51 protein-coding genes are annotated in these 57,025 nt (G+C 72.7%); 25 read left to right on the plus strand and 26 right to left on the minus strand.

Features of this window, described 5'->3' with window-relative positions; genetic code table 11:
- Positions 1–130: 130 nt before the first annotated feature.
- The 7 genes from ACBI99_RS30885 to prcB all read right to left on the minus strand — a co-directional run bounded on the left by ACBI99_RS30885 (position 131) and on the right by prcB (position 6,266).
- The gene (locus ACBI99_RS30885) at positions 131–481 is read right to left on the minus strand and encodes a hypothetical protein (protein ID WP_375074109.1); all 351 of its coding nucleotides are present in this window, start codon (positions 479–481) and stop codon (positions 131–133) included.
- A 57-nt stretch (positions 482–538) separates the two neighbouring features.
- Positions 539–1,378 (minus strand): FKBP-type peptidyl-prolyl cis-trans isomerase, encoded by an 840-nt coding sequence (locus tag ACBI99_RS30890; RefSeq protein ID WP_357586834.1) that lies wholly within the window; start codon positions 1,376–1,378, stop codon positions 539–541.
- 112 nt (positions 1,379–1,490) lie between these two features.
- On the minus strand, positions 1,491–2,423 hold the full coding sequence (locus ACBI99_RS30895) for an FKBP-type peptidyl-prolyl cis-trans isomerase (RefSeq protein WP_219519184.1): 933 nt from the start codon (positions 2,421–2,423) through the stop codon (positions 1,491–1,493).
- Positions 2,424–2,498: 75 nt separating this feature from the next.
- Entirely contained in the window at positions 2,499–3,857 is a 1,359-nt protein-coding gene (gene pafA, locus ACBI99_RS30900) for a Pup--protein ligase (RefSeq protein ID WP_219519189.1), read from the minus strand.
- Between the two features lie 106 nt (positions 3,858–3,963).
- Entirely contained in the window at positions 3,964–4,482 is a 519-nt protein-coding gene (locus tag ACBI99_RS30905; protein WP_308126257.1) for a hypothetical protein, read from the minus strand.
- An 80-nt stretch (positions 4,483–4,562) separates the two neighbouring features.
- Positions 4,563–5,396, minus strand: coding sequence for a proteasome subunit alpha (prcA, locus tag ACBI99_RS30910; protein ID WP_357586874.1), 834 nt, complete (start codon positions 5,394–5,396; stop codon positions 4,563–4,565).
- Between the two features lie 21 nt (positions 5,397–5,417).
- Positions 5,418–6,266: a proteasome subunit beta gene (gene prcB, locus ACBI99_RS30915; RefSeq protein WP_219517427.1), complete on the minus strand. Its 849-nt coding sequence runs from the start codon at positions 6,264–6,266 to the stop codon at positions 5,418–5,420.
- A gap of 195 nt (positions 6,267–6,461) precedes the next feature.
- Between prcB and ACBI99_RS30920 the strand changes: the two genes are divergently transcribed.
- A complete protein-coding gene (locus ACBI99_RS30920; protein WP_375074110.1) occupies positions 6,462–7,826 on the plus strand; it encodes an extracellular solute-binding protein in 1,365 nt (454 codons plus the stop codon).
- 126 nt (positions 7,827–7,952) lie between these two features.
- Positions 7,953–9,005, plus strand: coding sequence for a DNA polymerase IV (locus ACBI99_RS30925; protein WP_375074111.1), 1,053 nt, complete (start codon positions 7,953–7,955; stop codon positions 9,003–9,005).
- Positions 9,006–9,097: 92 nt separating this feature from the next.
- Here ACBI99_RS30925 and ACBI99_RS30930 read toward each other — a convergent pair whose 3' ends face one another.
- Complete coding sequence (locus ACBI99_RS30930; protein WP_049570363.1) at positions 9,098–9,307, minus strand: ubiquitin-like protein Pup; 210 nt, start codon at positions 9,305–9,307, stop codon at positions 9,098–9,100.
- Between the two features lie 149 nt (positions 9,308–9,456).
- Here ACBI99_RS30930 and ACBI99_RS30935 point away from each other — a divergent pair, with 149 nt between their 5' ends.
- Positions 9,457–9,861: a hypothetical protein gene (locus tag ACBI99_RS30935; RefSeq protein WP_219517430.1), complete on the plus strand. Its 405-nt coding sequence runs from the start codon at positions 9,457–9,459 to the stop codon at positions 9,859–9,861.
- An 11-nt stretch (positions 9,862–9,872) separates the two neighbouring features.
- Here the strand turns inward: ACBI99_RS30935 and ACBI99_RS30940 are convergent, their stop codons facing one another.
- Together ACBI99_RS30940 and ACBI99_RS30945 are read right to left on the minus strand one after the other, a co-directional pair.
- Positions 9,873–10,112, minus strand: coding sequence for a LuxR C-terminal-related transcriptional regulator (locus ACBI99_RS30940; RefSeq protein WP_219517431.1), 240 nt, complete (start codon positions 10,110–10,112; stop codon positions 9,873–9,875).
- 127 nt (positions 10,113–10,239) lie between these two features.
- Complete coding sequence (locus tag ACBI99_RS30945; protein WP_375074112.1) at positions 10,240–12,111, minus strand: BTAD domain-containing putative transcriptional regulator; 1,872 nt, start codon at positions 12,109–12,111, stop codon at positions 10,240–10,242.
- Between the two features lie 253 nt (positions 12,112–12,364).
- On the opposite strand from ACBI99_RS30945, the gene ACBI99_RS30950 reads away from it, so the two are divergent.
- The 7 genes from ACBI99_RS30950 to ACBI99_RS30980 all read left to right on the plus strand — a co-directional run bounded on the left by ACBI99_RS30950 (position 12,365) and on the right by ACBI99_RS30980 (position 19,758).
- Positions 12,365–13,306: an ABC transporter ATP-binding protein gene (locus ACBI99_RS30950; RefSeq protein ID WP_219517433.1), complete on the plus strand. Its 942-nt coding sequence runs from the start codon at positions 12,365–12,367 to the stop codon at positions 13,304–13,306.
- Between the two features lie 5 nt (positions 13,307–13,311).
- Positions 13,312–14,124, plus strand: coding sequence for an ABC transporter permease (locus tag ACBI99_RS30955; protein ID WP_219517434.1), 813 nt, complete (start codon positions 13,312–13,314; stop codon positions 14,122–14,124).
- 22 nt (positions 14,125–14,146) lie between these two features.
- On the plus strand, positions 14,147–15,280 hold the full coding sequence (locus ACBI99_RS30960) for a YcaO-like family protein (RefSeq protein ID WP_357586824.1): 1,134 nt from the start codon (positions 14,147–14,149) through the stop codon (positions 15,278–15,280).
- Positions 15,280–16,641 (plus strand): TfuA-like protein, encoded by a 1,362-nt coding sequence (locus ACBI99_RS30965; protein WP_375074113.1) that lies wholly within the window; start codon positions 15,280–15,282, stop codon positions 16,639–16,641. The genes ACBI99_RS30960 and ACBI99_RS30965 overlap by 1 nt, the downstream gene beginning before the upstream one ends.
- Positions 16,638–17,861 (plus strand): cytochrome P450, encoded by a 1,224-nt coding sequence (locus ACBI99_RS30970; RefSeq protein WP_375074114.1) that lies wholly within the window; start codon positions 16,638–16,640, stop codon positions 17,859–17,861. Before ACBI99_RS30965 ends, ACBI99_RS30970 begins: the two co-directional genes overlap by 4 nt.
- Entirely contained in the window at positions 17,858–18,883 is a 1,026-nt protein-coding gene (locus ACBI99_RS30975) for a methyltransferase (RefSeq protein WP_375074115.1), read from the plus strand. Before ACBI99_RS30970 ends, ACBI99_RS30975 begins: the two co-directional genes overlap by 4 nt.
- A gap of 167 nt (positions 18,884–19,050) precedes the next feature.
- The gene (locus tag ACBI99_RS30980) at positions 19,051–19,758 is read left to right on the plus strand and encodes a response regulator transcription factor (protein WP_219517439.1); all 708 of its coding nucleotides are present in this window, start codon (positions 19,051–19,053) and stop codon (positions 19,756–19,758) included.
- On the opposite strand, the gene ACBI99_RS30985 is transcribed toward ACBI99_RS30980, so the two are convergent.
- The 4 genes from ACBI99_RS30985 to ACBI99_RS31000 form a co-directional block, all read right to left on the minus strand.
- The gene (locus tag ACBI99_RS30985; RefSeq protein WP_375074116.1) at positions 19,718–21,106 is read right to left on the minus strand and encodes an NAD(P)/FAD-dependent oxidoreductase; all 1,389 of its coding nucleotides are present in this window, start codon (positions 21,104–21,106) and stop codon (positions 19,718–19,720) included. The genes ACBI99_RS30980 and ACBI99_RS30985 overlap by 41 nt on opposite strands.
- Positions 21,103–21,387 carry a PqqD family protein gene (locus ACBI99_RS30990; protein ID WP_219517442.1) on the minus strand — a complete coding sequence of 95 codons (285 nt, stop codon included), beginning with the start codon at positions 21,385–21,387 and terminating at the stop codon, positions 21,103–21,105. The genes ACBI99_RS30985 and ACBI99_RS30990 overlap by 4 nt, the downstream gene beginning before the upstream one ends.
- Positions 21,388–21,399: 12 nt before the next feature.
- Positions 21,400–22,845 carry a StsB family radical SAM/SPASM domain sactipeptide maturase gene (gene stsB, locus ACBI99_RS30995; RefSeq protein WP_375074117.1) on the minus strand — a complete coding sequence of 482 codons (1,446 nt, stop codon included), beginning with the start codon at positions 22,843–22,845 and terminating at the stop codon, positions 21,400–21,402.
- A 95-nt stretch (positions 22,846–22,940) separates the two neighbouring features.
- Positions 22,941–23,210 carry a StsA-related sactipeptide RiPP gene (locus ACBI99_RS31000; protein WP_219517446.1) on the minus strand — a complete coding sequence of 90 codons (270 nt, stop codon included), beginning with the start codon at positions 23,208–23,210 and terminating at the stop codon, positions 22,941–22,943.
- A 213-nt stretch (positions 23,211–23,423) separates the two neighbouring features.
- On the opposite strand from ACBI99_RS31000, the gene ACBI99_RS31005 reads away from it, so the two are divergent.
- From ACBI99_RS31005 to ACBI99_RS31025, 5 genes are all read left to right on the plus strand, one after another.
- Positions 23,424–23,624, plus strand: coding sequence for an aroma-sacti cluster domain-containing protein (locus ACBI99_RS31005; RefSeq protein ID WP_219517448.1), 201 nt, complete (start codon positions 23,424–23,426; stop codon positions 23,622–23,624).
- Complete coding sequence (locus ACBI99_RS31010) at positions 23,621–26,713, plus strand: AAA family ATPase (protein WP_375074118.1); 3,093 nt, start codon at positions 23,621–23,623, stop codon at positions 26,711–26,713. The genes ACBI99_RS31005 and ACBI99_RS31010 overlap by 4 nt, the downstream gene beginning before the upstream one ends.
- A complete protein-coding gene (locus ACBI99_RS31015) occupies positions 26,710–27,585 on the plus strand; it encodes a S8 family serine peptidase (protein ID WP_375074119.1) in 876 nt (291 codons plus the stop codon). Before ACBI99_RS31010 ends, ACBI99_RS31015 begins: the two co-directional genes overlap by 4 nt.
- Positions 27,575–28,177, plus strand: a complete 603-nt coding sequence (locus ACBI99_RS31020; protein WP_219514664.1) for a GAF domain-containing protein — start codon at positions 27,575–27,577, stop codon at positions 28,175–28,177. The genes ACBI99_RS31015 and ACBI99_RS31020 overlap by 11 nt, the downstream gene beginning before the upstream one ends.
- Before the next feature lie 208 nt (positions 28,178–28,385).
- Positions 28,386–31,022 carry a LuxR family transcriptional regulator gene (locus ACBI99_RS31025; RefSeq protein ID WP_219514666.1) on the plus strand — a complete coding sequence of 879 codons (2,637 nt, stop codon included), beginning with the start codon at positions 28,386–28,388 and terminating at the stop codon, positions 31,020–31,022.
- An 8-nt stretch (positions 31,023–31,030) separates the two neighbouring features.
- On the opposite strand, the gene dop is transcribed toward ACBI99_RS31025, so the two are convergent.
- Positions 31,031–32,545, minus strand: coding sequence for a depupylase/deamidase Dop (gene dop, locus ACBI99_RS31030; protein WP_246646523.1), 1,515 nt, complete (start codon positions 32,543–32,545; stop codon positions 31,031–31,033).
- Between the two features lie 85 nt (positions 32,546–32,630).
- Positions 32,631–33,755, minus strand: coding sequence for an acyltransferase (locus tag ACBI99_RS31035; protein ID WP_219514673.1), 1,125 nt, complete (start codon positions 33,753–33,755; stop codon positions 32,631–32,633).
- A gap of 139 nt (positions 33,756–33,894) precedes the next feature.
- Between ACBI99_RS31035 and ACBI99_RS31040 the strand changes: the two genes are divergently transcribed.
- The 5 genes from ACBI99_RS31040 (at position 33,895) to ACBI99_RS31060 (ending at position 39,254) form a co-directional block, all read left to right on the plus strand.
- Positions 33,895–34,764, plus strand: a complete 870-nt coding sequence (locus ACBI99_RS31040) for an ABC transporter substrate-binding protein (protein WP_246646524.1) — start codon at positions 33,895–33,897, stop codon at positions 34,762–34,764.
- Positions 34,761–35,600, plus strand: a complete 840-nt coding sequence (locus ACBI99_RS31045) for an amino acid ABC transporter permease (RefSeq protein WP_219514681.1) — start codon at positions 34,761–34,763, stop codon at positions 35,598–35,600. Before ACBI99_RS31040 ends, ACBI99_RS31045 begins: the two co-directional genes overlap by 4 nt.
- Positions 35,597–36,358, plus strand: coding sequence for an amino acid ABC transporter ATP-binding protein (locus ACBI99_RS31050; RefSeq protein ID WP_281427413.1), 762 nt, complete (start codon positions 35,597–35,599; stop codon positions 36,356–36,358). Before ACBI99_RS31045 ends, ACBI99_RS31050 begins: the two co-directional genes overlap by 4 nt.
- Positions 36,355–37,983: an amidohydrolase family protein gene (locus ACBI99_RS31055; RefSeq protein ID WP_219514683.1), complete on the plus strand. Its 1,629-nt coding sequence runs from the start codon at positions 36,355–36,357 to the stop codon at positions 37,981–37,983. Before ACBI99_RS31050 ends, ACBI99_RS31055 begins: the two co-directional genes overlap by 4 nt.
- 302 nt (positions 37,984–38,285) lie before the next feature.
- The gene (locus ACBI99_RS31060) at positions 38,286–39,254 is read left to right on the plus strand and encodes a serine hydrolase (protein ID WP_375074120.1); all 969 of its coding nucleotides are present in this window, start codon (positions 38,286–38,288) and stop codon (positions 39,252–39,254) included.
- 53 nt (positions 39,255–39,307) lie between these two features.
- On the opposite strand, the gene ACBI99_RS31065 is transcribed toward ACBI99_RS31060, so the two are convergent.
- The 3 genes from ACBI99_RS31065 to ACBI99_RS31075 all read right to left on the minus strand — a co-directional run bounded on the left by ACBI99_RS31065 (position 39,308) and on the right by ACBI99_RS31075 (position 43,104).
- Positions 39,308–40,222 carry a LysR family transcriptional regulator gene (locus tag ACBI99_RS31065; RefSeq protein ID WP_357586807.1) on the minus strand — a complete coding sequence of 305 codons (915 nt, stop codon included), beginning with the start codon at positions 40,220–40,222 and terminating at the stop codon, positions 39,308–39,310.
- Between the two features lie 62 nt (positions 40,223–40,284).
- Complete coding sequence (gene arc / locus ACBI99_RS31070; RefSeq protein WP_219514687.1) at positions 40,285–42,048, minus strand: proteasome ATPase; 1,764 nt, start codon at positions 42,046–42,048, stop codon at positions 40,285–40,287.
- A 204-nt stretch (positions 42,049–42,252) separates the two neighbouring features.
- A complete protein-coding gene (locus tag ACBI99_RS31075) occupies positions 42,253–43,104 on the minus strand; it encodes a tRNA (adenine-N1)-methyltransferase (RefSeq protein ID WP_219514694.1) in 852 nt (283 codons plus the stop codon).
- A gap of 55 nt (positions 43,105–43,159) precedes the next feature.
- Between ACBI99_RS31075 and ACBI99_RS31080 the strand changes: the two genes are divergently transcribed.
- Positions 43,160–44,266, plus strand: coding sequence for a GNAT family N-acetyltransferase (locus ACBI99_RS31080; RefSeq protein WP_375074121.1), 1,107 nt, complete (start codon positions 43,160–43,162; stop codon positions 44,264–44,266).
- 117 nt (positions 44,267–44,383) lie between these two features.
- Entirely contained in the window at positions 44,384–44,944 is a 561-nt protein-coding gene (locus ACBI99_RS31085) for a hypothetical protein (RefSeq protein ID WP_375074122.1), read from the plus strand.
- Positions 44,945–45,040: 96 nt separating this feature from the next.
- On the opposite strand, the gene ACBI99_RS31090 is transcribed toward ACBI99_RS31085, so the two are convergent.
- A complete protein-coding gene (locus tag ACBI99_RS31090; protein WP_375074123.1) occupies positions 45,041–46,630 on the minus strand; it encodes an FHA domain-containing protein in 1,590 nt (529 codons plus the stop codon).
- 228 nt (positions 46,631–46,858) lie between these two features.
- Complete coding sequence (locus ACBI99_RS31095; protein ID WP_375074124.1) at positions 46,859–47,995, minus strand: site-2 protease family protein; 1,137 nt, start codon at positions 47,993–47,995, stop codon at positions 46,859–46,861.
- A gap of 158 nt (positions 47,996–48,153) precedes the next feature.
- Between ACBI99_RS31095 and ACBI99_RS31100 the strand changes: the two genes are divergently transcribed.
- From ACBI99_RS31100 to ACBI99_RS31110, 3 genes are all read left to right on the plus strand, one after another.
- Positions 48,154–49,014, plus strand: a complete 861-nt coding sequence (locus ACBI99_RS31100; protein WP_219514707.1) for a RecB family exonuclease — start codon at positions 48,154–48,156, stop codon at positions 49,012–49,014.
- A gap of 80 nt (positions 49,015–49,094) precedes the next feature.
- The gene (locus tag ACBI99_RS31105) at positions 49,095–50,252 is read left to right on the plus strand and encodes a sensor histidine kinase (protein ID WP_357586797.1); all 1,158 of its coding nucleotides are present in this window, start codon (positions 49,095–49,097) and stop codon (positions 50,250–50,252) included.
- The gene (locus ACBI99_RS31110) at positions 50,249–50,932 is read left to right on the plus strand and encodes a response regulator transcription factor (protein WP_364170234.1); all 684 of its coding nucleotides are present in this window, start codon (positions 50,249–50,251) and stop codon (positions 50,930–50,932) included. Before ACBI99_RS31105 ends, ACBI99_RS31110 begins: the two co-directional genes overlap by 4 nt.
- 28 nt (positions 50,933–50,960) lie before the next feature.
- Here the strand turns inward: ACBI99_RS31110 and ACBI99_RS31115 are convergent, their stop codons facing one another.
- The 5 genes from ACBI99_RS31115 to ACBI99_RS31135 form a co-directional block, all read right to left on the minus strand.
- Positions 50,961–51,986 carry an ABC transporter ATP-binding protein gene (locus tag ACBI99_RS31115; RefSeq protein WP_219514718.1) on the minus strand — a complete coding sequence of 342 codons (1,026 nt, stop codon included), beginning with the start codon at positions 51,984–51,986 and terminating at the stop codon, positions 50,961–50,963.
- A complete protein-coding gene (locus ACBI99_RS31120; RefSeq protein ID WP_219514720.1) occupies positions 51,983–53,008 on the minus strand; it encodes an ABC transporter ATP-binding protein in 1,026 nt (341 codons plus the stop codon). The genes ACBI99_RS31115 and ACBI99_RS31120 overlap by 4 nt, the downstream gene beginning before the upstream one ends.
- Positions 53,005–54,018 carry an ABC transporter permease gene (locus ACBI99_RS31125; RefSeq protein WP_219514722.1) on the minus strand — a complete coding sequence of 338 codons (1,014 nt, stop codon included), beginning with the start codon at positions 54,016–54,018 and terminating at the stop codon, positions 53,005–53,007. Before ACBI99_RS31125 ends, ACBI99_RS31120 begins: the two co-directional genes overlap by 4 nt.
- A gap of 85 nt (positions 54,019–54,103) precedes the next feature.
- Entirely contained in the window at positions 54,104–55,873 is a 1,770-nt protein-coding gene (locus ACBI99_RS31130) for an ABC transporter substrate-binding protein (protein WP_219514724.1), read from the minus strand.
- Positions 55,874–55,919: 46 nt separating this feature from the next.
- A complete protein-coding gene (locus ACBI99_RS31135) occupies positions 55,920–56,912 on the minus strand; it encodes an ABC transporter permease (RefSeq protein WP_219514732.1) in 993 nt (330 codons plus the stop codon).
- Positions 56,913–57,025: the final 113 nt, after the last annotated feature.

Consider the following 57,025-nt stretch of genomic DNA (forward strand, 5'->3'; position numbering starts at 1 on the left):
CGCGATCTCCAAATACAACGCCCGCGGACCCGCCATCGACCGGACCACCTACAAAGCCACCATCAGCATCAACATGCTCCGGGCCAGCCCTTGACGCCACGACCCCAGCCCTAACTGAACGGCGTTGAGTCTAGAGCTCCCGTCCGGCCCGCCGGATCGTGCAGGCCCGGCTCGGCACCCGCTCGGACGACCCGTACGCCCGCCAGCACCCGCCCTTCCTGATCACGAAGATCGACACCCCTTCCGGCACCCCGTACGAGCGGCGCACGGCCTCGGCGTTGCGCAGCAGCCGCGCCGCGACCGCGCGGCCCTGGCGCACGCCGGAGGCGGCGGCGTGCACCCACGCCCACCCGGTGTCGCCGCCCACCACGCACGGCCGCACCTTCGCGCACAGCTGCGCCGGCTCCGCCCCCGACGCGGCGGGCGCCACCCCCGCCACCAGCGCTCCGGCGGTCACGATCACGGTCAGGAATCTGATCATGACGCCCATTGCAACGGCATCACCACCCGGAAGCAAGCCTCACGCGTACGCGTCCCGTCAGTAGACCGCCAGGACGTCCATCACGTAGACCAGGGTCTCGCCCGGTCCGACGCCGAGGGGCGGATGGCCGCTCGCGCCGTAGCCGTCGGCGGGCGGCACGATCATGAGCACCCTGCTCCCGGCCGGGACGCCGAGCAGGGCATGGTCCCAGCCGGCGATGACGCCGCCGTCGCCCACGGTGAAGGCCGCCGGGCGTCCGGCCCGCCACGTCGAGCCGACGGACCGCCCGCCGTCCCAGGCCACGCCCTCGTACTGGGCCACCAGCAGCCGCCCGGCGCTCGCGGCGGGCCCGCCGCCCCGGCTGAGCACCACGGCGGCGAACCGGCCCGGCGGCGGCCCCTGGGGCAGCCTCAGCACCGGCCGGGCGCCGCCGCTCACCCGGACCCCGTGCAGCTCCCCGCCGCCGGCGTCCAGGGACGCCCCGGCCGCGTGCCTGCCGAGCAGGTCGGCCACGTACACGGGGGCGGCGGGCTGATCGCGCGGCGGGGTGACGAGCAGGCGGCTGCCGACACGGTGGCCGGGCAGGGCGGCGGCCAGCGCGGGCGGCACGACGGCCGTGGGGGCGCCGCGGGCGAAGGTGGAGTCTGCGGTCCGGGCCGCGCCGCCGGCCCGCACGTGCGCGGCGTAGTGGACGACGGCCAGGTCGTCCGGCCCGATCTCCGGGCCGTCGCCCTCCAGGACCACCCGGACGGCGGGATCGGCGGCCTCCGGCGCCAGGACCACCGTGGGGCGGGCCCCGAAGGGCCCCGTCACCTCAGGAGCCGCAGCGTTGCAGGCGGCGGTGCAGGCGAGGGTGCAGGCGAGGGGCAGCAGCACCGCGAGGGCGCGTCGGCGCATCGGAGCCTCCCGGACGCGAACGGGCCCGGCGGCATGGTGCCACCGGGCCCGGCGATGCTACCGCGCGCGCCGCGTCCGCCGACGGGCCTCTCGGGATCCCGTACGGCGCCGGTCAGTAGGCGGCGAGCACGTCCACGACGAACACCAGCGTGCTGTTGGCCGGGATGCCCTGCTGCTCCTGGGCTCCGTAGCCGAGGTCCGGCGGGATGCTCATCACGACGCGGCTGCCGACCGGCACGCCGGCCAGGCCCTTCTGCCAGCCCTGGATGACGTTCGACAGCGGGAACGCGGCGGGCTCGCCCCGGCCCCAGCTGGAGTCGAACTCCTTGTCGGTGCCCCAGATCTTGCCCGTGTAGTGGACGGTGAGCGTCTGGGTCGGCTGCACCTTGGCGCCGGTGCCCTCGATCAGCGTCTTGACCACGAGCTCCTTGGACGGCTTGGCGTCCGTCTTGGTGGTGAGCACGGGCGCCTTGTCGCCGCCGGGGCTCTCCACCTTGACGCCCTTGAGGCTGTCGCCGGTCTCCTTGCCGGTGGCGGCGGCCAGCGGCTTGGGCGGCGTGCCGACGACGTCGAGCACGAAGACCTTCGTCGGCTGGGCCGGCTGGGCGTTCTGCTGCTGGGCCTCGGAGTCGCTGGCCATGACGGCGAGCAGCCGGCCGCCGTGCTTGACCTTGGTGAAGCCGTCACGCAGCACCTGCGGGAGCTGCTCGTTGACCGGGATGGTCTCGGGCGCCTTGGTGTCGTAGGAGGAGCCCTGGAAGGCGTTCTCCTTGCCGTCCCAGTTGTAGACGGTGAGGTTGACGATGAGCTGGTCACCGGTCTTGACGGCCGGGCCGGTGCCTGCCGTGACGACCTCGTAGGAGGACTTCGTGGCGGGCTTGCCGGAGGGGAAGGTCACCGTGGGCTTGGCGCCCACCTGTCCGGTGACCTTCACCCCCGCGGAGCCGGCGCCGGTGGTGGCCGTGGTGGCGGTCGGTTCGGAACCGCACGCGGCGGCGAACAAGATCAAAGGCACGGCGGCCAGAGCGGCCAGAGCGCGGCGCATGGATTTCCCTCGGAAAAGACGTCAGGTTCGCGTCACCCTATCCGACATCCCGGTAGGGCCGAGGTAAACCACCCGCTACATTCCCGCGATGAGCTTGTCCACCCGCTCGTCGACACTGCGGAACGGGTCCTTGCACAGAACCGTGCGCTGCGCCTGGTCGTTGAGCTTGAGGTGCACCCAGTCGACGGTGAAGTCGCGCCGCTTCTCCTGCGCCTTGCGGATGAACTCGCCGCGCAGCCGCGCCCTGGTCGTCTGCGGCGGCACCGACTTGGCTTCGAAGATCTTCAGGTCGGAGGCCACCCGCTCCACCGAGCCGCGCCGCTGCAGCAGGTAGAACAGGCCGCGCTTGCGGTGGACGTCGTGGTAGGCCAGGTCGAGCTGCGCCACCCGGGGCGACGACAGCGGCAGGTCGTACTTCTTGCGGTAGCGCTCGATGAGCTGGTATTTGGTCACCCAGTCGATCTCCCGCGACACCAGGTCGAGGTTGCCGGTCTCGACGGCGCGCAGCGTGCGCTCCCACAGCTCCAGGACCCGGCGGGCGATGGCGTCGCCGCCGCGCCGCTCGACGAAGTCCTTCGCCTTCGACAGGTATTCCTCCTGAATCTCCAGGCTGGACGCCTCGCGCCCGTTGGCCAGCCGCACCCGGCGGCGGCCGGTCATGTCGTGGGAGACCTCGCGGATGGCGCGGATCGGGTTCTCCAGCGACAGGTCGCGCATCACGGTGCCGGCCTCGATCATGCGCAGCACCAGGTCGGTGGCGCCGACCTTGAGCAGCATCGTGGTCTCGCTCATGTTGGAGTCGCCGACGATGACGTGCAGGCGGCGGAACCGCTCGGCGTCGGCGTGCGGCTCGTCACGGGTGTTGATGATCGGCCGGCTGCGGGTGGTGGCGCTGGAGACGCCCTCCCAGATGTGCTCGGCGCGCTGCGACACGCAGTAAACAGCGCCGCGCGGCGTCTGCAGCACCTTGCCGGCGCCGCAGATGATCTGCCGCGTCACCAGGAACGGGATGAGCACGTCGGCCAGCCGGCCGAACTCGCCGTGCCTGCCGACCAGGTAGTTCTCGTGACAGCCGTAGGAGTTGCCGGCCGAGTCGGTGTTGTTCTTGAACAGGTAGATGTCACCCGCGATGCCCTCCTCGCGCAGCCGCTTCTCGGCGTCGACGAGGAGTCCCTCGAGGATGCGCTCGCCGGCCTTGTCGTGGGTGACGAGCTCGATGACGTTGTCACACTCGGGTGTTGCGTATTCAGGATGGCTGCCCACGTCGAGGTAGAGGCGTGCGCCGTTGCGGAGGAAGACGTTGCTCGATCGGCCCCAGGACACGACCCGCCGGAACAGGTAGCGCGCGACCTCGTCCGGCGACAGCCTGCGCTGCCCCCGGAACGTGCAGGTCACGCCGTACTCGTTCTCCAGCCCGAAGATGCGACGATCCATCACCTCACACTATGCCCACGGATGGTCCGGCGGGAGAGATCTCCACGGTGTTTTCCCCGCGCGGGGTGCGGCGCGGCCCGCCCCCGCGAGGCCGCGCGCCCGTCCGTCAGGGGGTGAAGATCTCCTGGACCTTGACGATCTTGCCCTGGTGGACGGTGATGAGGGCGGGGCGCTCGTAGCGCTTGGCGCGCTTGATCAGGTCGGCGCGGGAGCAGCGCTTGGCGCCGAGGCCCCTGCGGTCGACGGTCAGCTTGGTCATCGCCGAGCCGCAGCCGACGGCCGACAGGAAGACGACGTTCCCGGCGATCGGCGAGGCGTAGGCGGTCACGTCGCCCTCCGGCGGGCCGACGAAGCGGCCCTCGGTGACGCCGCCCTTCTTCCACCGGATCGGCTCGTACTCGGCCACGCTGCCGCGCACGTGGGTGATCCAGCCGCGCAGGATGCCGTTGTGGCGTGAGCGGATGCGCTTGGTGAAGTCGTGCCCCGGGTCGGCCTGGAACGTCGTGCCGAAGATCTTGGGGGTCTTGTACTTCGGGTAGGCGGCGGCGTCGGCCGCGACTCCGGAGGACAGGACCACGGCCGCGGCGGCGGCGCCCGCGACGAGGCTGCGCTGAAGAATCTTCACGGACTCTACGACGGCCGATCTTGGCCGCGAGTTCGGCCGGAATGATGTGAGACAGATCACATCATTCCGGCCGGATGAGGTTAGAGCGGCGAGGAGCCGTCGTCGACGTCGCCGTCAGGGCCGGTGGGCGGCGGCTTCTCGCCGGAGGCCGCGTCACCGGAGGTCGCGTCGCCGGGGCCGGTCGCCGGGGCGGCGGATGCCTCGGGGGCGGCGGGGGTCTCCGGAGCGGCCGACGCGGCGGACACCAGGCGCTCCAGCCGCTGCCCGGTCAGGCGCAGGAACTTGCGGTGCTCGCGGTTGCGGTCGAGCACCGCCACCTCGAGCTGGCCGATCGGCGGGCGCTCGCCGCCCGGCTCGGTCAGCGCCGTCAGCGCCACCTCCAGCGCCTCCGACAGCGTCATGGCCTCGCGGTAGCGCTCCTTGAGCCGCGTCGCGACCGCCTCGGCCTGGCCGCCCATGGCCGCGAAGCCGTGCTCGTCGAAGACCGAGCCGTCGAACGTCAGCCGGTAGATGGCGTCGCCGTCAGGGCTGTCGCCGACCTCGGCGACCACGACCTCCACCTCCAGCGACTTGATCGACTCGGTGAAGATGCGGCCCAGGTTGGAGGCGTAGAGGTTGGCCAGGCCGCGGCCGGTCACGTCGGAGCGGTCGTAGGTGTAGCCGTTGATGTCGGCGTAGCGGATGCCGCCGAGCCGCAGCTCCTCGAACTCGTTGTAGCGGCCGACGGCGGCGAACCCGATGCGGTCGTAAATCTCGCTGATCTTGTGCAGCGCCCGCGACGGGTTGGGCGCCACGAACAGGATGCCGTCGACGTACTGGAGCACGACGACGGAGCGGCCCCGCGCGATCCCCTTGCGCGCGTAGTCCGCCTTGTCCCGCATGATCTGCTCAGGGGACGCATATCCGAAAGGCATGGACACGTGGGGTGATCCTTTCTAGCGCAGCGGGGCGATGGGGCCGTCGGGCGAGATCAGGCGGGCTTCGAGCATCTGCTCGACGTAACCGGACACCTGCTGGTCGGTCAGCCGCCGGAACCCGTCGGCGTCGATCACCGACACGATCGGCCAGATCTTCCGCGTGACGTCGGGACCCCCGGTCGCCGAGTCGTCGTCGGCCGCGTCGTAGAGCGCCTGGATCAGCGTCATCACCATGTCGTCGGCCGAGGCGCCGTCGCGGTAGAGCTTCTTCAGCGAGCCCCGCGCGAAGATCGAGCCCGACCCGATGGCGTCGAAGCGGTCACGCTCGTAAGGGCCGCCCGCCACGTCGTAGCTGAAGATCCGCCCGGCGTCGCGCGCCGGGTCGTAGGCGGCGAACAACGGCACCACCACCAGCCCCTGCATGGCCATGCCCAGGTTGCCGCGGATCATCGCGGCCAGCCGGTTGGCCTTGCCGGCCACCGACAGCGTGCGGCCTTCCAGCTTCTCGTAGTGCTCCAGCTCCACGCGGTAGAGGCGGGCCATCTCGATGCCGGTGCTGGCGGTGCCGGCGATGCCCATGCACGAGTAGTCGTCGGTCCGGAACACCTTCTCCACGTCACGCTGCGAGATGACGTTGCCGGACGTCGCGCGCCGGTCGCCGGCCATCACCACGCCTCCGGCGAAGGTGGCGGCGACGATCGTGGTCGCATGCGGAACCTGGTCACCGATCGGCGTGGCCAGAACCTCATCCCGGTGCGGCAGCAGAGCGGGCGCGTAGGTGCCGACGAACTCGGTGAACGAAGAGCTCCCGGTGTTGTCGAAAAGGCGGTTCGTCAAGCCGGCGGGCAGATCCCTGTGCGATGCCACGCGACTCCCTCCCAAATCATGGCCCAATGAGCATGGCCCAAAATCATGGTCCTAGGCCGACCCTACTGTTGTTGCGTCGTTGTCTGCACTTCCCACGATCAGCTCACGGCGAACCGTTCACCAGATCGTTTCTTTACGCGTCCTGACGCCCGTGCGATTGTCGGTATGTCCGCACGTCCCGGACGGGAGGCCGACATGCGATTCCCCAGCCGACCTGCGACGATCGCGGCCATCGCGGCCCTGGCGCTCGGCTCGTGCGGGACCGGGGAGCCCGCGGGCGGCGGCACCGTCACCCTCACCATCGCGGCCAACGCCATCTCCGGAGGCAAGAACTCCGAGACCGCCGACTGGATCAAAGGCTGGGTCATCCCCGAGTTCGAGCGGACGCATCGCGACGTCAAGGTGCTCTTCCGGCCCAGCGGCGTCGACGACGAGCACTACAAGACCAAGCTCGCGCTCGACCTCAAGGCCAAGGGCGGGGCCGACGTCATCGACCTCGACGGCATCTGGGTCGGCGAGTTCGCCCAGGCGGGCTACGTCAGGCCGCTGGCCGAGGTCGGCGGCCCGGGCGTCGAGTCGTGGGAGGGCTGGTCGCGGATCCCGCAGGCGGTGCAGGGGCTCGGCATCTTCGACGGCAGGAAGTACGGCCTGCCGCAGGGCACCGACGGCCGCGTCCTGTTCTACAACAAGGCGCTGTTCAGGAAGGCCGGGCTGCCCGAGGAGTGGAGCCCGGCGAGCTGGCAGGACATCATCGACGCGGGCGTGAAGCTGAAGGCGTCCGGCGTGCCCGTCCCGATCCAGATCAACGCGGGCACGGCGATGGGCGAGGCCACCACCATGCAGGGCGTGCTCCCGCTGCTCGCGGGGGCCGGGGCGGAGATCTACAGCCAGGACAAGTGGACCGGCGCCTCCCGGGCGCTGAAGGACGTGCTCGGCTTCTACCAGCGTGTCTACGGCGGCGGCCTCGGCGACCCCAGGCTCCAGCAGGAGGCCAAGGGCCGCGACAAGTCGTTCACCGCCTTCGCCGGGGGCGAGATCGCCATCCTGGCCGAGGGCGACTACTTCTGGCGCTCGGTCATCGAGCCCACCGCCGGGGTCGCCCCGATGAAGGACCGCGACCAGGTCGTCGGCTACACCCGCATCCCGGCCAGGGAGCCGGGCGCGGGCATCCGGGGGCAGGACCACGTGAGCATGTCCGGCGGGGCCGTGCGGGTGCTCAACCCGTTCTCCGCGAACCCGCGCCTGGCCTGGGAGCTGCTGGCCTTCATGCACTCGGCCGAGGCCACCAAGGCGCAGGCGGCCGGTCAGGCGCGCATCAGCTCGCGCACCGACGTCAACGACGAGGTGCTGGCCGACGACCCGATGCTGCGTTACGTCGCCGAGGAGGTGCTGCCGATCACCGCCTACCGGCCCGGCCTGGCCGTCTATCCGCAGGTGTCGGCGCTGCTCCAGGAGGCCACGGCGGCGGTGGTCGCCGGGAGGAGCGTCGAGGAGGCCGCCGCCGGCTACGAGGCGAAGCTGGCGGAACTGGTCGGCGGCGCGGCCCGCGTCGCCCACTGACACGGCGACACGAGGAGCGCGGCGCCGCACGCCTGACCAGGCGATACCGGACACGCCTGACCAGGCGGTATCGGACACGCCTGACCAGGCGGTATCGGACACGCCTGACCAGGCGATACTGGATCCATGAGGGACTGGATCCTGCACCTCGACCTCGACCAGTTCATCGCGGCCGTCGAGTTGCAGCGCCACCCCGAGCTCCGCGGCAGGCCGGTCGTCGTCGGCGGCGACGGCGACCCGACCCGCCCGCGCACGGTCGCCGCGACCGCCACCTACGAGGCCCGCGAGCACGGCGTCCACTCCGGCATGCCGCTGCGCACCGCGCTGCGCCGCTGCCCCGAGGCCGTCGTCCTGCCCAGTGACCCGCCCGCCTACGAGGCGGCCAGCGCCCGCGTCATGGCCGTGCTGCGCGACTTCCCCGTCGCCGTGGAGGTGTGGGGCTGGGACGAGGCGTTCCTCGGCGCCCGCACCGGCGATCCGGAGGCACTGGCCACCGCCATCAGGCTGGCCGTGCGCGAGCGGACCGGGCTGGACTGCTCGATCGGCATCGGCGACAACAAACATCAGGCCAAGCTCGCGTCGGCGTTCGCCAAACCGGCCGGGGTGCACCGCCTCACCAGTGAGCTCTGGGAGGAGACCATGCACCACCGCCCCACCGACGCGCTGTGGGGCATCGGGGCGCGTACCGCCAGGAAGCTCGCCGCCCTCGGCATCCGCACGGTCGCCGAGCTCGCCGCCGCAGACCCGGCGGAGCTGGCCGCCAGGTTCGGGCCGACGAACGGGCCGTGGCTGCGTTACCTCGCGCTCGGCAAGGGCGAGGCGGAGGTCGTCACCACCCCGTGGGTCGCCCGCGGCCACAGCCGCGAGACCACCTTCCCCCGCGACCTCACCGACGAGAGCGCCATCGCCGACGTGGTCCGCGCTCTCACCGCCCAGGTCGCCGCCGACGCCCGCGAGGCCGGCCGCACGATCACCCGCGTCACCGTCAAGGTGCGCTTCGCCCCGTTCGTCACCAGGACCCGCCAAACCACGCTGGCCGCACCGGCCACCGACGACGCCGCGCTCACCGAAGCCGCCCTCGCCGCGCTCGGGCGCTTCGACCTCACCCGTCCCATCCGCCTCGTCGGGGTCGCCGCCGACTACGCGATGCCGGCCGGCCAGAAGGCCCCGCGCCGGTGAGCGGGCCGGTGGCCGGAGCGGGCGCGCTCCGGCCACCGGCCCGCAGGGACCGTCTCCCCTCTGCTTCCGCGCCGTCTGCGGGCCGCGACGCCTTACTCGCCGCCCTTCTGCACGTAAGACCGGACGAATTCCTCCGCGTTCTCCTCGAGCACCTCGTCGATCTCGTCGAGGATGGAGTCGACGTCGTCGGTGAGCTTCTCCTGCCGCTCCTGGACGTCGGGTGCCGCCGTCGCCTCGGTCTCCTCGACCTCGGACTCGCGCCGGCCGGTCTGCTTCTGCCCACCGGTGTCCTTGCTCGCCATGTCCTACCTCCACGTCGGGGGACTGCCTCTAGCCATATCTTCCCCGAACCGGGCCACAATGCGCGCTCTTCCCCCCGCGATCTTGCGAACTTGACTGGATAGCGACACTATCCAATACTGGGAGAGAGACGAGCACCACGGAGGTTCCGATGTCCCCAGCGTCACTGAGCACGGCAGGCGTGCTCCTCATCACGGTCCCGACCATCGCCTTCGGCGGCGTGTCGCTGCTGAGCTTCCTCATGCGCGGCGTCCCCGGATACCTGGACAACCCGGTCCGCCGCGGCCTGTGGCGCGCCGGCCACGCGCACGCCGGCGTCCTGGTGCTGTTCAGCCTGGTGGCAATGCTGTACGTGGACCAGGCCGACCTGTCCGACGGCTGGAAGACGCTGGTGCGGGTGTCGATCGTGGCCGCGCCGATCCTGATGCCGCTCGGCTTCTTCCTGTCGGTGGCGCGCCCCTCCGACACCAGGCCCAACCGGCTGATCGCCCTGACGTTCGCGGGCGGCGCGTCGCTCGCCGTGGGGACGCTGACCCTCGGCGTCGGCCTGGTATGAGCCTGGGCGCCTCAGGCGGTGCCGGGAGGCCAGATCCCCACGTCCAGGAGCCGGTGGGCGTAGGAGTAGGCGACGAGCTGGCTGCGGTTGCTGCAGGCGAACCGGTCGAGGAGCTTGCCGATCCGCTCCGCCACGGTGTAGCGGCTGAGGTTCATCTCCCGCGCGATCCTCGCCGTCGTGTACCCCTTGGCCAGCATGACGATCAGTCCGGTGTCGCGGTCGTTGAGCAGGTCGCCGGAAGCGAGGTCCATTGGCCGTCCCAGTTCGAATCACCTTGACCGGAGACTTTCCCCGGCGGAAAGCACCCGTGAAAGCACGCTAGAAGAAGGCGCTTAAGCATCGGTATGGCGTGAGCATGCGGCCGCTTATCAGCACAGGTCACCAGCGGCCCCCGGCAGCCGGCCGGCGCGGGCCCGCGCCCTGGAGGATGTCCTCGTAGACCTCCTTCAGCACCGGGCTCGGATCGATCCCGAGATCGGCGGCCAGATGCCGGCGGACGGTCTCGAACTGGGCCAGCGCCTCCGGGGCCCGCCCGCAGCCCGCCAGCGCCCGCATCCGGGCCGCGACCAGCCGCTCGCGCGCCGGGAAGAACGGCACCAGCTCGTCGAGCCGGTTCAGCACCTCGACGTGGCCGCCGCGGTCGAGTTCGAGCTCCGCCCAGTCCTCGTTGATCGTGAGGTGGAGCTCGGTGAGCCTGGCCACCACGTCGTCGAGCAGCGCGACGCCGGTGAACTCCTCCAGCGGCCGGCCCCGCCACAGCCGGATGGCGTCGTCGAGCAGCTCCGAGGCCGCGTCGGCGGCGCCCCTGCGGCGCATCTCCCGGCCCGCCCCGGCCAGCTGGCGGAACCTGAGCAGGTCCAGCTCGCCCGCCGCCGCGTCCAGCCGGTACCCCCAGCCCTGGTGGGAGATCCGGTCGCCGATCCTGCGCCGCAGCATCGAGACGTACACCTGGAGGTTCTTGCGCGCCGTGGGGGGCGGCCGGTCGCCCCACAGCGCGTCCAGCAGGTGGCCGGTGGGGACCACGTGGTTGGGGTGCGACAGCAGGATCGCGGCCAGCAGCCGGGCCTTGCGGGCGCTGATGTGCGCGATCGCGCCGTCGACGCGCACCTCCAGCGGGCCCAGCACGCGGGCGTCCAGCGCGGGCCGCGCCTCCTGGCTCCCGCCCTCACGCCCGCCGTCGCGTCCGGCGCGGGCGGTGCCGAGGGCGAGGAACCCGGCCAGGTCGATCGGCGGCGGGCTCTGGCCGGCCGACTGGCGGTGCAGCGCCCGCACCATCGACAGCGCGGCGATGGTGACGTCGTCGACGCCCGCCTTCGTCTCGAACCACCGCCAGTCACCGTCGGGGTTGACCTCCAGGAAGACCGGCCCGTCGGCCGTCAGCAGGAAGTCGAACGCGCCGTAGCGCAGCCCCCAGTGCCCGGCGAGCCGGTGCACCGCCCCGGCCACCGCCTCGGGCGTGGCCGCCGAGGTGACCGTGACCGACTCCGGGTCGCACCAGATCGCCTCCGGAGACGGTTTGCCGACGCGGAACGACTGGATCTCCCCGTCGAGGTAGTAGACGCGCAGCTCGGCGACGTGCTCGACGTACTCCTGGACGATCATCGGCGCGTCGCGCCGGTCCAGCCGGCCCGCCTCGGCGGCCTCGACGATCTCGGGGAAGACGCCGTGCAGCGTGCCCGGCTCCGCCTCGACGAAGTGCTGGTCGAGGGCCTTGACGACGACCCGGCCGCCCGGCAGCTCGGCGACGGCCGCGCCGGGGTCGGTGGTGACGATCGTGCGCGGCGTGCGGACTCCCAGGCGGGCGGCGTCGTCGAGCTGGACCAGCCGCCCCGGGTCGGCGCCCGCGGGCAGCCGGACGGCCGAGCGCGCCGACAGCTGGCGGACGAGCGCGTACCAGGAGTCGGCCCTGAACACCGAGGCCGGCGAGCCGTTCGCGCCCGGGATGGCGCGCGGCGAGAAGTGCCGCACCCAGGTGACGGTGGGCCTGATGCGGCGGCCGTCGAGCGTGGGGGCGCCGTCGTCCAGGCGCGCGGTGACGCCCAGGCCCGCCAGCGACCCGGCGTCGACACGGACGCTGGGCACGCCGAGCGTGCGCAGGCCGCGCTGGAGCACGGTGAACTCCGGCAGCCCGGCGCGGCCGACGAGGACCACGCACGGCAGGACGGCCGCGCTGTCGGCGCCCTCCGGAAGCTGCCACGACGCGCCGGTCCGGCCGCGCGGCATGCGGAGGGTGTAGGGGTCGCCGCTCACCGGCGTCCTCCCGCCGCCCGGCTCGGGAACGGTCCGCTTCGGCCCGGCCACAGGTCATGCCGGGCGTGGCCGGCGAACGCGTTCATGAGGCGATGGTCATCTCGCGGCGGTGGGCGCACAACGGCCGCCTCTGCCGATCGGCAGAGGGGGAGGCTGCCAATCCGTTAGCCCACGTTTGTGGGGTTGTGCCATGCGCTGATCACAGGCCCATACTCGACCTGCAACGACATCTCCAGCGGACAGAGGGTGGGCCGTGCCGGGCGACGTGGTGACTGCGGCAGGACTGACCAAACGCTACAGACGCGCCGAGCGGCCCGCGGTCGACGGCGTCTCGTTCGAGATCGACCGCGGCGAGACCATCGGGCTCCTGGGACCTAACGGCGCCGGCAAGACGACACTGATCAAGATGATCTGCGGGGTGACGGCCCCGACCTCGGGCGAGGTGCGGGTGTTCGACGCCGACCCGGTGCGCCAGCCGGTCGCCGCCAAGAGCGGCATCGGGGCGATGCACCAGTCCGGGCCGTTCGACATGATGCTGCCCGCGCTCGACAACCTGCGCATCGCCGCCCGCTTCCGGGGGCTGCGCTGGCGGCAGGTGCGCCCGTGGGCGCTGGAGCTGGCCGAGTTCCTCAACCTGACCGAGGCGCTGCAGCGGTTCGCCTTCCAGCTCTCGGGCGGGCAGCGGCAGCGGCTCCAGCTCGTCCGGGCGCTGCTCACGATCCCCCGGCTGCTCATCCTGGACGAGCCGTCGGCGGGGCTGGACGTGGCGGGGCGGCGCGACATCGAGCGTTTCGTGACCTGGCTGCGGGAGGAGCACGGCGTGACCGTGCTGTGGACCAGCCACCACATCGACGAGCTGGAGCGCAACGCCCAGCGCGTCCTGGTGATCAACCGGGGCAAGGTGGTGCGCTTCGCCAAGCCGCGCGAGCTGGTGGAGGAGTTCGGCACCACCCACCTGGTGGTGTCGGTCGACGACCCGGAGGCAGGCCGGATCGTGGCCGGGTGGGCGAACGCCGCCCGGCTGACGGCCACCGCCGAGGAGTCCGAGGTCCGCATCCACGGCGCCAAGGTGCAGGAGGTGCTGCCGGAGCTGTCGCGCTACTGCCACGACCACGGCGTGGCGATCACCGGCGTCTCCACCGTCGCGGACTCGCTGGAGCAGGTCTTCCTCCGCATGACCGAGAACGAGGGATGAGGCGCATGGCGGCCAAGCTGACGTTCGTCAACACTCCCCCGACCGGCATCCCGAAGGCGGCCGAGCTGTCGGCGGTGCTCTACCGCGAGTACGCGCTGCTGGCCCGCAACCGGGTCTACCTGATCATGGGCCTGGCCCCGATGCTGATCTACCTGCTGCTGGTCAACACGTCGCTGAGCAACCTCATGCAGGTCGTCGTGTACGAGGGCGTCGAGGTGCCGTTCGCGGTGTTCCTGCTGCCGATGACGCTGGCGATGGCGGTGGTCAGCGCGGCCGGGACGTCCGGCATGGCGCTGTTCCAGGAGGAGATGAGCGGGGTGTCGACCCAGCTGTGGTCCTACCCGCTGCGCCGCTCCCGCTTCCTCGTCGGCAAGGTGATCGCCGGGGTGTCGCTGGTGCTGCTCCAGGCCCTGCTGGCGCTCGGCCTCGCGGTCGTCGTCTTCGACCTGCCGTTCGGCGTCGAGGCGTGGGCGGGGCTGCTGGCGGCGCTGGCGATGTCCGCGGTGGCCTTCAACGGGCTCTACCTGGCGGCGGCCATCCTCATCACCGACTACCAGGCGTTCATGCTGCTGTCGAACATCTCGATCCCGGTGCTCATCTTCAGCGCCCCGTCGCTCTACACCGTCGACAGCATGCCCACGGTGCTGCAGTGGGTGGCGGCGGTCAACCCGCTCACGTACGGGATCAACGGGATGCGCGACGCGGCCGTGTTCGGGTTCGCCGAGGTGTGGCAGGACCTGCTCGTCCTGGCGGTCCTGGCGGTCGTCAGCTACACGGTCGGCGGGCGCGCGCTGCTCAACCGCGCCCGCAACATCTGATCTGGCACTCAGGCAGGGGACGATGCGCACAGACGACTCCGACCAGGTGAAGCTCCGGCTGCCCGGCACCGACCGGGCCCGCGACCCGGCCGCCACGTACGCGATGGCGCGGCGCGCGGCCCGGCTCGTCGGGATCACCCGGGTCGCGGACATCACCAGGCTCGACACCATCGGCATCCCGACGTTCCAGGCGATCCGCCCGGCCTCCAGGACGCTCGCGGTGTCCCAGGGCAAGGGCGTCACGCCGGAGCTGGCCCGGGTGTCGGCGATGATGGAGGGCATCGAGCTGTGGCACGCCGAGCAGCCGATGACGCCGGTCCTCCAGGCGCCGCCGCGCGAGGTGGCCGACCGGCTGCCCTACGACGTGCGCGCCCTGCCCGCCGCGCCCGCCTCGCTCCTGCACGACGGGCTGCCGGTCGACTGGGTCACGGCCACGTCGCTGGCCGACGGCTCGCGCGCGCTGGTGCCCCGGGAGTGCGTCGAGTTCTCGCTCGTGCGCAGGACCGGCTGGACCGCTCCCGCGTTCCTGTCCTCGACCAACGGCCTGGCCAGCGGCAACACCGTGACCGAGGCCGTGCTGCACGCCCTGTACGAGGTGATCGAGCGTGACGCCGTCACCGCGGCGCTCGCCTCAGGCGGCAGGGGCGCGCTCGCCGACCCGGCCACGCTCGGATCGCCGGTCGTCGACGGCCTGTGCGAGGCCATGGCCCGCGCCCGCGTCGCCCTGGAGGTCAGGTCCGTGCCGTCGCCGACCGGGCTGCCGTGCTTCCTCGCGCGGATCACCTGCGACGACTACCCGCCGGCGTTCATGGGGTTCGGCTGCCATCTCAGCTCCGAGATCGCGCTGACCAGGGCGATCACCGAGGCGGCGCAGGCCAGGCTCGGCTACGTGTCGGGCGCGCGGGACGACCTGCTGCCCGGCACGCACGACGCCGCGCTCGGACGCGGGCCGCTCCCCCGGCCCGCCGGCGGCGCCGCGATCCGGGGGCAGACGGCGCACGAGAGCCTGCTCGACGACCTGCGCGAGGTGGTCAAGCGGGCCGCCGAGGCGTTCTCCTGCGTCCCGCTCGTCGCCGACCTGACCCGGGAGGAGATCGGCGTCCCCGTGGTCAGGGTGGTGGCTCCCGGCAGCCGCATCACACCGGAGGTGCTGTAGTGAGCCCGTCCAGGACGCTGGTCTACGCCGGGCCGACGATCTCCCCCGAGGAGGTCCTCGCCGCGGCCCCGCACGCCGAGGTCCGCCCGCCGGTGGCGCGCGGCGACCTGCACCGGGAGGAGTGGCGCCGGGGCGACACCGCCGTGCTCATCGACGGCTACTACCGCGAGCGGCTGTCGGTGGGGCACAAGGAGATCCTCTGGCTGCTCGACGCGGGCGTGCGGGTCGTCGGCGCGGCGAGCATGGGCGCGCTGCGGGCCGCCGAGCTGGGCCCGTTCGGCATGACGGGCGTCGGCGAGGTCCACGGCATGTACGCCTCGGGGGAGGTCGACGGCGACGACGAGGTGGCGGTGCTGCACGGGCCCGCCGAGCGCGGCTACCCGCCCGTCACGGTGGCGCTGGTCAACCTGCGCCACGGCTGCCGGGAGGGGGCCCGTACCGGGCTCGTCCCGGCGGAGGCGGGCGAGCGGATCGTCGCGGCCGCCAAGGCCAGGCCGTTCACGCACCGCTCCTGGGAGGAGCTGGAGCGGGCGGTGGACCCGGGCGACCGGGAGGCGCTGGGCACGCTCCGGCGCAAGATCGCCGGCGGCGAGTGGGACGTCAAACGGCTGGACGCGCTGGCGGCGCTGCGCCGGCCCGCCGAGCCGCCCGCCGAGCCGCCCGCCGAGCCGCCCGCCGAGCCGACGGTCCGCTGGGCGGCCGAGTCTGCGCTGACGGGCGTCACCCACTACGAGGCGCTGGCCTGGCGGTCGCGGCGGGAGTACGCGCCCGGCAGGTGGATGACGGACCTCGACGTGCTGAGCGCGGCCCGCCTGTACGCCGACGACTACCCGGACGTGCACGAGGAGGTGCTGACCGGCCTGCTCGCGGGCTTCGCCGCCGAGCGGGGGCTCACGACCGGCGCGTACGCGCGGGCACGGCTCGGCGGCGCCACGAGCGAGGGAGAGAACGGCGGCGGCGAGGGCCCGCTGCCCGGCAACCTGGCCTCCTGGCTGACCGAGGCCGAGCGCGACACGCTGAGCGCCGAGGAACGGCTCACGCTGGTGATGGTGCGGGTGTGGCCCGTCTGGCAGTCGGAGGACTGGCGGCCCGCCGTGCTGGAGCGGATCCGGCGCTCGCCGCGCTGGCCGGAGTGGTGCGACCTGGTCGCCCGCGCCGACGACGCCGCCGAGCGCACCCGCGGCAAGCTGGCCGTGCCCGCCCCCGCGATCGCCGGGACCGTCTTCTCCCGCCGCTGGAACCGGCCGGGCACCGGCGCCCGGATCGAGCTGGCCCGGCGCGGCTTCCTCGACATGGAGGACCTGGGCGTGGCTGCCAGGAGGTTCTTCGCGCTGGACGTACGCGGGGCCGGAGGGCGATGAGCGCGACCACGCCGGACCTGGAGGCCGACCCGTCCGCGCCCGAGCACCGCGCCGACCCGCACCCGCTGCTGCGCGACATGCGGGAGCGGGCCCCCGCCTGCCGCCGCCGGTGCCCGTCCACCGGGCGGGTGCTGTGGTACGTGACCCGGTACGCCGACGTGCAGCGCGTGCTCCTCGACCCCGCCCTGGGGCGCCAGCTCGACCGGCTGCCGCCCGAGGCCGCCGCGTTCCACCGCCGCTTCGAGCACGACCCGCTGGCGATGGTGCGGCGCAACGTGTTCAACCTCGACCCGCCCGACCACACGCGGCTGCGGCGGCTGATCGCGCCCGCGTTCGGCCCCCGTACCGTGACGGCGCTGGAGCGGCGCGTCCACGCCGTGGTCGGCGAGCTGATCGGCGCGATGGCGGCGGGCGGCCCCGAGGCCGACGTGATCGAGGCGCTGGCGCTGCCGCTGCCGCTGCGCGTCGTCGCCGAGCTGATCGGCTTCCCGCTCGACGACCTGGACCGGCTGCGCGGGTGGAGCGACGACATGCTGCGCAGCCGCGACGTGACGCGGGTGCGCCGCGCCGGGGTCGCGTTCGTCGCCTACGCGAGCGCGAAGCTCGCCGAGCGGCGCGCGCGGCCGGGCGACGACCTGCTGTCGCGGCTGGCCACCTCGCCCGAGCTGAGCCGCGCCGAGCTGGTCTCCAGCGTGTTCCAGCTGCTGCTGGCGGGCGACGAGACGACGGTCAACCTCATCGGCAACGCCGTGCTCGAACTCCTGCGCCACCCCGGCCAGCTCCGGCGGCTGCGGGAGCGGCCCGAGCTGATCGACTCCGCCGTGGAGGAGGCGCTGCGCTACAACGGCCCCGTCGGGCACTCCCGGCCGCTGTACGCGCTGACCGGCACCGAGATCGGCGGCGTGCCCGTCGCGTGCGGCGACGTCGTCGTGCCGGTGCTGCTGGCCGCCAACCGGGACCCGGCGGTGTTCGACAGGCCCGACACGTTCGACATCGGCCGCACCCCGAACCGGCACCTCGGCTTCGGCCACGGCAGCCACTTCTGCCTCGGCGCGACGCTGGCCAGGATCCAGGCGCGGGCCGCCGTCGGCGCGCTGGTGCGCCGCTTCCCCGGCCTCACGCTGGCGGCCGACCCGGCCCGCCTGGAATGGACGCCGGAGCTGTTCCTGCACGGCGTGCGCCGCCTGCCCGTACTGCTGAAGGAAGGAGCCGGCGCGTGACGGACGAGTGGGCGGACTACGCGTACCTGTCGCGGACGGCGTTCGGCTACGCCGGCTCGCAGATCCTCTACAGCGCCGTCCGGCTGGGCCTGCCGGACGCGCTCGCCGGCGGCCCGCTGCCGGTCGAGAAGCTGGCGGGCGCCGTGGGAGCCGACCCGGCGGCGCTGAGGCGGCTGGCGCGGGCGCTGGTGGTGCTCGGCGTGCTCCGCGAGACGGCGCCGGGGCAGCTCGCGCTGGCCGAGCTCGGCCGGCCGCTGTGCGCCGGCCATCCCCGGTCGATGCGCTCCAGCGTGCTGCTGTTCGGCGACCCGGCCGTCTGGAGCGCCTGGGGCGCGCTCAGCGACAGCGTGCTGACCGGCGAGCCGGCCTTCGACCGGGTGCACGGCCGGCCGCTGTTCGACCACCTCGCCGGCGACGCCGGGCTGTCGCGGATCTTCAACACGGCGATGCGCGAGGGCACCGGGCACCTGGCCGCCGAGGTGCCCCGCGCCGTCGGCTGCGGCGGCGCCCGCGTGGTCGTCGACGTCGGCGGCGGGGACGGCACGCTGCTGGCGGCGGTCCTCGCGGCCGTGCCGGGCGCGCGCGGCGTCCTGTACGACACCGCCGAGGGCGGGGCGGGGGCCGCGGAGACCTTCCGGCGGGCGGGGGTCGCCGATCGGTGCGCGGTCGAGGCCGGCGACTTCTTCGCGCGCGTGCCCGGCGGCGACCTCCTGCTGCTCAAGGGCATCCTGCACGACTGGGACGACCGGCGCTGCGCCACGCTGCTGCGCCGCTGCCGCGAGGCGATCGACCCGGGCGGGCGGCTGCTGGTGGTCGAGCCGGTGCTGCCCGGGCGGCTGGACGCGCCGGACGCGGCCGGGGCCGTCATGAGCGACATCGCGATGCTCGTCTACACCGGCGGCCGGGAGCGCGACCGGGCCGGGTTCGAGGAACTGCTGGCCGGAGCCGGGTTCGCGCTGGAGGGCGTGAGCGCGCCGCTCGGCGGCACCGCGATCCGGGTGCTGTCCGCCGCACCGGTCTGAGCCCGCGAGCCGTCCGACTGGCCGGATCACGGGGAGTCATGAGTACTTCCCACTGGCGGGCGCCCGCCTTGAGTAATCCCGCTGCTCTGGCGGTCCGGCCCGGCGCGGAGCATAGTGTGCCGGTCGAGCAGGCGCGCCCGAACTCGGAATGGTCAGGTGGCACACCGGTGGACGTGAGGCAGGCGGGCGAGACGGCGCCCGCGCTGCGGGTCGTCGTGGGCGAGCCCGACCGGGCGGTGCGCGCCAGGCTCAGGAGCGTGCTGCACGTGGGCAACGGCATCCGCGTCCTGGGCGAGAGCGGCGACCCCGACCGGCTGTGCGAGCAGGCGGCCCGTTTCCAGCCCCGGGTGGCGGTGGTGAACGCGGCGCTGCGCCAGCCCGACGGCCAGGAGTCGGCGCTGGCCATGGCCGCCCAGGCGAGGAAGCGGACCCGGGTGGTGGTGGTCTCGGACGTGCTGGACGAGCAGCTCCTCGGGCGGGCGCTGCGCGGCGGCGCGGGCGGGTTCGTGCACCGCGAGTCGCTGCTGGAGGAGATCGTGCCCGCGATCCGGCTGGTCGCCGCCGGGCACACGTTCATCTCCAGCTCGATGGTCACCCGGCTGCGCGACCGCATCTCCGCCGTCATCCCGCGAGCCGACCGGCGGCCGGCGGCGCTGACCCGCCGCGAGGCCGAGGTGCTGGCCCTCGTCGCGGCCGGCCTGTCGAACGCGGGCATCGCGGGCCGGCTCGGCATCGGCACTGGAACGGTCCGCTCGCACCTGGCGCGCATCCTGGCCAAGCTGTCGGCGGCCAACCGGGCGCACGCGGTGGGCATCGCCTACGAGTCGGGGGTCATCACCGGCGAATCGGTTCACCGCCTGCTCGGGCGTGGGTAGCCCACCAGGCGTGCAGGGCCGGGTGCTGGGCGACGGCCTCCTCCGTGGTGAGCAGTGGCTCCGGCTCGCCGGTCAGCGCCCGCGCCACCGCCGCGCCGTCCTGGGCGGGCGGCGGGAGGAGCGCCTGGGCGCGGAAGAACCCGGCGGCCAGCTCGGGGCTGCTCAGCAGGGCCCGCGACCTGCGGGCGAGGATCTCCCGCTGGAACGCGCTCGCCTCCCGCGCCCCGTCGTCGCGTGGCCGGTCCTGGGCGAGCGCGAGCCGCCAGGACGTCTCCGCCTGCGCCGCCACGGCGCTCTGCACCGCCGGGAAGGCGTCCGGGTCGGCGCCGTGGCGGGCCAGCTCGGCCGCCAGCCGCAGCGCGCCCAGCGCGGCGACCGACATGCCGTGCGAGTGGACGGGGTTGAGCGCGCACACCGCGTCGCCGATCGCGAGGAAGCCGCCGGGCAGCGCGGCCCGCTCGAAGAACCTCCTGCGGTTGGCGGTGTCGCGGTACGGGCGGACGCCGCCCAGCGGGGTGGCGGCCGCCATGAGGTCGGCGACGAGCGGGTCGCGCAGCGCGCGGGCGAAGGCGGTGAAGCCCCCCTCGTCCACCGGCGGCTCGCCGCCCCGGGTGCCGGTGAGGGTGACGATCCAGCGGCCGTCCTCGACCGGGAACAGGGTCGCGCCCTGGCCGGGCCGTCCCGGCGCCGGGCGCGGGTGCAGCATGACGGCGGGCATGCCTTCGGCCAGCCCGTCCGGGGCCCGGTAGTGGCGGGTGGAGTACGCCAGCCCGGAGGAGACCGTGACCTCCTCGACGGCCGGCGCGCCGATCGCCCGGAGCCAGCCGGGCGCCTTCGACCTGCGGCCCGTCGCGTCCACGACGAGCGCGGCGGTGATCGTCCGCGTCCCGCCGCCCGCGGTCTCGACGACGGCGCCGGTGACGCGCCGCCGGTCGCCCGCCAGGCCGAGCGCCCGCGTGCCGGTCAGGACGGTGACGCCGGGCAGCGCCCGCTCGCGCACCACCTGGTCGAGCAGCCCGCGCCCGCACGACAGGAGGCAGGCGCCGGTGTCGAGCCGCCGGAACCAGCCCTGCGCGGCGAGCACCAGGGCGTCGCCGGGCAGGCCGCGCCGCTGCGCGCCGCGCGCCAGCAGCTCCGCCACCGTGCCGGGCAGCAGCTCGTCCAGCGCCCGGGCGCCGCCGCTCACCAGCACGTGGCTGTGCCGTGACTGCGGCAGCCCGCGCCTCGGCAGCGGGCCGGACGGGTAGTGGTCGCCCTCGACCAGCAGCACCTCGCCGGCGTGCCGGGCGAGCACGGCGGCGGCCAGCACACCGGCCAGGCCGCCGCCGAGGACGAGCGCCCGCGTCATGAAAGCGCCGGGCGCTCTTCGATCAGCCCCTGCTCGATCATGGTGCCGAGGAACGCCTGCACGTCCTTCACGATGCGGACGCTCACGGCGACGCTGCCTCCGGAGAACTGCTGGGACAGCTCCGAGACGATCGCCTCGCGTTCACCCTTGTCGGCGACGAGCGTCCAGATCCGCGAAGCCGTCTCGTTCAAGCTGTGGAAGTCCCCGGACTCGGTGTGGTACAGCGAGATGCCTCCGGCGGTCTCCTGCCATATCACAGCGTCGCTGATCTGGAGTGACACACTCCACCTCCTCTAAACGGGCGTGATGGGAAGCAGTTCGCCGACGCGGACGGCGCCGGGCGAGGGTCGTACGTAGGTCTTCCAGTCGTCGAAGACCGGGTGCACGGCGTCGCTCGCCACCAGGCGCGGCGTCGTCATCTCGGGGTCGCGGGCCAGCTCGGCCGGCTTGATCCCCGACTCCAGCCACAGCTGGGTGGCGATGCCGTGCCGCAGGATCCGGCACTGGTGGCGGCTGTTGCGCCGCAGGTCGCCCGATTCGGACATGTGGGCGGCCCGGCAGCCTCCGCCGCAGGACGCCTTGATGTAGCACTTCTCGCAGTCGGCGTGGTAGTCGCCGCCGTACACCGAGCTCGTCCGCATGTCGTACAGCAGCGGGGCGCCGAAGATCTCCGACAGCGACTGGCGGCGCACGTTGCCCGCCAGGTGGCCCGGTTCGGTGACGAGCTTGCACGGGTAGACGTCGCCCAGCGAGTTGATGTAGATCTCGTTGCCGCCCATCCCGCAGTTGCCGCGCACGGCGCACCGCTGGAGCGGCTTGGGCCCGTCCGGCAGGAGCCGTCCGGCCGCGGGCGAGGTCCAGGTGATGCGCTGGATGCGCAGGTGGTCCTCCCACCCGAACTCGAACTCGTCGTCGACGCCCCGGCCCAGGTTGTTGTGGTACATCAGCCGGATGTCGCGGACCTCGATGCCCTCCATGAAGGTGGCGAAGTCCTCGAGCTGGTCGACGTTGTCGGAGGTGACCAGGTGGTTGATGAGGGGCACCACGCCGGCGTCGTTGAGCATCCGCAGCGCCCGGTGGGTCTTGTCGAACGAGCCCGCGCCCCGGGTGCGGTCGTGCGTCTCGGCCGTGGCGCCGTCGACGCTCACCGTGACGGTGCCGAACAGGTCCGCGAAGCGCCGGGCGATCCCCGGGGTCCGGATCATCGTGGCGTTCGTGATGATGTTCGAGGTCAGGCCGCTGTCGTTGGCGTGCTGGACGATCTGGAACAGGTCCTTGCGCAGCATCGGCTCGCCACCGGTGAAGATCATGGTGGAGGCGCCGAACTCGGCCACCTGGGTGACCAGCGCCAGCGACTCCTCGGTGGTGAGCTCGCCCGGCAGGCACTTCTCCGAGGAGGCGTAGCAGTACGGGCAGCGCAGGTTGCAGCCGTCGGTGATGGCGTAGTAGACCTGGCTGAGCCGCGGCTCCGACATCGTGACCCGAGGCCGGTTCCCGTTGTAGTAGACGATCCAGCTCAGGATGAGCTTGGCGAGGAGCCGGTCGGTCTCCTCGGTCTCCTCCAGCCGTCCGCCCGGACGGGCCAGGGCCCGCAGGACGCCGAACTCCCGCGCGTCCAGGACGCACCGGCCACCCGACAGCGGATTGATGACCAGGTAGTCCCCATCGTGCACGAAGTAGGTCAGGTCTTCCGGTACGTCGAACAGCGAGTGGTTCCGGGCCAGCTTCCCAGACATCATTCCCCTTCACGCTCTCAGCGGCAGGTGCGGCCCCGGGCCAGGCCCGGCGGCCTGCGGCCCGGAGCCGCGTACGCGACAGCCGGCGTCGGCCGCGCCTAGTTCGCCACGGCCCCGGACCCGGAGCCGGACCAGGCCCCGCACATGCACTTGGCGTCGGCCTCGATCGAGTGGACCTCGACCTCCGGCCTGGCCCACTGCTCGCCCGACAGAACCTCGGGCAGCGTGGCCGGGATCTTGTCCTTGAGCGAGATGAGCAGGTCGGTTTCTTCCTTGGTCAAGGTGGCGAACGCCTCCTCGACCTCAGCGGCGATCGGGTCGTTGATGATCCCGGCCTCGCGCAGAGCTTCCTTCGGATCGAAGGCCATGCCCTCACCTCTCCGTGTTGGTGATGCGTTGCAGGTCGAGTATGAGCCGGTCACGAGAGGGTGGCACAACCCCACAAACGTGGGCTCTACCGGCGGTGACCTGGACCGGCGAGACCCCACGATCGTGGGGTTCCCGATCTCTTGCGATCGGCGGTGTCCCGTTTCAGCCTGGGTGTCAGGGCGCGGTCGTTCGGCGGACGAGGGGAAGAGCTGATGAGCGGTACCGGATCGGGTGTGTTCGACGCGCTCTCGCTCCTGCGGGCGGCCGGCCATCCCATCGACCTGCTCGACGAGCGGCAGCGGCGGGTGTTCGCCGAGCTCACCGAGCCGGAGGTCGCGCTGCTGAACTCGATCAAGAAGCGTCTGGACGAGGTCGCCGGCGAGGTCGAAGGACAGGAGCTCAAGCTCGTATGAGCGCACGGGGGCCGCGGCCTGCGCGCCGCAACGTCGTGGTCCTGTTCATCGACATGGTCGGGTCGACGGAGCTGGCCGAGCGCCTGGACCCGGAGCTGCTCATGCGGGTCCTGGACCGCTACTACGCCGCCTGCCGGGCGCGGATCACCGAGCACGGCGGCGTCGTGGAGAAGTACATCGGTGACGCGATCATGGCGGTGTTCGGCGTGCCGGTGAGCCGGGAGGACGACGCGCTGCGGGCGGTGCTGGCGGCGCGCGACTCGATGGCCGAGGTGCACCGGCTGGGCGCCGAGCTGAGCGCCGAGCTGGGCACGGGTGCGGGTTCGGTGGCCGCCGCGCGGGAGGGGGTGCGGCTGGACGCGCACTGCGGGGTCGCGTTCGGCGAGGTGATGGTGGCCGACGGCGCGGGGCCGGGCGTGCGGGTGATCGGCGACCCGGTCAACACGGCGGCCCGTCTGCAGTCGGCCGCGGCGCCCGGGGAGATCCTCGTCGGGGACGACGTCGCCCACCTGGTACGGCGGCACGCCCTGCTGGAGGAGGTTCCGCCGCTCAGCCTCAAGGGCAAGCGGGAGCCGGTGCGCGCCTGGCGGCTGGCCGGGGTGGAGCCCGACCGGGACGAGCCGGAGCCCGGCGCGGTGCCGCTGGCCGGCCGGGCCGAGGAGCTGCGCGGGCTCACGCTGCTGCACGAACGCGTGCTGGCCGACCGGCGGTGCGGCATGGCGACCGTGCTCGGCGCGCCCGGCATCGGCAAGTCGCGGCTGGTCAGGGAGTTCCTGGACCGGCTGCCCGACGGCGTGAGCGTGCTGACCGGCCGGTGCCCCTCCTACGGCATCGGCGCCACCTACCGGCCGATCGCGGAGATGCTGGAGGCGCTGAACGGCGGCTGGCCGGCCGTCGCCGCGATGCTCGGCCCGCAGAGCGCGCGGGTGCTGCGCGGGCTGGCGGGCACCGGGGAGCCCGGCGAGCTCGACACCGCCGGGGTGGCGGAGATCGCGCGGGCGGTGCGGTCGCTGTTCGAGGTGCTGGCCCGGCGCGGCCCGCTCGTGGTGGTGCTGGACAACCTGCAGTGGGCCGAGCCGACGCTGCTCGACCTGATCGAGGACTGCGCGGCGTGGCTGGCCCGGGTGCCGGTCCTGCTCGTCTGCGTGGCCCGGCCGGAGCTGTGCCGGACGCGGCCCGCGTGGGGGGCGGGCGTGGTGCGCGCCCTGTCGCTGGAGCTCGGCCCGCTGGGCCGGCCGGACATGGCCCGGCTGGTCGCCGAGCTCGCCGCCCTGCGCGCCGGCCGCGCCGAGGTGGTCGCCCACGACACGGCGGTCGCCGTACATGACGACGTCCTCGACCGGGTGACGTACGGCTCGGACGGCAACCCGCTGTTCGCCGAGCTGATGCTGGAGACGCTGGCCGAGGGCGGCTCCTCGCTGCCGCCCACCATCCAGGCGCTGCTCGGCGCCCGGCTGGACCGGCTGGACGAGGCCGACCGCGACGTGCTGGAACGGGCCGCGACCATCGGCCAGGCGTTCACCGAGGAGCTGGTGGCGGAGCTGCTCGGCGCCGGGCCCGACGCGGTGCGGGCGTCGCTGCGGCGGCTGCGCGACGACCGGCTGATCCGGCCCGGCGCGCTCCCGGGCGCGTACGAGTTCACGCAGACGCTCACCCGGGAGACCGTCTACGCGCTGACCAGCAAGCACGCGCGGGCGGACTGGCACCGGAAGCTGGCCGTCCGGGCGGGCGGCCACACGGGCGGCCACACGGGCGGCACCCCGGAGGACGCGCCCTTCCCCGGCCCCGGCCAGGCGGACGTCAGCCTGCACCTGCTGGCCGCCTGCCGGCTCACCCGCGAGGTGCGGCCGGGCGACCCGCTGCTGCCCGAGCTGACCGACCGGGCCGCCGGCTCGCTCATCAGGGACGGCTCCCGGGCGCTGCGCCGCAAGGACCTGCCGGCGGCGATCGCGCTGCTGGAACGCGGCCGGGAGATGCTGCCGCCGGGCCGGGACGAGCACCGGTCGCTGGCCGTCCGCATCAGCGACGCCCGGCTGGCCAGGGGCGAGGGCGACCGGGCCGCCGAGGCGCTGGACCGCGCCGGGGAGCTCGCTCCCGACGACCCGCGCACCGCGCTCACCTGCGCGATCCAGCGCGAGATCCTCGCCCTGCGCGCCGGCGCCCGCGGGCCCCGGCTGCCGCCGCTGCGCGAACGGCTGGCGCTCGACCCCGGCGACGAGCTGAGCTGGTGCCGCTTCCACCAGCTCGAAGCCCTGGCCCGCATCGAGGAAGGCCGGTTCGGCGCGGCGGACCGGGCGCTGCGCGACGGGCTCGGCCGGGCGCGGGCGATGGGTGACACGTACGAGGAGGACCGGCTGCTGGGCGGGCTGTGCGAGCTGGTGCAGTGGTCGCCGGCGCCGGTCCCGGAGGGGCTGGCGCTCTGCGCCGGCCTGCTGGACCGCTTCGCCGGCGACCGCGCACTGCTGGTCCCGGTGCTCGCCACCCGGGCGCGGCTGCTCGCGCTCGCCGGCGAGCTGGAGGCCGCCCGCGAGGCGCTCGACACGGCCGACCGGCACGCCGCCGACCTGCACCTGGGGCTGCCCGCGCTCGCGGTCGCGCAGGTGCGGGGGCTGGCCGAGTCGCTGGCCGGCGACCACGAGAGCGCCGGGGACCGGTTCCGCCGGGTCGCCGCCGCGCTGCGCGCCGCCGGTCACGGGGCGCCCGCCGCCACCCTGGAGGTCTACGCGGCGCGCGAGGCCCTGCGGGCGGGGGACGCTGATCGGGCCGCCGCCGAGCTGGCGCGGCTTGCGGACGGCGGCGGCCCCCGGCAGCTGCGCGGCGAGGTGAGCGCCGCCGCGACCCGGGCGCTGATCGCGGCGCTCGGCGGCGCCCACGAGGAGGCGGCCCGCGCCGCCGCCCGCGCGCGGGCGCTGCTCGGCTCTACCGACGACCCCTGCCTGCGCGGCGACGTCCTGGCCGACCTCGCCAGGGCCGACCGGGCCGCCGGGCGCGACCCGGCCGCCGCCGCCCGCGCGGCGATCGAGGCGTACCTCACGAAAGGAGCGAGCTTGCCCGCCCGCAGGATCCGCGACTGGTGGGAGGAGCCATGACCATGACGCCGCCCTGGCGCAGGGACCGGCCCGCCCAGTTCCCCGGGGTGCCCGCGTGGGGCCTGTCCACCCGGCGGCAGTCCCCCGAGCCCTTCGACGTCAGCCCGCTGTCGGGGGTGAGCAAGGAGTGGGCGTGGGGCGGGTCCGACGGCTCGGGTGTACGGGTGTGCGTGCTGGACACCGGCGTGGCCGCCGACCATCCGAGGATCGGCGGGCTGGAGCGGTCGCTGCACGTCGTCGGCGGGGACGACGGCAGGCCGGTCGTGGCCGAGTGCGAACCCGCCGACCCGGCCGGGCACGGCACCGCCTGCGCCGGGGTGATCCGGTCGATCGCCCCCGGCGTGTCGCTCACCTCGGTGCGGGTGCTCACCGACGGGAAGACCGGCTCCGGCGACGCGCTCGTGGCCGGGCTGAGCTGGGCCATCGAGGAGGGCTTCGACCTGGTCAACCTCAGCCTGTCGACGACCAGGTCCGGCTTCCGCGAGTCGCTGCACGAGCTGGCCGACCGCGCCTACTTCCGGCGCTGCCTGCTCGTGGCCGCCGCGCACAACATGCCCGTGCTCAGCTACCCGTGGACGTTCTCCTCGGTGGTCTCGGTGGCCAGCCACGACCTGCCCGACCCGATGACGTACTACTACAACCCGGCGCCGCCCGCGGAGTTCCACGCGCGCGGCGTCAAGGTGCCCGTCGCGTGGCCGGGCGGCCGGGAGATCCGCAGCACCGGCAACAGCTTCGCGGCCCCGCACATCACCGGCATCTGCGCGCTCATCCTGGGCAAGCATCCGTGGCTGACGCCGTTCCAGCTCAAGACCGTGCTCTATCTGGCAGCCGACAACACCCTGACTCACAGCGGAGAGGCCCATGTCTCCTGACGACATCGACGGCACCGAGCGCCGGCTGCTGCAGTCGGTCGTTGAAGTGGCCCGGCACATGTTCGGCGCCGCCGCCGCCTCCATCTTCCTGGTGGAGCCGGAGACCGGCGACCTGATCTTCGAGGCGGTGTCGGGCGAGGGCGAGAAGGAGCTGGTCGGCAGCCGGTTCCCGGCCGGGACGGGGATCGCCGGCTGGGTGGCGGCGAGCGGGCAGCCGATGGTCGCGGACGACGTGGCGGAGGTCGCGCCGTTCGCCCGCGACGCCGCCGAGTCCACCGGGTACGTGCCGCGCACGATCATGGCGGCGCCGCTGATCCGCTTCGAGGAGTGCGTCGGCGTCCTGGAGGTGCTGGACCGCACGGCCTCGCGCAGCGAGCTGGACGACATGGAGTTGCTCGGGCTGTTCGCCACCCAGGCGGCCTGCGCCCTGGAGCTGCTGCTGCGCATCCGGGCCGGGCGGCGCGCCGAGCCGCCGGCCGATCCGCGCGACCTGCTGCGCCGGATCGGCGAGCGCCTGTCGGCGTCCTCGCGGCCGCCCGACGCGACGGCGGTGCGCCTGCTGGCGCTCGCCGACGACCTGCTGGGGCCGTGACGGCCGGGCCGCGGCGCCGTCACCAGGCGGTGTGACGGCGGGTCTCTTTCCACATACGAGAGCGATCTTTACGTCCACTAAGAGCTATGTCACGATCACTCCGTTTTGCCGTTTGTTCTCAGGGAAGGCGGAAGTGATCACTCCCCCACCGGCACCCCCACCCTCCCGGCCCCTTGCTTCCTGGCACGACTCACTCTGAAAGGACGACATGGGAGCCAGCCGTCCGCACGACGCACTCCCCAGGAACGCATGGCCGTTCGTCGGACGCGCCACCGCGCTGCGCACCACCACGGAGGCGGCGGCGCGGGCGGAGGTGCGCGGCGTGGTGGTCGTGGGGCCGCCGGGGGCCGGCCGGACCCGGCTGGCCGCGGAGGCGCTCGCCCGGCTGGCCTCGGCGGGACATCCGGTGGCCTGGGCCGGCGCCACCGCCGCCGCCGCGGCGATCCCGCTGGGCGCGCTGCTCCACCTCGCGCCGCTGAGCGACTGCGCGGCACACGGCACCCGGGTGGTCTTCGACCGGATCGTGGAGCGTTTCAGCGCCCCCGCCGCCGAGCGCCCGGTGCTCGTCGTGGACGACGCCCACCTGCTCGACAGCGTCTCGGCCGCGCTCGTCCACCGGCTCGCCCTGCACACGCGCGCCTTCGTGCTGCTCACCGCCCGGCAGGGGCAGCCCGCGCCCGACGTGGTGACCGCGCTGTGGAAGGAACGGCTGGCCCGGCGCGTCGAGCTGCGCCCGCTCGCCGACCACGACGTCGACACGCTGCTCGAACGCGCGCTCGGCGGGCCGCTGGACGCCGTCACCCGGCGCACGCTGCGCCGCCTGTCGGCCGGGAACCCGCTGGTGCTGCGCGAGCTGGTGCAGTCCGGGCTGGAGGGCGCGGTGCTGCACCGCGTCGACGGCCTGTGGCACCTGGGCGAGCAGGTGCGGGTCACGGGGCGGCTCGGCGACCTCCTGGAGGCGCAGATGCAGGTCGGCGACCCGGCCGTGCTGGGCGTGCTGGAGACCCTGGCCTGCCAGGAGCCGCTCGGCCAGCGGGTGCTCGAACGCCTGGCCGGGCCCGCCGCGGTCGCGCAGGCCGAACGGCAGGGGCTGGTCACGGTAGAGCTCTGCGGGGCGCGGCAGCGCACCCGGCTCACGATCCCCGCCTACGGCGAGGTGTTGCGCGCCCGCATGCCGCGCGCCCAGGCCCGGGCGATCTGGGGGCGGCTCGCCCGGGAGCTGGCCGCGTTACCGGGCCGCCGCGAGGACGACGCGCTCGACCTGGCCGTCGCGCGGCTCAACGCCGGTCTCGGCACGTCGGCGCGCGAGCTGCTGCACGCCGCGCAGCGCACCGCGGGACGGCTGGAGCTGAAGGCCGCAGAACGGCTGGCCACCGCCTCGCTGGACGCCGGGGGCGGCGTGGACGCGGCCCTCACGCTGGCCGAGGTCCTGTGCCACCAGGGACGCCACGCCGACGCCGCGGGCCTGCTCCCGGCGGCCGAGCAGTGCCGCGACGCCGAACGCGCCGGACGCCGGGCGATCCTCCGCGAGAAGATCGGCTACTGGCGCCGCCAGGTCACGCCGGACCCGCAGGACCCGGGCGGCGAGCGGGCCGCGGAGGCGGTGCGGGCCTGGACGATGCTGCTCGACGGGCACGTCAGGCGCTCCCTGGCGGCCGGGACGGCGCTGCTCGGGCCGGCCGACCCGCTGCCCGCCGAGGCGGCGGTGCGCGCCGCCACGGCCGTCCAGCTCGCGGCGGGGCTCATGGGCGACACCCACCGGGCCGAGGCCGCGTACGCCCGCGGCGTGGCGGTCACCTCGGCGGGCCGGGCGGTGTCGCCGTGGGCGCGGGCCCAGGTGGGCGCCGCCCGCTGCCTGGCGCTGCTGCTGGGAGGCGCGCTCACCACCGCCGCCGAGGACGTGGAGACGGGCTACCGGGAGGCCGTCGAGGGCCAGCTGACCGCGCCGGTCGTCGGCGTGTGGGCGGTCGTGCGCGGCTTCGTGGCCAAGGCGCAGGGCCGGGTGGCGCCGGCCCAGCAGGCGCTGCGCGAGGCCGTCGTGCTGCTCGGCGAGCACGACCCGCTGCGGCTGCGCGGCGTCTACCTGGCCGAGCTGGCGGGCGCGTACGCGATGGCGGGTGACACGGTGCAGGCCGACGCCTGGCTCAGCCGGATGGACGGCTGTCCCCCGCCGCCGGGGGCGCTGTTCGACCCGTGGATCGAGCGCAACCGGGCGTGGGCCGCCGCCGCCGCGCTCGACCTGCTGGGCGCCGCGAACCACGCGATGCAGGCGGCCAAGGCGGCGCGGGAGGCCGAGTCGCCGATGGTCGAGGCGCTGGCGCTGTTCGACGCGGCGCGCTTCGGCGAGGCCAGGGAGGTGTCGGCCCGGCTGCACCGGATCGCCGGGGAGACGGCGGCGCCCGCGGCGGCGGCGTTCGCGCGGGCGTCCACCGCGCTGGCCACCGACGACGCCCGGCAGCTGACGGCGGCGGCCGAGACGCTGTATCACACGGGCCACCTGCTGCACGCGGCCGAGGCGGCGGCGACGGCGCACCGGCTGCACGCCAGGGCGGGGCGGCGCACGGCGGCCAAGACCGCGCTCGCCTTCGCCAGGGAGCGGCTCGCCGAGTGCGGGGCCGTGCGGACGCCGCTGACGGACCTGACGGGCAGCGAGGCGTCGCTGACGCCCCGGGAGCTCCAGGTCGCCAAGCTGGTCACCGCCGGGCTGCCGGCCCGCGAGGTCGCCGGCCGGCTCGGCCTGTCGCTGCGGACCGTCAACAACCACCTGGGCCGGGTGTACGCCAAGCTCGGCGTCTCCGGACGGCACGGGCTCGCGCAGGTGCTGGGCAGCGGCCCGGAAGGCTGAGCCCGCGGTCACTCGCCGCCGGTGAGGGCGGCGACCAGGTCGGCGGCGGTGCGGCAGCGGTCGAACAGCTCGCCGACGTGCTGCTTGGTGCCCCGCAGCGGCTCCAGCGTGGGAACACGCTGGAGGGACTCGCGGCCCGGGATGTCGAAGATGACCGAGTCCCAGGAGGCCGCGGCCACGGAGTCGCTGTACTGGCGCAGGCAGCGGCCCCGGAAGTAGGCGCGGGTGTCGGTCGGCGGGTTCTCGACGGCGCGCTCGACCTCGTCCTCGGTGATGAGGCGCTGCATGCGGCCGCGCGCCACGAGGCGGTTGTAGAGGCCGCGGTCGGGGCGGATGTCGGAGTACTGCAGGTCGACGAGCTGCAGGCGGGGGTGCGACCAGGCGAGGCCGTCGCGGCTGCGGTAGCCCTCCAGCAGCTCCAGCTTGGCGACCCAGTCGAGCTCCTTGGACAGCTGCATCGGGTCCTCGGCGAGGCGGGTGAGCACCGACTCCCAGCGGTCGAGGACGTCCTTGTTCATCTCGTCCTGGGCGGTGCCGCGCTCCTCGACGTACTTGCGGGCCTGCTCCAGGTATTCCATCTGGAGCTGGACGGCGGTGAGCTTGCGGCCGTCGCGCATGGGGATCTCGTAGCGGCAGCTCGGGTCGTGGGAGACGGCGCGCAGGGACTGCACGGGGTTCTCCACGGCGAGGTCGCGGCTGAGGAAGCCCTCCTCGATCATGGCGAGGACGAGCGCCGTCGACCCCAGCTTCAGGTAGGTGGAGATTTCCGACATGTTGGCGTCGCCGATGATGACGTGCAGCCGCCGGTACTTCTCCGGGTCGGCGTGCGGCTCGTCGCGGGTGTTGATGATCGGCCGCTTGAGCGTCGTCTCCAGGCCCACCTCGACCTCGAAGAAGTCGGCGCGCTGGCTGATCTGGAAGCCCTCGCCGCGTGAGTCCTGGCCGATGCCGACCTTGCCGGCGCCGACGACGACCTGCCGCGAGACGAAGAACGGCGTCAGGTGGCGGACGATGTCGGCGAACGGGGTGGCCCGGCGCATCAGGTAGTTCTCGTGGCAGCCGTAGCTGGCGCCCTTGGCGTCGGTGTTGTTCTTGTAGAGCTGGATGGGGGCGTTGGCGGGGATCGCGCCGGCCCGCTGGGCGGCGTCGTACATCACCCGCTCGCCCGCCTTGTCCCAGATGACCGCGGCGCGGGGGTTGGTGCACTCCGGCGTGGAGTATTCGGGGTGCGCGTGGTCGACGTAGAGCCGGGCGCCGTTGGTCAGGATGACGTTGGCCAGCCCGAGGTCCTCGTCGGTGAGCTGGGTGGGGTCGGCGACCTCGCGGGCGAGGTCGAAGCCCCTGGCGTCGCGCAGGGGGTTCTCCTCTTCGAAGTCCCAGCGCGCTCTGCGTGCCCTGGCCGCCGAGGCCGCCAGGTAGGCGTTCACGACCTGGGAGGAGGTCACCATCGCGTTGGCGCCTGGCTGACCGGGTACGGAGATGCCGTACTCGGTCTCGATGCCCATCACCCGACGCACCGTCATGCGCACCCTCTGTTCGTCCGGATCTGTCTATCCGCCGTTTATATGCCCGAGCCTATGCCCTTCACAGTGCCCCGGGGTCACAGAGTTATGGCACCGACGCCTTTTCAACCTGTACGGCGGGAGTTGTTGTGCTTTGTGGAGTTCTGCGGGGCTTGAGTAGCCGCTGGATGGGCCGTTCGGCAAAGAGGTAGATCGCGTACGACAGCGCGACGGCCGCCAGCGTGGTCACCGCGACCACCGCGAGCGGGGGCAGATCCCCGACGAGCAGGGGGATCAGGGCCGCCGCGACCACGGAGTGGAACAGGTAAAGCGGGTAGGTGGTCGCCCCGAGCGCGGTCAGCGCCGGGCGCGCCCGCACCCGCATGAGCCCGAGCGCGACCAGCGACATGACGACGAAGATCAGCGTGACCGTGATGATCACGCTGACGTCGCTGACGGGCATGTTCCTGAACCCGGCGAGCTCGATCCGGCCGTGCACGCGTTCGAGCGCGGCGTGCAGCGACATCCCGTACGACCCGGCCACGTAGAGCCAGGGAAGCCAGGCGCTGCCGTGCTTGTGGATGAGATAGAGCGACATGCCGGCGATGAAGTAGGGCGCGTACCGCGGCATGACGATCTCGTTGAGCAGCGGGTTCCCCAGCAGCTCGGCGCCCAGCGCGGCCACCAGCCAGACGCCCGAGAAGGCCAGCACGCGGCCGTACGTGACGCCCGCGATCACCAGGATCGAGATGAGCAGGTAGAAGCGGAGCTCTGCCCACAGCGACCAGTAGACGCCCGTCGCGTCCGTGACCTTGAACAGCCGCTGGAACATGGTGGCGTTCACCAGGTAGTCGCCTGGCGAAAGTTTTGGGTTGAGCGGCTTGGCGGCGGTCAGCCCGTAGAAGGCCGCCACGGCGATCAGGCTGAGCCAGTACGCCGGGTAGAGCCGCACCAGCCGGGAGCGGGCGAACGCGCCGAGCCCCCGCCCCCACACGCTCATCAGGATGACGAATCCGCTGATGACGAAGAACAGCTCCACGCCGAGGATGCCCAGCCCGGCGATCGGGGCGACGGCGGGGAAGAGCTCGGCCGGCCGGTCACCCCAGACCGAGGCGTAGGCGATCAGGTAGTGGAAGGCCAGCACGGCGAGGGCGGCGATGAACCGCAGGAGGTCGAGCTCGGCCAGCCGGCCGTCCCCGCGAGCATGCTTCGGCCGGTTCGCTTGACGCACGGCCCTTAGACGTCACAACGATCACTTTGGTTCCGTTCCTTCGCTTCTGTCACAACAAGCATCGAAATTTTCGTGGCTGAGAGCCGTAAGCCGTCACGGTCGTTGGGGCCGGGGTGTGCCGCTCGTCACCATGTCGGCCATGCGAAATCACCTGGTCATCGCAGTGGCGGCGGTCGCCCTGCTGAGCGCGGGCTGCGGCCGGTCCACCTCCGGCGCGGCGGCGCCCTCCGTACCCCCCACCACCGGCAAGAGCGCGAAGGATCTCGTCCCCGAGGACGTCCGCAAGACGGGCGTGCTGCGGGTCGCCACGGCGGAGGGCTATCCGCCGATGGAGATGTACAAGCCCGGCACCCAGGAGCTGACGGGCGTCGACATCGACCTGGCCAAGGCCATCGGCGAGCAGCTCGGGCTCAAGACCCAGGTGACGAACGCGGCCTTCGACGGCCTCATCCCCGGCCTCCAGGCCGGCCGGTGGGACCTGGCCATGTCCTCCATGAGCGACACCGAGCAGCGGCGCCAGGCGGTCGACTTCGTCGACTACTTCCAGGCCGGCGGCTCGATCCTGGTGAAGAAGGGCAACCCCGAAGGCATCAAGACCCTCGCCGACCTGTGCGGCAAGAAGGTCGTCCTGGCCAAGGGCAGCTCCAACCTCGACATCGGCATGCGCCAGAACGACAAGTGCGACAAGAAGATGGAGATCCTGCAGAGCGAGGACGCGCCGACCGGCCTGCTGACGATCGACTCCGGCCGCACCGTCGCCACCATCGTCGACTCCCCCGTCGGCCACATGTACGCCAAGGACACCGGCAGGTACGAGGTCCTGTCCGAGCAGTACGACGCCGGGCCGTGGGGCATCGCGGTGGACAAGAAGGACACCGCCCTGCGTGACGCCGTCGCCAAGGGCCTTCAGGAGCTGATGGACAGCGGCGGCTACAAGGCCATCCTCGACACCTACGGCGTGGCCGCCAACGGCCTGCCCAAGGTGACGATCAACACGGGCGCGTCGTGACGGAACTGCCGATCGACGCGGTGCGCCCGCCCCGGCCCGGCAGGGTGGTCGCCGCCGCCCTGGCCGGGCTGGCGCTGGCCTGGCTCGCGTACACGATCATCGTCAACGAGAACCTGCACTGGGACGTGATCGTCGCGTTCCTGTTCGACCCCAGGATCCTGAGCGGCCTGCTCGTCACGATCGCGCTCACCGTGCTGTCGATGGTGATCGGCGTCGCGCTCGGCGTGATCGCGGCGGTGATGCAGCTGTCGGACAGCCCGGTGCTGCGCGGCGCCGCCGGCCTCTACACGTGGTTCTTCCGGGGCACGCCGCTGCTGGTGCAGCTGATCTTCTGGTTCAACGTCGGCCTGGTGTTCCCGGTGATCGGCATCGGGGTGCCGTTCGGCGGGCCGATGCTCGTCGAGTGGCAGGCGAACGTGCTCATCACCCCGTTCATCGCGGCCGCGCTCGGCCTGACGATCAACGAGGGCGCCTACATGGCGGAGATCGTCCGGGCCGGCATCCGGTCCGTCGACCCCGGCCAGCGGGAGGCGGCCGAGGCGCTGGGCATGTCCCACCGGCAGATCCTGCGCCGCGTGGTGCTGCCCCAGGCGATGCGGGTGATCATCCCGCCGACGGGCAACCAGTTCATCTCGATGCTCAAGACGACGTCGATGGTGTCGGTGATCGCGGGCGCCGAGCTGCTGACCGTGGCGCAGCGGATCTACCTGGGCAACTTCGAGGTGATCGCGCTGCTGGTCGTGGCGTCGGTGTGGTACCTGGTGCTGACCACCGTCGCGAGCGTGGGCCAGCACTTCCTGGAGAAGAGGTTCAGCCGCGGGGAGGCCGGACGATGAGTGTCATGGTGAGCGTGCGCTCGGTGCGCAAACGGTTCGGGTCGCTGGAGGTGCTCAAGGGCGTCAGCCTCGACGTGCCCGAGGGCGGCGTGGTCTGCGTCGTCGGGCCGTCCGGGTCCGGCAAGTCGACGCTGCTGCGGTGCGTGAACCGGCTGGAGACGATCGACTCGGGCCGCATCTGGGTGGACGGCGAGCTCATGGGCTTCCGCGAGGTGGGCGGGAAGCTGCACCTGCTCAAGCCGGCCGAGCTGTGCCGGCAGCGGCGCAAGATCGGCATGGTGTTCCAGCGCTTCCACCTGTTCCCGCACATGACGGCCCTGGAGAACGTGATGGAGGGGCCGTGCACCGTGCAGGGCGTCTCCCGGCAGCGGGCCCGCGAGCAGGCGGGCGCGCTGCTGGAACGCGTCGGCCTGTCCGACCGGGCCCACCACTACCCCGCCCAGCTCTCGGGCGGCCAGCAGCAGCGGGTCGCGATCGCGCGCAGCCTGGCGATGGAGCCGAAGGTGATGCTGTTCGACGAGCCGACCAGCGCGCTCGACCCCGAGCTGGTGCAGGAGGTGCTCGGCGTCATGCGGGACCTGGCCACGAGCGGGATCACCATGGTGGTGGTCACGCACGAGATGGGGTTCGCCAGGGAGGCGGGCGACCATCTGGTGTTCATGGACGACGGGATGATCGTCGAGGAGGGGCCGCCACGCGACGTGCTGTCCGACCCCCAGCACGAGCGCACCCGCGCGTTCCTGGGGCAGGTGCTGTGAACGCCGACCTGCTGATCGCCGGCGGCCTGCTGGCCGACGGCACCGGCGCCCCGGCGCGCCGCGCGGACGTCGCCGTGACGGGCGGGCGGATCACCGTGCTCGAACGCGGCGCCGCCGCCGGTCCCGGCGCGACCGGCGGGCCCGGGGGCGTGGACGCCGCCGGGCGCGTGGACGCGGCCGAGGTCGTGGACGCGGCCGGGCTGGTGGTCGCGCCCGGGTTCATCGACGTGCACACCCACTCCGACGCCGTCACGCTGCTGGGCGAGGAGGCGTGGGAGCTGGCGGTCGCGCCCGTGCGGATGGGCGTGACGACGGAGATCTGCGGCAACTGCGGGTCCGGGCTGTTCCCGGGGCTGCCGGAGCGGCTGCCGGAGATGCGGGCGTCGAGCCGGGTCACCTTCGGCGGACGAGTCCCGATTTTTCCGGACTTCGAGGGGTTTGCGGAGGCGCATCGGGCCGCCCCCCGCTCCAACCACCTCAGCTCCCTCGTCGGCCACGGCACCCTGCGCGCGGGCGTGCTCGGCTACGAGGACCGCCCCGCCTCCCCGCGCGAGCTGGACGTCATGCGCGGCCTGCTCGACGACGCCCTCGCCGCGGGAGCCACCGGTCTGTCGACCGGCCTCATCTACACCCCCGGCACCTACGGCGGCACCGACGAGGTGGTCGCCCTGGCCGCCGTCGCCGCCCGCCACGGCCGCCCGTACGTCACCCACCTGCGCGACGAGATGGCCCGCGTGGAGGAGGCGCTGGAGGAGGCCGTCGAGATCGCCCGCCGCAGCGGCGCGGCCCTGCACGTCTCCCACCACAAGACCGCCGGCCGCCACGCCTGGGGCAGGACCGTCCGCACCCTGGCGCGGATCGCCGAGCTGCGCGAGCAGGGCCTGGACGTCACCTGCGACGTCTACCCCTACACCGAGGCGAGCACCTCCCTGGCGGCCATGCTGCCGCCGTGGGCCAACGACGGCGGCACCCGCGCGCTGCTCACCCGCCTGGCCGACCCCGGCCAGCGCGACCTGATGCGCCGCGCGATCGCCGACGGCGTGCCCGGCTGGGAGAACACCGTCGGCAACGGCGGCTGGGACCGCATCTCCGTCGCCTGCGCCCCCCGCAACCCGGCCGTCGAGGGCCGCACCATCGCCGACCTCGGCGGCGACCCCGTCGACGTGGCCGCCGACCTGCTGCTGTCGGAGGACGGCGAGGTCACCATCATCAGCCACTCCATGCGCGAGGACGACGTCCAGCGGGTGCTGGCGAGCCCGTTCACCATGATCGGCTCCGACGGGGTGCCCAAACCCGGCCACCCCCACCCGCGCCTGGCCGGCACCTTCCCCCGCGTCCTCGGCCGGTACGTGCGCGAGCAGGGGCTGGTGACGCTGGAGGAGGCGGTGCACAAGATGACCGGGATGGCCGCGGCCCGCTTCGGGCTGCGCGACCGCGGCGTCGTGCGCGACGGGGCGCACGCCGACCTCGTGCTGTTCGACCCCGCCACGATCGCCGACGGCGCCACGTACACCGACCCGCTGCTGCCCCCCACCGGCCTGCGCCTCGTCGTCACCGCCGGCCAGGTGGCGGTCCGCGACAACACGGTCACCCCCGCCCGCCCAGGAAGGATCGTGACCCCATGACCCCCACCGACCCTGAGGCCCCCGCCGACGCCGGGCGCTCTTCAGAAGCCGGGCAAGCGGGCGAAGCCACGCCCCCTGCCGGTTCCGGGCGACCCGGCGACACCGCGCGCCGCGGCGACGCCCTGAGGCTCGCCGATGCCACGCGCCCCTTTGATGCGCCGCCGTCCGGGGACGCGCCCCTGTCCGGAGGTGCGCCACCGTCCGGAGGTGCGCCACCATCCGGGGGTGCACCACCGCCCGGAGGCGCGCCGCCGTCCGGGGGTGGGCTTCTGGCCGGCAGGGTCGCGCGGGAGGTTGCGGGGTTGTTGCGGGAGGTCGCCGCGGTGGTGGAGGCCGAGGCTCAGGCGGGTGACGGCTCGGCAGCGGTCGGCGGGGCGCTGGAGCGGATCGCGGCGGCGTGCCCCGGCACGCTGGCCGTGGCCGTGCGGCCGGCCGCGCTCGCGCCGCCCGGTGTGCCGTTCGGGCCCGCCCCCGAGGGGAGCAGGCCGCCGGCGTCCGGCGGCGAGGTTCCGGAGGGGGACGGTCAGCCGGCCGCCCGCGCCGCGCTGCCGGACGACGGGCCCGGTCCTGAGGCGTACGGGCAGGCGTACCGGGAGCTGTCGCTGAACGAGGATGTGGAGCTGCCGCTGGCCAGCGTCGGGAAGCTGCTCCTGCTGGCCGAGGTTGCGATGAGCGTCGACGGCGGCATCCTGGACCCGGACGAGCCGGTGCGGGTGCACGACGACGACTACTGCGGCGGGTCGGGCCTGCTGCTGGGCCTGTCGGCGCGTACGTGGACGGTCGGCGACCTGGCCCTGATGACGGCGGCGGTGAGCGACAACACGGCGACGAACGCGCTGCTGCGCCGCATCGGCCTGGACCGGGTGAACGCGGCCGGCGCGGCGCTCGGGCTGACCCGGACGCGGCTGCTGGACCGGATCAGGGAGCCGCGCGGCCCGGAGCATCCGGCGACGTTCGCGATCGGCACGGCCGGGGAGCTGGCGGGGCTGGCGGCGCTGGTGGCGGGCCCGGCCGGGTGGCAGGTGCTGATGCGCGAGTGGATGCTGGCCAACACCGACCACGGCCTGGTCCCGGCGCTGCTGGGACATGATCCGGAGGGCGGCAGGGTCGCCTGCAAGACGGGCACGGACGACGGCATCCGTACGGACGTGGGGCTCATGGGCCCGCTCGCCTACGCGGTCCTCGCCGGCGGCCCGCCGGGCTCGGACCAGGACCTGGTGCGGGCGGTCCGCCTCACGGGCGTCCTGATCGCCGCCGCCGCGACCCGGTAGGGAAGCCTGCGGTACGGGCGCGCCCCCGAGAAACAGGGGGCCGCCCGGGGCCGTCAGCTCGGCAGGGAGTTGCGGAGCTGGGCGGCGGCGGTGCGGAGGTAGGCGGTGAAGGACTTGGCCGCCGGGTTGGGGTTGGTGGCGCGCCGGGCGACGCCGATGCGGCGGTGCAGCTGGGGCGTCTGAAGGCGGCGGATCTGGACGCCGGTGACGCCGTGCAGGCCGAGGCTGGGCACGAGGGCGACGCCGAGCCCGGCCCGGACGAGGCCGATCGTGACCTCGTAGTGGTCGCTGCGGCAGCGGATCTGCGGGGTGAAGCCTTCGAGGGCGCCGGCCCGTTCGAGGATGGAGACGGGGTGGTCGGCGCCGAACGTGGTGATCCACGGCTCGTCGGCGAGGTCGGCGAGGCGGATGCGCGGCCGGCGGGCGGCGGGGTGGCCGTTGGGGACGACGAGGAGCTGCGGCTCGTCGAGCAGCGGCAGCACTTCGATGCCTTCGGGGCACTCCCACGGGTCGAGCGCGTGCTCGAAGACGACGAGGATGTCGAGGGCGCCGCGTTCGAGGTCGGTCAGGAGCTCGAACGGCTGCCCTTCGACGAGGTCTAGCGTGACGGCCGGGTAGCGGCTGGCGAAGCGCGACAGGGCGAGCGGCACGAGGCGGTAGCCGGCGGAGGCGAAGAAGCCGATGCGCAGCGCCCCGGCGTCGACGCGGGCCTGGGCGCGCAGGTCCTTCTCGGCGGCTTCGAGGATGTCGACGACTTCCTGGGCGCGGTGGGCGAGGCGGCGGCCGGCGTCGGTGAGGCGCAGGCTCTGCGCGTTGCGTTCGACGAGGCCGACGCCCGCTTCGTCCTCCAGGCGGGCGAGCTGGTGGGAGACGGCGGAGGGCGACAGTTTCAGCTCGCGGGCGGCGGCGGCGATGCTGCCGGCGCGGAACACCTCGAGGAGGACGCGGAGGCGGTTGCTGCTGAGCACCCTCCCACGATAGGAGCCGCCGACCAGCGCTTTCGACGCGGCCGGCGGCTCCTCTCGGGGTCTTACAGGTATTGGCCGGTGTTGGCGACGGTGTCGATGGACCGGCCGGCTTCGGCGCCCTGCTTGCCGGAGACGAGCGTGCGGATGTAGACGATCCGCTCGCCCTTCTTGCCGGAGATGCGGGCCCAGTCGTCGGGGTTGGTGGTGTTGGGCAGGTCCTCGTTCTCGGAGAACTCGTCCACGCAGGCCGCGAGCAGGTGCTGCACCCGCAGGCCCTTCTGGCCGCTTTCGAGGAACTGCTTGATGGCCATCTTCTTGCCCCGGTCGACGATGTTCTGGATCATCGCGCCGGAGTTGAAGTCCTTGAAGTAGAGGACTTCCTTGTCGCCGTTGGCGTAGGTCACCTCGAGGAAGCGGTTCTCCTCGCTCTCGGTGTACATGCGCTCGACGACGCTCTGGATCATGCCGTGGATGGTGGCCTCGCGCGACTGCCCGTGCTCGGCGAGGTCGTCCGGGTGGAGGGGAAGGTCGGCGATCAGGTACTTGGAGAAGATGTCCTTGGCGGCCTCGGCGTCCGGCCGCTCGATCTTGATCTTGACGTCCAGGCGGCCGGGCCGCAGGATCGCCGGGTCGATCATGTCCTCGCGGTTGGAGGCGCCGATGACGATGACGTTCTCCAGGCCCTCGACGCCGTCGATCTCCGACAGCAGCTGGGGGACGATGGTGTTCTCGACGTCGGACGAGACGCCGGAGCCACGGGTGCGGAAGATCGAGTCCATCTCGTCGAAGAACACGATCACCGGGGTGCCCTCGGAGGCCTTCTCACGCGCACGCTGGAAGACCAGGCGGATGTGCCGCTCGGTCTCGCCGACGTACTTGTTGAGCAGCTCCGGGCCCTTGATGTTGAGGAAGAAGCTCTTGCCGGACTGGCCGGTCTTCTCCGCGACCTGCTTGGCCAGGGAGTTGGCGACGGCCTTGGCGATGAGCGTCTTGCCGCAGCCGGGCGGGCCGTAGAGCAGGACGCCCTTGGGCGGGCGGAGCTTGTGCTCACGGAACAGGTCGGCGTGCAGATAGGGCAGCTCGATGGCGTCCCTGATCTGCTCGATCTGCCGCATGAGGCCGCCGATCTCCTCGTAGGAGATGTCGGGCACCTCTTCCAGCACGAGCTCTTCGACTTCGGACTTGGGGATGCGCTCGTAGACGTAACCCGAGCGCGGCTCCAGGAGCAGCGAGTCCCCGGCCCTGATGGGCTGGCCGACGAGCGACTCGGCGAGCCGCACGACCCGCTCCTCGTCGGCGTGCGAGATGACCAGGGCGCGCTTGCCCTCGTCGAGGAGCTCCTTGAGCATCACGATCTCGCCGACCTCTTCGTAGCCGAGTGCTTCGACCACGTTGAGCGCCTCGTTGAGCATGACCTCCTGGCCACGCCGCAGCGAGTCGACGTCGACGGCGGGGCTGACGTTCACCCGCAGCTTGCGGCCGCCGGTGAACACCTCGATCGTGCCGTCTTCCCGGGCCTCCAGGAAGGTGCCGAACCCGGATGGCGGCTGCGCCAGCCGGTCGACCTCCTCCTTGAGGGCGACGATCTGATCCCTGGCCTCCTTGAGCGTTGCCACCAGGCGCTCGTTCTGGCCGGTCACGGCCGCGAGGTTAGCCTGCGCTTCGTGGAGACGCTCTTCGAGGACTCTGGCCTGACGGGGTGACTCGGCAAGCTTCCGCCTCAGCGCGGTGATCTCCTCCTGGAGGAAGGAGACCTGTGTTGAAAGATCAGCGACCTCCCGTTCGCGCTGCGCGGCTCGAGCCTCAGCATCATCGCGAGCTGCCACGCCCCGTCACCTCCTTCCCAGTCGAGGGCGACTACTTAGGACCTTACCTATCTCGGGCCCCTCCGTAACCTGGCCGGGCAGTGTTCGTACAGTGACAATCAGTATTTGGTGAATAATCCCCAATAGTGCGTTTAATACTCCCAGCATATGCACACGGTGATCTGTTCCCGTGTCACGCGCCAACGCACCCTCGTGGCCAAATTGTCATAGTTCCTCGGTCGTCCCCTTCGGTCGTCGGCGGCGCGGCGGCGGGGTCACGCCGTCGGCCATGCGACGGGCGGAGACGAGGAATCCCGTGTGGCCGATCATCCGGTGATCGGGCCGGACGGCGAGCCCTTCGACATGCCAGTCGCGAACCAGGGTCTCCCACGCCTGAGGCTCGGTGAAACTCCCGTGATCGCGAATGGCCTCGACGGTTTTCGACATCTGGGTGGTCGTGGCCACGTAACAGCAGATCACGCCGCCCGGCGTGAGCGCCTTGGCGGCGGCGTCGACGCACTCCCAGGGAGCCAGCATGTCGAGGATGACGCGGTCGACGTCGCTCTCGTCGATCGAGGCGACGAGGTCGCCCACGACCAGGCGCCAGTTGTCGTCCATCGGGCCGCCGTAGAACTTCTCCACGTTCTTGGCCGCCACGTCCGCGAACTCCTGGCGGCGCTCGTACGAGGTCACGTGCCCCTCGGGGCCGACGGCCCGCAGCAGGAAGCACGTCAGCGCGCCGGAGCCGACGCCGGCCTCGATCACCCGGGCGCCCGGGAAGATGTCGGCCATGCCGACGATCATCGAGGCGTCCTTGGGGTAGATGACCGCCGCGCCGCGCGGCATCGCCAGCGTGTAGTCCTGCAGCAGGTGGCGGAAGGCCAGGTACTGGGTGCCGCCGGAGGAGCGCACCACGGAGCCCTCGGGCTGACCGATCAGCTCGCTGTGCGGGATGGCGCCCTTGTGCGTGTGGAAGACGCCGTCCTCCTTGAGCGTGATCGTGTGGCGCTTGTTCTTGGGGTCGGTGAGCTGCACCTGATCCCCGGGCCGGAACGGCCCATGCCTGCGGAAACCCATGGCGGCAAGGTTATAGGGCTTTCGAGCACGTCTGGACGCGCGATATCAATGGGGGATGTTCCCTCGTGAAGTGATCTCCGTCGGCTCCCTGGTGCTGCGCGTCCCGGGCGCCGACGACGCCGACGCCATCGTCGCCACCTGCGACGATCCGGTGTCGGCCAGGTTCCTCCCCTTGCTGCCTTCGCCTTACACCCGGCAGGACGCGCTGGCGTACCTGGCCCGCGCGGAGGAGAAGTGGGACGAGGGCGCCGCGGAGTTCGCGATCACCCAGGACGGCCGCTACGTGGGCGCCGTCGGGGTGAGCGCGCCCGACAGGTGGGGCACGGTGCGGCTCGGCTACCTGGTGTCGCCGTGGGCGCGCGGCAAGGGGGTGGCCTCGGCGGCGGCGCGCGGGCTGAGCGACTGGCTGCTCGACCACGGCGTGGCGCGGGTCGAGCTGGAGGCCGAGGTGGAGAACGTGGCGAGCCTGCGGGCGGCCTACCGCTCGGGCTTCACCGAGGAGGGCCGCAGGCGCGACGCCAAGACGCTGCGCGACGGGCGGCGGACGGACGTGGTGACGTTCGGCAGGATCGGCCGCGACCCGGCCGGGCTCTGGGAGCCGTTCCTGCCGTTCTTCGCCGGCGGGGAGCTGTCCGACGGGGTGGTGTGCCTGACGCCGATGACGGTGGACGACGCCGGCGCCCTCCACCGGATGCTCCAGGAGCCGAGCGTGGCCCAGTACGGCGTGGGCGCCGCCAACTCGCCGGCCGACGACGAGCGCCGCTGCCGCTACACCGGCTACTTCTGGGTGTCCGGGCAGCGGGTCGAGCTGGCGATCAGGGACGCCGGGACGGGCGAGTTCGCCGGGCACATCCAGCTCGTGCAGATCGTCCCCGAGTTCGGGCAGGCCATGGTGGGCTACTCGCTGACCGAGCGCTTCCGCGGCCGGGGCTTCATGACGCGGGCGGTGCGCCTGCTGACCGGGTGGGCGTTCGCCGAGACCCCGCTGCACCGGATCGTCGCCGGCACCGAGGTGTCCAACACCGCGTCGCAGGCGGTGCTGGAGCGCGCCGGGTTCGTCCGTGAGGGGATGCGCCACAAGCTCCTGCCGAAGGCCGGCGGCGGCCACGCGGACGAGCTGTGCTGGGTCCTGATGCGTCCCGATGCGGGCGAGAAATCCTGATTACCGCTTTGAGGTCTGGCCAAGGGGCGCGCGGCGGAAGATACTCCGAGTCACCGCCCCTGCAATCAGCGTGAACGAACGGCTTGGTCCTGAGCGCCTCAGCCGAGGGATGTCACGATGCCAGACGAACGTGTCCATGTCGCCATGCGCGAGCTCATCTCCGCGTTCTCCTGCCTGGACCGGGCGGGGCTGACCGATCGCCTGGCGCGCGCCGCCGCGACGGTCGCCCGCGCCGCCTACGCGGGGTTCGTCCGCTGCGATCCGCTGCGTGAGGAGGCGCACGCCGTCCACACGCACGGGCCGCCGGGCGATCCGCTGCGGATGCGGGCCTGGCTGGCGGAGTCGGGCGTGCTGAAGGAGCTGGCCGCCGCGGACGGGCCCCTGTGCCTGGCCCGGGACGTCTCGGTGGGCGCGCCCGGCTTCCTGGCCACACCGGTGCCGCTGACGACGTGCGACCACGTGTCGCTGTGGGTGGCGGGCCGCGCCTTCGACACGGCCGACGAACACCTGCTGGGCCGCTTCGCCACCGCCGCCGGGCGCGCCCTGGAGGCCGCCGGCGACCTGGAGGCGGCCACCCGCCTGCTGCGCGGCGTGCAGGCCTTCACACCGCCCCGCCGCCCCCGCGTTCCCGTACGTCCGCAACAGCGGATCCGGCCGCCCGTAACCGGCCCGGATTGACCCGTACGCCGTTTCCGTACGTCCGGCGTTTACCGGTTGTACGGCGTTTTCCCGGCGCGGGCAGAGCCGCGTGGTGAATGCGCGCCGGGAAACGGTTCAGCCGCGGTGGGCCTCGAAACGCAGCGTCCGTGAGACGCCGACGCGCACGGTCGTGCCGGGCGCGATCGTGACGGGCTCGTTGGGCGGGATGTCGTAAAAGTTCGGGTCGCCGGGCGGCTGGATCTGGGTGCCGTTGACCGAGCCGAGGTCGACCAGGTTGACGTCCCAGCCGTCGAGCGCCACCCGCAGGTGCCGCCGGGAGACCGAGCCGTCGGGGCTGGTCACCTTGGCGGGGCGGGCGTTGCCGCCGGCCACCTCGGGCGCCCGCTCGGGGTCGCGGCCGAGCAGGTAGTCGCTGTCGAGCGGCAGCGCGGAGCCGTCGTCGAGCACGAGCACGCCGAGCTGCGGGCGCGGCCCCTTGTACGGGACGAGCGAACGCTGCACGAGCGCGATGCCGCACACCGCGCAGTAGGGGGCGCGCGGGTCGTTGAAGTGGTCGTTGGTGCAGTCGACGCCGTAGACGAGCGGCCGGTCGCCGTGGTCGGGCTGCTCGTGGCCGGGCTGCGGGTGCCCTTGTGGGTGCCCCTGCGGGTCGAACGGCGGGGGCGGCCCCTGCGGCTGGTCGAACGGCTCCGGCGGCGGGCCGAGGTGCGGCGGGTGGTCGCCGGGCGGCGGGCCCAGGTGCGGCGGCGGGTCCAGCGAGGGCGGGCCCATCAGGGGCGGGCCTGACTCGAAGTGCTCCTGCTGCGGCGGGGCCTGCTCGTACTCGGGGACGGTGCCGTTACCCGGCGCGGGCGCGGGCTCGTCGTAGCTGGGGAACGGCGGCGGGCCCGGCGGCCCCGGGTGCTCGGCCCCCGGTGGCGCGAGGTGCGGCTGCGACGGCGGCTGAGGCTGCGACTGGATCTGGGGCTGGGACTGAGGCCCGGGGTGGTGGGGCGCCGACGGCGGCTGCGGCCGGAACTGCGGGCCCGAGGGCGGGCCGGGCTCGGGGCCGGACAGCGGGTAGGGCGGGGCCTGGGCCGGCGGCTCGGCGCGCGGCAGCAGGTCGGGCTCCATGTGCAGGGCCGTGTTGGGCATCTCGCTGGTGAGCGACCTGGAGCGCTCGGCCCGCTCGGAGCGCTCGGAGCGCTCGTCGGCGCCGGACCGGCTGCCGGCGGGCTCGCCCGGCTCGTCCGCGTCGCCGGGGGCGGCCGTGATGCCGCCGCCGTGCACGACGCCGCCGGAGAAGCCGACGGCCGGGTGCGGGTCGCGGGCGCCGGGGAGGCTGAGCTCGATCCGCTCGACGGGGCCGGCGATGAGCCGGTCGGACCAGGTGAGGGAGTCGCTGCCGGCCAGGCGCGTCTCGCCTGAGGCAGTGGTGACGGTGGCCGAGGCCGAGCCGCTGACCAGGACGGCCACGCCGCCGCCGACCGGGCCCGCGACCGCGCAGGTGGCCGGGTCGCCGGCCATGTTGGCGGCGAGGACCTGGGCGGCGCGCCGGGCCAGCGCCCTGCCGTCGCCACCGGAGGCGGCCGTCTCGCGCAGCGCCTCGATCAGGCCGGTGCCGGCGGCCTCGTCCGCGTCGCACACCAGCAGCAGGCCGCCCAGATAGGCGACCAGGCCGTCGCCGGGAAGCGGGCGCACGGTCCCGAAGCCGTGGTCAGTCATGAGTCCTCCCCCATGACCGTGCTGCGCTCGGTCACTCAACTCTCCTTACCGAAAGCCGACGGTATGACGGCACTCATACGCATCCCGGACGCGAGGCCGTCGCGCCGCCCCCCAACTGTGCAAGCTCGGGCAAACAGCACACTATCGGCCAGACGTCGCAGCATCGAAACTCCGGCGTCCCGATCAATGACATTATCCGGGGCCGGTCGCTTAGACGAGTGGGACAAATCAGACGCCGATGAAGACGCGGTTGACGTCGGCGGTGGCGAGCACCCCGTAGATCTCCCCACCCCGCTCCACGAGCAGGTACTCGCCCGCGGGCGCCTCGCGCATGGCGTCGATGAGCGCCTCGCCCTCCAGATCGGCGGCCAGCACCACGGACGGCTCCAGCGACTTGGCCAGCGCGCCCACGTCGACCCAGGGCCGCCGGTGCTCGGGGGTGGCCTGCACGGCCGACTCGTTGACGATCGCCAGCGGCCTGCCGTCGTGGTCGACCACGACGAGCGCGCCCGCCCGGCTCTCGGCGGCCTGCCGCAGCGCCTCGGCCAGCGGCGTCTCGGCCGTCACCGGGATCGCCCGGCGCGCCAGCCCGCGGGCGTTGAGCTGCGGGATGCGCGCCCGGAACCGGGCCGCCTTGAGCGACTGCCCGGCGGCCAGCCAGATGAAGGAGGCCAGCACGAACGGCCAGATGAGGTCGCGCGGGTCGAGCTCCTGACCGGACATCGTGGACATCGCGAACGGGATCGCCACCAGCGCCACCGCGAGGATCCGGCCGCCCCACGCGGCGGCGACCGTGCCGGCGCCGGGGCTGCTGGTCAGCTTCCACACACCGGCGCGCAGCAGCCGCCCGCCGTCGAGCGGCAGGCCGGGCAGCAGGTTGAACACGCCCACGATGAGGTTGGACACCCACAGCTGCCAGATCAGCACCTCCGGGATGCCCCCGCCGTTGATCAGGAACTCGTCGGCGGCGTAGCCGATCCCCGCCAGGCCCAGCGACAGCACCGGGCCCGCCGCCGCGACCATGAACTCCTTGCCGGGCGTGGGCGGCTCCTTCTCGATCTCCGACACGCCGCCCAGCAGGTAGAGGGTGATGCGGCGCACCGGCAGCCCGTAGGCCTTGGCCAGCACGCTGTGGGCCAGCTCGTGCAGCAGGACCGACACGTACAGGAGCACCGCGAAGACGAACGCGACCGCGTAGGCGGCGCCGCTGGACAGGTGCGGCAGCATGTCGCGCACGGTGTCGCCGAACAGCCAGGTGATGAAGGCCGCGACGATGAACCACGTCCACGACACGTAAACCGGGATGCCGAAGGGCTTGCCCATCCGGATGCCCGAGAACTCCTGCCGCGGGCTCTGCTCGCTCACCGCACTCCTCGCCGTCCACGCCGCCACCGGCCGCATCTTCGGCCGCGTCACCGGCCGCATCACCGGATGCCGCCGCTGCCCTTGATGCTACGCGCCGGACCACGTGATCCAGGACTCGCCGCCGTATTATGTCGGGCCGGTGACCTAGAGTGCGGTGCATGACGCTGACCGAGCCGGTGATCATCGGAGCCCTCTCCCCGTCCCGGGCGGGCGACTTCATGACCTGCCCGCTGCTCTACCGGTTCCGGGTGATCGACCAGCTTCCGGAGAAGCCGTCGCAGGCCGCGGTGCGCGGCACCGTGGTCCACGCGGTGCTGGAGCGGCTCTACGACCTGCCGGCGCCGCGCCGGTCGGTGCAGGCGGCGCTGGAGCTGCTGGAGCCGCAGTGGGAGCGCCTGCTGGCCGAGGAGCCGCTCTACGGCGAGATGTTCGCCGACGACGCCGAGCGGGCCGAGTGGCTGGCGCAGGCGCGGGCGATGCTGGAGCGCTACTTCACGCTGGAGGACCCGACCCGGCTGGAGCCCGCCGAGCGCGAGCTCTACGTGCAGGCGGTGCTCGACGGCGGGCTGATGCTGCGGGGCTACGTCGACCGGCTCGACGTGGCGCCGACCGGCGAGGTCCGGGTGGTCGACTACAAGACGGGCAGCGCGCCGGGGCCGGAGTGGGAGGCCAAGGCGCTGTTCCAGATGAAGTTCTACGCGCTGGTGCTGTGGCGGCTGCGCGGCGAGGTGCCCCGGCTGCTGCAGCTCGTCTACCTGGGCGGGCGGGGCGAGGTGCTGCGTTACGCGCCCGACGAGGCCGACCTGCTGGCGACCGAGCGCAAGGTGCGGGCGCTGTGGGCGGCGATCGAGCGGGCGCTGGAGACCGGCGAGTGGCGGTCGCGGCCGAGCCGGCTGTGCGACTGGTGCGACCACCAGGCGCTGTGCCCGGAGTTCGGCGGCACTCCCCCGCCGGTGCCCGACCGCCAGCCCGGCGACACCGTCCGGAGCAACCGGCGGGCGGCCAGCGACGAGCTGTAGCCCCCTCCCTGCCCGGTCCTGGCCCGGGATCGTTCTTGGGGAGGAGGTTCCGGGCTCTCACCTGGGCCTACAGTGAAGCGGTGCGCACCGGCCGAATGACGTTCCATGACTCGGTCCTGGCCCTGCTCGTGGCCGTGGGTTCGGTGCCGCTGTTCCTGCTCCAGAGCGCCGCGCGCGCCGAGTGGACCCGCGCGCCCGACGCGTTCGGCGTGGCGCTGGTGCTGCTCATGTCGGCGCCGGTGGCCGTGCGCAGGTCGTGGCCGCTGGCGGGCCTGTGCGCGAGCCTGGTGCCCCAGACGCTGCTGGCCGCGCTCGGCTACGGGTTCGGGCCGGCCGCGCCCGCCGGGCTGGTGCTGCTCTACTCGGTGGCGGCCCACCGGGGGCTGGCGGCGGCGCTGTGCGCGCTGACGCTGTCGCTGGCCGTCTACACGGTGGGGGTGTCGGCCGGGCCGGTGACGCCGGCCCGCTGGAGCGACCACCTGGTGGTGATCGTGGTGCTGGTCGCGCTGTGGGGGGCCGGGCGGAGCCTGCGGCTGCGCCGCGCCTACCTGGCCGAGCTGAAGGACCGCGCGGCCCGGCTGGAGCGCGCGCACGCGGCCGACACCCGGGCGGCGCGGGCCGAGGAGCGCTCGCGGATCGCCCGCGAGCTGCACGACGTGGTGGCCCACCACGTGAGCGTGATGACGGTGCAGGCGGCCGCCGCCCGCAAGGTGCTGGCCTCCGATCCGGAGCTGGCCCGCGAGGCGCTGTCGGCGATCGAGAACACCGGCCGCGTCGCGATGGCCGAGATGCGCGACCTGGTGGGCGTGCTGCGCGCCGGCACGCGGGCCGAGCTGGGGCCGCAGCCGGGCCTGCGCGACCTGCCCGCGCTGGTCGAGCAGATGCGCGAGGCCGGTCTCGACACCGGCCTGTCGGTGCACGGCGAGGCCGGGCGGCCGCTCCCGGCGGGCGTCGACCTGGCCGCCTACCGGCTGGTCCAGGAGGGGCTGACCAACAGCCTGCGGCACGCGGGCGCGGGCGCCCGCGCCGAGGTGACGGTCCGCCACGCGCCGGGCGAGCTGGACGTACGGGTCGAGGACGACGGCCTGGGCGCGGCGGCCGCGGCCCGTCCGCCCGGGCACGGGCTGGTGGGCATTCGCGAACGCGTGGCCCTCTATGGTGGGATCATTGACGTGGGCCCGAAGTCGGGGGGCGGTTTCGAGGTGCGGGCGAGGTTCCCGTTGAAGGACGAGCGATGACGATCAGAGTCCTGCTGGTCGACGACCAGCCGCTGCTGCGCACCGGTTTCCGCCTGATTCTCGAGGCCGAGCCCGACATCACGGTCGTGGGCCAGGCGGGCGACGGCACCGGCGCGCAGGAGCAGACCCGGGCGCTGCTGCCCGACGTGGTGCTGATGGACATCCGCATGCCGGGTGTGGACGGGATCGAGGCGACCCGCCGGATCGTGCGCGAGGCGGCGCCGGCGGCGCACGTGCCGAAGGTGCTCGTGCTGACCACCTTCGACCTCGACGAGTACATCGTGGAGGCGCTGCGCTCGGGCGCGTCGGGGTTCCTGCTGAAGGACGTGCCGCCGGACGAGCTGGTGCAGGCGATCCGGGTGGTGGCGGCGGGCGACGCGATCGTGGCGCCGAGCGTGACCCGGCGGCTGCTCGACCGCTTCGCCGCCCGGCTGCCCCCGGCCTACGAGCAGGCCACCCCGGCGCGGCTCGACCGGCTGACCGAGCGGGAGCTGGAGGTGCTGCGGCTGATCGCCAAGGGCATGTCCAACGCGGAGATCGCCGCCAAGCTCGTGGTGAGCGAGACCACGGTCAAGACCCACGTCGGCAACGTGCTGACGAAGCTGGGGCTGCGCGACCGGGTGCAGGCCGTCGTGCTCGCGTACGAGACGGGCCTGATCACGCCGGGCGCCCTGTCCTGACCCGCGGGCCGGGACAGGGCGCGGCGCGTCAGTCCTTGCCCGCCTCGCCGGCCGTGGCGGCGGCGACCGGGGCGTTCTCCGGGAAGTGGCAGGCGACGCTGTGGCCGCTCGCCAGCGTCTCCAGCGGCGGCTCCACGGTCTTGCAGATCTCCTGCGCCTTCCAGCAGCGGGTGTGGAAGCGGCAGGCGGGCGGCGGGTTGAGCGGGCTGGGCACGTCGCCCTTGAGCCGGATGCGCTCGCGCTCCTTGCGCGCCTTCGGGTCGGGCACCGGCACCGCCGACAGCAGCGCGTTGGTGTAGGGGTGCATGGGCGAGCTGTAGAGGCGCTTGCGATCGGCGATCTCCACGATCTTGCCCAGGTACATGACCGCGACCCGGTCACTGATGTGGCGCACCACCGACAGGTCGTGCGCGATCACCACGTAGGTGAGGTCGAGCTCCTTCTGCAGGTCTTCCAGCAGGTTGACGACCTGGGCCTGGATCGACACGTCCAGCGCCGAGACGGGCTCGTCGGCGATGATGAGCTTCGGCTTGAGCGCGAGCGTGCGGGCGATGCCGATGCGCTGGCGCTGACCGCCGGAGAACTCGTGCGGGTAGCGGTTGTAGTGCTCGGGGTTGAGCCCGACCAGCGCCAGGATGTCCTGGACCGCCTTCTTGACGCCGTTCTCGGTGCGGACGCCCTGGATGCGGAACGGGGCGCCGACGATCGCGCCGACCGTGTGGCGGGGGTTCAGCGACGAGTAGGGATCCTGGAAGATCATCTGCATGTCGCGGCGCAGCGGGCGCAGCTTGCCCTGGCTCAGGTGGGTGATGTCGCGGCCCTCGAACTCGACCGAGCCGCCGGTCGGCTCCAGCAGGCGCGTGACGAGCCTGCCGGTGGTCGACTTGCCGCAGCCGGACTCCCCCACCAGGCCGAGCGTCTCGCCCTTGAACACGTCGAAGCTGATGCCGTCGACCGCCTTGACGGCGGCGACCTGCTTCTTGAACAGGCCCGCGGTGACGGGGAAGTGCTTCTCCACGTTCCTGACGGACAGAAGCGGCTCGTTCTCGCTCACTGGGTCTCCAGCACTGGCTTGATCTCGTTCTCCCACAGCGACCGCCGCTCCGTCCTGGGCATGTGACAGCGCACCAGGTGGCCGCGCTCGGTCGGCGCCAGGTCCGGCACCTCGGTGGACGCCCGCCCCTCGGTGCGGTCGGCGTACGGGCAGCGCGGGTGGAAGGCGCACCCGGGCGGCACGTTGATGAGGGACGGCGGCGAGCCCTTGATGGGCAGCAGCCGCTCGGTGGGCTCCCGGTCGAGGCGGGGCATCGAGCCCAGCAGCCCCCACGTGTAGGGGTGCTCGGGGTTGTAGAAGATCTCGTCGGTCTTGCCGTACTCGACGCACTTGCCGCCGTACATGACGAGGATGTCGTCGGCCAGCTCCGCCACGACGCCGAGGTCGTGGGTGATGATGATGAGCGCGGAGTTGAACTCGCGCTGCAGGTCACGCATCAGGTCGAGGATCTGGGCCTGCACGGTGACGTCGAGCGCGGTGGTCGGCTCGTCGGCGATGAGCAGCTCGGGGTCGCACGACAGCGCCATGGCGATCATCGCGCGCTGGCGCATGCCGCCGGAGAACTCGTGCGGGTAGCTGTCGACGCGCTTGCCGGGCTCCGGGATGCCGACGCGGCCGAGCAGGTCGACGGCGTGCTTGCGCGCCACCTGCTTGCTGACGGCGTTGTGGATCCGGTACGCCTCGATGATCTGGTGGCCGACCGTGTAGTAGGGGTGCATGGACGACAGCGGATCCTGGAAGATCATCGCCATCTTCTTGCCGCGCAGCCCGCGCACCTGCTCGGCGGGGGCCGAGACGAGCTCCTCGCCGTCGAGCCAGATCTCGCCGGAGATCTTGGCCCGCCCGCCCTTGTGCAGGCCGAGGATGCCGAGGCTGGTCACGCTCTTGCCGGAGCCGGACTCGCCCACGATGCCGAGCGTCTGGCCGCGCTCCAGGCCGAAGGTGAGCCCGTCGACGGACTTGACGACGCCGTCGTCGGTCGGGAAATGGATCTTGAGATCCTTGACGTCCAGGAAGCTCACGACAACCTCACCCTCGGGTCGACCCAGGCGTAGAGCAGGTCGACGATCAGACTCGCGACCACGACGAAGCAGGCGGCGAACAACACCACGCCCATCACCTGCGGCAGGTCCTGGTTGCGGATGGCCAGGATGGCGAACTGGCCGAGCCCGGGCAGAGTATAGGTGGTCTCGGTGAGGACCGCGCCGCCGATGAGGAGGCCGAAGTCGATGCCGAAGAGGGTGAGGATCGGCGTCAGCGCGGCCCGCAGGCCGTGTTTGACGACGACGTCGCGTTCGCTCAGGCCCTTGGCCCTGGCGGTGCGCACATAGTCCTCGCCCATGGTCTCCAGCATGCCGGCGCGGGTGAGCCGGGCGTAGGTGGCCGCGAACAGGAACGCCAGCGTGATCCAGGGAAGCAGCAGGTTGAAGGCCCACTGCGCCGGATTCTCGGTGAAGTCCGTCCACGAGCCGCCCGGTGGTGTCCAGCCCAGCCCGTAGCTGAAGACGACCAGCGAGAGCATGCCGGTGAAGAAGATCGGCAACGACACCCCGGCCAGCGCGGTGCCCATCGACAACCGGTCGAAGAAGGTGCCGCGCCGCAACGCGGAGATGACGCCCACGGACACGCCGCCCAGCACCCAGAGCAGGGCCGCGCCGATGGCCAGCGAGAACGTCACCGGCATCCGGTCCAGCAGGTCCGGCCACACGGGCTGCCCGGAGATGAAGGAGTAGCCGAAACAGGGCGCGGGGCACTGCTCGACCCCGGCGCCGTAGTCGTACTCGGCACCGGCGACAATGCCCTTGGCGAACCGGCCGTACTGGACGATGACCGGGTCGTAGAAGCCGAGCTTCTGCGCCACCAGGTGCACCGTCTCCGGTGTGGCCGCGCGGCCGACGTACCGGGAGGCCATCGCCTCGGGACTGGATCCGGCCCACTGCGGCACCACGAAGAAGATGCCGAAGGTGACCATGCTGATGACGATCAGCATGGCGATGGCGCCGATGAGTCGTCTGATGATGTATGTGAGCACCGCTGCCGGCCGGATGGCCTGCCCGTCGCCGGGCAGGCCATCCCTGCCTTCACCTGCCTTCGCTAGTTCCCCGAAGCCCGCCTGGTCACTCCACGCCGAGCAGGGCGTAGTCGTACTGGCTCTGGCCCTCGTTGTAGGCGAGGTTGGTCACGCCCTGGCCGCGCAGCAGCAGCGACTTGGCCCACACCACCGGGAGGATGGAGGCGTCCTCCATGACGGCCTTGTCGACGTCGACCCACAGCTTGTTGCGCTTGGTCTCGTCGAGCTCGGCCTTGGCCTGGTCGATCAGGCCGTCGACCTTGTCGCTCTTGACGCTCAGGTTGTAGTTGCCCGCGGGGCGGATGGTGCGGCTGTCGACGATGGCCTGCATGAAGCCGTAGCCGTCAGGCCAGTCGGAGCCCCAGCCGTGGGCGGCGAGGCCGACGCCGTTCTTCTTGACGTAGTTGACGTTGCCGGCATAGTCCGAGAAGTAGCTGGAGCCGGGGAAGCCCTTGAGCGTCAGCTTGATGCCGACCCGGGCCAGCGCCTGCTGCATCGACTCGGCCAGCGCCTTCTCGCGCGGACGGTCGGCGCGGAAGGTCATCGTGGTGGAGAAGCCGTTCGGCTGGCCGCAGGCGGTCAGCGCGGCCTTGGCCTTCTCGACGTCGCCCTTGTTCTCCGGCGTCGCGTACAGGTCGAACTTCTCCTGGCCGACGATGGGCGGCGGCATCACGTTCGTGGCGATCTCGCCGCCGGCGACCTCGCCGCCGAAGGCGGTCTGGTTGGCGACGCGGTCGGCGGCCCACATGACGGCCTTGCGGCACTCGATGTTGTCCAGCGGCGGGGTCTCCGGGATCACCGAGACGAACCAGAGCCTCGGGATCGTCGGGTTGTCCGTGCGGGCCTTCAGCGCCGGGTCGGGCAGCACCTTGCCGAGAGCGGCCGGCTGCATGCCCGTGCCCTGGACGTCGAGGTGGATGTCACCGGAGATGAGCTGGTTGTCCACGTCGTCGGCGTTGACGTTGAGCTGGACCTCGATCTTGTCCGGCAGCGCCGGGCGGTTCGGGTCGGTCGCCGCGTCCCAGTTCTCGTTACGGACCAGGCTGAAGCGCTTGCCGGCCTCGTTCGTCTCGAACTTGTACGGGCCGGAGGAGATCACGTGCTCCTTGTACTTCGCGCCGGTGTCCTTGTCCTTGGGCACCGGGGCGGTCATCGGCATCTGCACGATGTAGTCGAAGGAGGCGAACGGCTCCTTCAGGTGGAAGACGACGGTGGAGTCGTCGGTCGCCTCGACGGCCGAGCTGTAGTCGGCGTCCGGGGTCTTGTAGACGCCCTTGAAGTCCTTCGGCCAGTCGAGCAGCTCGTTGAGGTAGGACGGGCCGTGCGGGAAGGTCTCCTTGTCGTACGACCGCGCCACCGCGTAGGCGACGTCCTTGGCCGTGATCGGGGTGCCGTCCTCGAACTTCAGACCACTCTTGATCTTGTACGTCCAGGTCTTGCCCTCGTCGCTCGGCTCGCCCAGCGCCTCGGCCAGGTCCGGGACGACCGTGTTGCTGTCCTTGCCGGGGCCCGTCTTGTACGTCGTCAGCGTCCGCCAGTAGTACCGGCCGAAGTTGAACGAGTAGCCGTAGTAGGTGTCAGCGGGGTCCAGGCTGTCCCAGTCTGCATAGTTCGCGACTTTCAGAGTGCCGCCCTTCTTGGTGGAAGGGTTGAACACCTCGGTGAGCGCGGCGTTGAACGCGGGTTGCGCGGCAGCGCCGGACGCCGACTGGGCGGGCTGCTGGGAATTGCTGCCGCCCCCTCCGCCGCCACAGGCGGAGAGCACCAGGGCCAGCGTCGCTGTCGCGGCCGCTGCCAGTGCGGATTTCCTTCTCATTGACTACCCCTTGTTAGTGGAGATGGGGATGGAGCAGGGCGAAGGGTCAGTGCGCCCGCGGGTCGAAGGCGTCCCGAAGGCCGTCGCCGAACAGGTTGAACGCCAGGACAGTGATGAAGATCGCCAAGCCGGGGAAGAGCACGAAGTGCGGCAGCGTGTAGAAGCGCACCGCCTCCGAGAGCATGCCGCCCCAGGTCGGGGTCGGCGGGTTGATGCCGACGCCCAGGAACGACAGCGCCGCCTCGAACAGGATGTTCGTCGGGATCAGCAGCGTCGCGTAGACCAGGATCGGCGCCATCAGGTTGGGGAGGATCTCGCGGAACAGGATGTAGCCGTTGCGCGCGCCCAGGCTCCGCGCCGCGTCGACGAACTCGCGCTCGCGCAGCGACAGCGTCTGGCCCCGGACGATACGGCCGATGCTCGGCCAGCTGAAGAAGCCGATGATGAACACGAGCATCGCGATGCGCAGCCCGTTGCCCTCCAGCCCGAACCCCTTGTCAGGGATGACGCCGGCCAGCGCGATGGCGAACACCAGCAGCGGGAAGGCGAGGAAGACGTCCATCAGGCGGCCGATGATCTGGTCGGCCCAGCCGCCGAAGTAGCCGGCGATCACGCCCATGACCGTGCCGATGACGACCGACACCAGCGTGGCCAGGATGCCGATGAGCAGCGAGATCCAGGCGCCGGCGACGATGCGGCTGAAGATGTCACGGCCGTTGACCGGCTCGACGCCGAGCAGGTATTCGCTGCTCATGCCGCCGAAGTCGCCCTTGGGCAGCAGCGTGCTCTGGTCGATCTGGTCCTGGTGGAACTCCAGGGGCGGATGGCCGAGCAGGCTGATGATGGGCGAGGAGAAGATCGCGACCAGGACGAGCAGGATCACGGTGATCCCGCCGGCCAGCGCCACCTTGTCACGGCGCAGCCGCATCCAGGCGATCCGGCTCAGGGAACGCCCCTGGACGGCCTTGCCCGCTCCCTCGAGCACGGACTCCGGGCGCGCCTCCGAGGCGGAGCCGGAAACGTCAAGCGGTGCGGTCATGCCGGATAGCCCCCTGATTTTCAGACGACGTTGTCTGCTCGTTCGCAATACAGACCGCTCGTCGCGACCTCAGGAGGCAGGATCTATGCCCTGAGCTGCGCTGACTAGTCCCT

It is taken from the genome of Nonomuraea sp. ATR24 (genome assembly GCF_041950485.1).
GTDB lineage: Bacteria > Actinomycetota > Actinomycetes > Streptosporangiales > Streptosporangiaceae > Nonomuraea > Nonomuraea ceibae.

Excerpts from the sequence above, each read along its gene's own strand:
- ACBI99_RS30985 (WP_375074116.1), bottom strand. The coding sequence starts at position 21,106 with ATGACGCGGGCGCTCGTCCTCGGCGGCGGCCTGGCCGGTGTGCTGGCC.
- ACBI99_RS30895 (WP_219519184.1), bottom strand. The coding sequence starts at position 2,423 with ATGCGCCGCGCTCTGGCCGCTCTGGCCGCCGTGCCTTTGATCTTGTTC.
- ACBI99_RS30960 (WP_357586824.1), top strand. The coding sequence starts at position 14,147 with ATGCGCACAGACGACTCCGACCAGGTGAAGCTCCGGCTGCCCGGCACC.
- prcA (WP_357586874.1), bottom strand. The coding sequence starts at position 5,396 with ATGCCTTTCGGATATGCGTCCCCTGAGCAGATCATGCGGGACAAGGCG.
- ACBI99_RS31010 (WP_375074118.1), top strand. The coding sequence starts at position 23,621 with ATGAGCGCACGGGGGCCGCGGCCTGCGCGCCGCAACGTCGTGGTCCTG.
- ACBI99_RS30955 (WP_219517434.1), top strand. The coding sequence starts at position 13,312 with ATGGCGGCCAAGCTGACGTTCGTCAACACTCCCCCGACCGGCATCCCG.
- ACBI99_RS30970 (WP_375074114.1), top strand. The coding sequence starts at position 16,638 with ATGAGCGCGACCACGCCGGACCTGGAGGCCGACCCGTCCGCGCCCGAG.
- ACBI99_RS31005 (WP_219517448.1), top strand. The coding sequence starts at position 23,424 with ATGAGCGGTACCGGATCGGGTGTGTTCGACGCGCTCTCGCTCCTGCGG.
- ACBI99_RS31020 (WP_219514664.1), top strand. The coding sequence starts at position 27,575 with ATGTCTCCTGACGACATCGACGGCACCGAGCGCCGGCTGCTGCAGTCG.
- ACBI99_RS30920 (WP_375074110.1), top strand. The coding sequence starts at position 6,462 with ATGCGATTCCCCAGCCGACCTGCGACGATCGCGGCCATCGCGGCCCTG.
- ACBI99_RS31080 (WP_375074121.1), top strand. The coding sequence starts at position 43,160 with ATGTTCCCTCGTGAAGTGATCTCCGTCGGCTCCCTGGTGCTGCGCGTC.
- ACBI99_RS30930 (WP_049570363.1), bottom strand. The coding sequence starts at position 9,307 with ATGGCGAGCAAGGACACCGGTGGGCAGAAGCAGACCGGCCGGCGCGAG.
- ACBI99_RS30940 (WP_219517431.1), bottom strand. The coding sequence starts at position 10,112 with ATGGACCTCGCTTCCGGCGACCTGCTCAACGACCGCGACACCGGACTG.
- ACBI99_RS31100 (WP_219514707.1), top strand. The coding sequence starts at position 48,154 with ATGACGCTGACCGAGCCGGTGATCATCGGAGCCCTCTCCCCGTCCCGG.
- dop (WP_246646523.1), bottom strand. The coding sequence starts at position 32,545 with ATGACGGTGCGTCGGGTGATGGGCATCGAGACCGAGTACGGCATCTCC.
- stsB (WP_375074117.1), bottom strand. The coding sequence starts at position 22,845 with ATGATGTCTGGGAAGCTGGCCCGGAACCACTCGCTGTTCGACGTACCG.
- pafA (WP_219519189.1), bottom strand. The coding sequence starts at position 3,857 with ATGGATCGTCGCATCTTCGGGCTGGAGAACGAGTACGGCGTGACCTGC.
- ACBI99_RS31130 (WP_219514724.1), bottom strand. The coding sequence starts at position 55,873 with ATGAGAAGGAAATCCGCACTGGCAGCGGCCGCGACAGCGACGCTGGCC.
- ACBI99_RS30925 (WP_375074111.1), top strand. The coding sequence starts at position 7,953 with ATGAGGGACTGGATCCTGCACCTCGACCTCGACCAGTTCATCGCGGCC.
- ACBI99_RS31000 (WP_219517446.1), bottom strand. The coding sequence starts at position 23,210 with ATGGCCTTCGATCCGAAGGAAGCTCTGCGCGAGGCCGGGATCATCAAC.
- ACBI99_RS30890 (WP_357586834.1), bottom strand. The coding sequence starts at position 1,378 with ATGCGCCGACGCGCCCTCGCGGTGCTGCTGCCCCTCGCCTGCACCCTC.
- ACBI99_RS31135 (WP_219514732.1), bottom strand. The coding sequence starts at position 56,912 with ATGACCGCACCGCTTGACGTTTCCGGCTCCGCCTCGGAGGCGCGCCCG.
- ACBI99_RS31015 (WP_375074119.1), top strand. The coding sequence starts at position 26,710 with ATGACCATGACGCCGCCCTGGCGCAGGGACCGGCCCGCCCAGTTCCCC.
- ACBI99_RS31050 (WP_281427413.1), top strand. The coding sequence starts at position 35,597 with ATGAGTGTCATGGTGAGCGTGCGCTCGGTGCGCAAACGGTTCGGGTCG.
- ACBI99_RS30935 (WP_219517430.1), top strand. The coding sequence starts at position 9,457 with ATGTCCCCAGCGTCACTGAGCACGGCAGGCGTGCTCCTCATCACGGTC.
- ACBI99_RS30885 (WP_375074109.1), bottom strand. The coding sequence starts at position 481 with ATGATCAGATTCCTGACCGTGATCGTGACCGCCGGAGCGCTGGTGGCG.
- ACBI99_RS31090 (WP_375074123.1), bottom strand. The coding sequence starts at position 46,630 with ATGACTGACCACGGCTTCGGGACCGTGCGCCCGCTTCCCGGCGACGGC.
- ACBI99_RS31025 (WP_219514666.1), top strand. The coding sequence starts at position 28,386 with ATGGGAGCCAGCCGTCCGCACGACGCACTCCCCAGGAACGCATGGCCG.
- ACBI99_RS31040 (WP_246646524.1), top strand. The coding sequence starts at position 33,895 with ATGCGAAATCACCTGGTCATCGCAGTGGCGGCGGTCGCCCTGCTGAGC.
- ACBI99_RS31075 (WP_219514694.1), bottom strand. The coding sequence starts at position 43,104 with ATGGGTTTCCGCAGGCATGGGCCGTTCCGGCCCGGGGATCAGGTGCAG.
- ACBI99_RS31085 (WP_375074122.1), top strand. The coding sequence starts at position 44,384 with ATGCCAGACGAACGTGTCCATGTCGCCATGCGCGAGCTCATCTCCGCG.
- ACBI99_RS31110 (WP_364170234.1), top strand. The coding sequence starts at position 50,249 with ATGACGATCAGAGTCCTGCTGGTCGACGACCAGCCGCTGCTGCGCACC.